This is a genomic window from Vibrio sp. ABH4_348 (assembly GCF_056159765.1).
Map to the genome: position 1 here is coordinate 1 of NZ_JBSWVW010000001.1, position 56,929 is coordinate 56,929.

Below are 56,929 nucleotides of genomic sequence, written 5' to 3' on the forward strand. Positions count from 1 at the left end.
TCCAGACCTCAGCAGAAATGCTGAGGTCTTTTTGTTTTCAGCCCTAAACCACCTACTTCAGTAGGTGGTTATCATTCACTTGGGCTTTGCCTATAGTTCTACCCATGTTAAATGCTCCCTTGATTTTTAGCGAAGTCAAAGAGGACAAATAACATGAGTAGATATAATCAAGCTTCCCACGTATTTTGGAGATGTCAATATCACATAGTGTGGACACCAAAATACCGATTTAGGATCTTGAAGAATAATGTAGGTAAAGAAGTTTATCGGTGTATAAATGTTTACTGTAATCAACTTGGATGTGAAGTTGTTGAGCTGAACGTCCAAATTGACCACGTGCACTTAGTCGTAAAGGTTCCACCTAAGCTATCAATATCCAAGTTGATGGGCGTATTGAAAGGCAAAATAGCCTTAAAGCTTTTCAGTAAGTTTCCATATTTGAGGAAAAATAAGCTTTGGGGTAACCACTTTTGGCAAAGGGGCTATTTTGTCGATAGCGTAGGAATTAATGAAGAAATAATTCGACGTTATGTAACACATCAGGAGAAGAAAGAGCGCGTGGAACAGCAACAATTAGCGCTGGACTAAACAAAGGCCCCCTTTTAGGGGGCTCACACAAAGCCACCTTCTTTAGAAGGTGGTAATTTACATGTGCAGTATTATTTTGGTCTTGGACCAACGACTCCCGGTTGCCCGCAAACCTGGCCGACCCGCCACCTATTAAGAAACCCAGTCGTTTGACTGGGTTTTGTTGTTTTAGAGAGATTCTATTTGTCCTGATGACAAATAGTGAAGCTGTAGTATCTGCTACAAGGATCGGCGAGCTCTTATCAAACTCTATGAACTACTTACTAGCTCTACAGTATCGAGGTTTTTATGATCCCAAGCCCAATAATGATGAGAAGTGTTCTCTATGCCGCCAACCCAATATTCGTCAAAGTTGGTAAAGTACCTACGTTGGTTGTCACGCAGCTTTAACTTCAAGTTTGGCCAATGTGTTTCATCATTGGATTCTATTTCTATCAAAGCATGTTCACCGACGGTTAATGGCTTGATTAACGCCCAGAACATGAGGTCTCCCAAGAAAACCAAAGGTTCCTTTTCCTGGTAGCGGCTAAAAAGCTCTTTAAATGATATGAACGAATTGCAGCTACCAAGCACTTCTATAGCTATCGCTTGAGTTAAGCTCAAACCATGTTGGCTGCTAGGGAGCTCTTGTAGATGTCTGAAAAGTGCTGCTTTTAGGTTTGGGAAGTCACCAAAGGAGCTCGAGTTATAGCATTTGATCAGGTCATTTGGTGTTGGAGAACAAAATGCCTTCCACAGCTGTTTAGCCTGGTTAATTTGTTCAATTGATACTTCCTTTCGACTTGACCAAAGTAGACGAAGTGCCTCAGGTGGCAGTTGCCCTAAACCTTTAAACTTTGTGTTACCTGGATATTGATTAGTTTCAATGACTGAAATCTTGTCTAGATTATGAAAAGACAACAAGCTTAAAACGCGAATAAGCATTAGTTGGTCATAGCTATCATGCTCTACCCAAATTACTACTCTTTTGTATTTTGCATCAATTAGTTGATTTGCGTTTTTTTGCGTTGTTTCAATAAGCTGTTCGATACTTTGGTTTGATTCAGGAAGTTCAGTTAACAAGTGTTTATGTACATACAAAGCTCTTAGCTGAGTTAGCCTGTCTTCATCATGAACCAATGGCCCAATGCAATAGGGTTCAATAAAAGGTAAAAAGTCACCGCTAAAACCTGCCTTATTCAATGTATTCTGAATGTCGTGACCGCAACGGACATGCAGAGTCGTTAAATCAGAATCTAGAATAGGATTAAGACCCTCTATTTCAGTTCGGCTTTGTTCTAGGCTTGCACAATGCAGTTTGAGAGCATTCCAACTTCTCACGTTATAGCTTCTTGCCATTGCAAGTTGAACATCTGACAGTTTGATTTGTTCAGGGTTAATTTCTGATTTGGGGTGATATTGCTTGAACCAGTTTTGGTCAGAGTCGTTCTGTCCACTTCGTAAAGATTTAAGAATGGACTTCGAGCGTTTTTTAAGGTGTTCTAGGTTGGGTTTGAATTGATTATTCATTTCACCATCTCACTTTTTCTGCACTCGCTAATCAGAAGAGAAGGTAAACGTATTGTTAATAGTCAATTGACTGTATTCGATGAGCATGGCTCTTTCCGCGAGTAGGTGGCGTTCGAAACGCACTCGCTGGACTATACAACGGCTAGTAATTTTTTAAAACCCTTAATTAGCGCACTCCTTTCGCTGGAGTCGATATTTGGTTTGTTATCTATAGGGTTTCGTTTACACTTCATGCAGACTTTTTAGTGAGCAAAACCCATGTTGCAAAACCCAATTCAATTAAGATTAGAAAAGCTCGAACAGTGGCAAAAGATCACCTTTATGGCTTGCTTATGTGAGCGTATGTACCCCAACTATGCGGTGTTTTGCCAGCATACGGAATTTGCAGAACCGCGCCAATACCGCGAAATTTTAGACTGTATTTGGGAGCTGCTAACCGTAAAAAATGCAAAAATTAATCTGGAACGGCAGCTGGAGAAGTTGGAAGAGTTGATACCGAGTAGTGAAGACTATGAATTGTATGGAGTTCATCCAGCCATTGATGCCGGTGTCGCGTTATCGTCGTTACTTCACGGGTTATTGGACCGAGATTACCTCGATCAAGAAGTGCAAAAGATCAGCCAACAATCTGTACTTACCGTCGCTGACTTAGAGTCAATTCAGTCAGAGGTCGAGATCGATAATAGCAACCAAAAGCAGTTTGAATCTGTTTGCGAGGAATGGGATGTTCAGTGGGCGATTTTCAGAGCGCTTAAAGCAGCGGAAGATCGTGATATTGAACTGATTAAAGATCTGCGGGCTGAGCTGCGCGAATCCAATGTGAGCAATATTGGTATCAGTATCTAATAGAAAAGGAGCTTCAAGCTCCTTTTTCTTTTATTCAGAACGCTGATCGGATTTTAACGTGTCAGTGTCTTCATCCTTGTTTTCTATCACTCTGCCGCTTTCTTTCCACTGTTCCCAGCGCTGTGTAGCAAGCGCTTGCATCGAGGTGTTTTTGTCCGCTTCATCGACGATTTCTTGGCCCAGTAGGTACTCGAACATATCCTCAAGTGTCACTATGCCTTGCATCGTTCCGTATTCGTCGACAATCATAGCTATATGAAGCTTCAGAGCTACCATTTGGTCGAAAACAGTAGGAACCGTGTTATTGTTTAGAAATACGTGCAATGGACGCATCACTGCTCCGATTTGTTTATCACCGCTTTCACTTTGATTGTGTTTGAATAATTCTAGGCGGTGCACAAAACCAAGAATGTTATCTTTGTTCTGGCTATACACTAGTGGCCTTGAGAACTGGGTATCGTGGTGCTGTTGTAAAAAATCTGACACTGTCATCTCTGCATCGATTCGAAATACCACGGGTCTCGGTGTCATCAACTTAGTAATGGGCACGTCTTGTGCACCCAGCAGATTCGCCAAAATATTCGATTCACCCAAAGCAAACTCACCACTGTCTTTGGCCAAAATAGCCATAGCTGACAGTTCATCACGCATCTTAGGTTGTTCTTGTCCGCGTGCGAGACGCTTTGTAATTTGCTCTGAGCACCATACAAAAGGTCTAAGGCCCCATACCATCCACTTTAATACCGTCGATGTCATTGGTGCTAAGGCGCGCCAGTAGGTCGCTCCAATCGTTTTAGGGACGATCTCGGAAAGTAGCAATATCCCCAAAGTCAGTACCCCGGAAAATACACCCAACCATTCACTTCCAAATACCACGGCGGCCTGAGCACCTGCACTTGCCGCACCAATGGTGTGGGCGATGGTATTAAGGGTCAAAATCGATGCTAATGGGCGGTCGATATCATTTTTTAGGCGAGCGATACGCTTAGCGGCTGGATGTCCATTTTGTTTGAGTTGGGCAATATAGCTTGGGGTAATACTGAGAAGAACCGCTTCTAGTACAGAGCAAATGAATGAGACACCGATTGCAATAGCAACGTAAAACGAGAGCAGTAACATGAGTGACCTTGTGGCGTATTATTGACAAGTAAATGACAGACTATTTCGACGTATTTACGTCTATTAAATCGGGTTAGAGCCATTACAAATCAAGGCTGATAGGGCTTAGTCTAGTAACAAATTGTGAGTTAAGACCCAGAATACGTCTAAAAGGCGAGCATTAGCGCCAAAGAACAGCGACAAACCTTTGCCAGACGAGCCTTTTATGCTTAGAGTGAGTCGAATTCAATAACCTACGAGAAGGGAAACCTAATGAACAAGACCCAATTAATCGACTTTATCGCTGAAAAAGCAGACCTTTCTAAAGCTCAAGCTAAAGCAGCACTTGAAGCTACGCTAGGTGGTGTGACTGAAGCGCTAAAAGACGGTGACCAAGTTCAGCTAATTGGTTTTGGTACGTTCAAAGTAAATCATCGTGCAGCTCGCACAGGCCGTAACCCTAAGACTGGCGCTGAAATCCAAATTGCAGCGGCTAACGTTCCAGCATTCGTTTCTGGCAAAGCGCTAAAAGACGCAGTCAAATAATCTATACTACGCCAAGGTGACCTCATCTTGGCGTAGCTTGACTTACCATGAAAAAAACACTTCTCCTCCCCGGTTTAATTTTACTCCTGACCGGCTGTTCTTCTTCATCGAATGATGCTTTCCAAAATCTAAAACTACGCTCTGGTGGTCAGAGTATGGGCGACGCAACCAGTTTTTATTGGATGACAGAAAGAGTCTCTGATCCGATTGCTGTGGCTGACCATGTAAATTTGGGCGACTACGGTTGGTACAAAACTGATTATCGCTGGGAAGATAGGTTAGTAAGAGAGCTTATTCGTGAGGGTGAACAACAGCTAGAAGACGGTAGTTTAGTTCCGTATCGAATACACCTTAGATTTAATGGTACAGGCGAAGCTATTTATCAGCAGTACCGATTTGATGGCAAAGTTAAACCCATACACACTGATGAAATCATCAAGCTGCAAAGAGAAGCACAGAACGTTGTGGTGACGTCTCGTGAGCAAAGCAGAAAAGGGCTAAGCCTAATACAGGGCTATTGGGATGGTTCTGAGTTTGAATCGTGTTCAGGTCGAACCTACCGCACGTTGGATTTTAATCAGTCTTTACCTTCGTTTGTCATCGATAGGCTGGCGTCAGAAGAGTCTTACTTGGCCTTTATTGGAGAAACGTCGAGATTTACTGCGACGATAGGCCAATTATTGGTTTTGGCTGATGATAACTATGCATGTATTAACGAACCTCGTTTTCTAGAGGACTAGTTTCTCGATAGATTGAAACTCTCGGTTTTTGCCAAGGTGGCAAATTAAGGCAAAATAAAAGCGCTCATTGTTGAGCGCTTTATTAGTTTTGCATACTGAAAAGGGATGCTGGGTTACTTATTTTGCTCGCGGGCAATAGCGCGGTAGCCAATATCCGAGCGATAGAATACGCCATCCCATTGGATAGTTTTCGCTAGTTCGTAAGCGCGCTGTTGAGCTTCTGATACGGTGTTACCCAGTGCGGTTGCACAAAGAACTCGACCACCGTTAGTCACTACATAACCGTCTTTTTCAGCGGTACCCGCGTGGAAGACTTTCTGGCCAGCCGTCTCTTGCGAAGACAGGCCTGAAATAACGTCACCTTTATTGTACGAAGCTGGGTAGCCACCTGCAGCGAGAACCACACCAATAGACGCGCGTTCATCCCATTTCGATTCAACCTGATCCAGCTTTTTCTCTAATGCCGCTTGGCATAGTTCAACTAGGTCTGACTGCATACGCATCATGATAGGCTGAGTTTCTGGATCACCAAATCGACAGTTGTATTCGATAACTTTTGGCGTGCCGTCAGCATCGATCATTAGGCCCGCGTATAGGAAACCAGTGTATGGGTGGCCTTCTGCTGCCATGCCTTTAACGGTTGGGAAGATAACTTCGTCCATAATGCGGTTATGGATCTCTGGCGTCACGACTGGAGCAGGAGAGTACGCACCCATACCACCAGTGTTTGGACCCGTGTCTTTGTCGCCAACGCGTTTGTGGTCTTGGCTAGTTGCCATCGGTAAGACATTTTCGCCATCAACCATAACGATGAAGCTCGCTTCTTCACCTTCGAGGAACTCTTCGATAACCACGCGGCTACCCGCTTCACCAAAGGCATTTCCCGCAAGCATATCTTTAATCGCATCTTCCGCTTCTTCTAACGTCATCGCTACGATGACACCTTTACCTGCGGCTAGACCATCAGCCTTAACCACAATAGGAGCACCCTGTTCGCGAACGTAAGCAATCGCTGGTTCAATCTCGGTAAAGTTTGCGTAAGCGGCAGTCGGAATTTGGTGACGAGCAAGGAAGTCTTTAGTGAAAGCTTTCGAGCCTTCTAGCTGCGCCGCGCCTTGAGTTGGACCAAATACGGCCAGACCTTCTGCTTGGAATGCATCGACAACACCAATGACCAGTGGCGCTTCAGGGCCAACAATTGTCAATTCAATAGCATTCTCTTTTGCAAAAGACACTAAGCCTTGACTGTCTTCAACGTCAATCTGGACGTTTTCCATTTTTGTTTCAAGAGCCGTACCCGCATTGCCTGGTGCGACAAAGACTTTAGAAACTGTCGGGTTTTGAGCGACTTTCCATCCAAGAGCGTGCTCACGACCACCAGAACCTATGATTAGAACTTGCATGTAAAATATCCTTAAATCATTAAAAAAGCGCGCTAATGCGCGCTTGAGAGCTAATTAGTGACGGAAGTGGCGCATACCTGTGAAGATCATAGCCATGCCGTGTTCGTCTGCGGCGGCGATGACCTCGTCATCACGCATTGAACCACCCGGTTGGATAACACACTTGATACCTGCTTCAGCGGCGGCATCAATACCGTCGCGGAATGGGAAGAATGCATCAGACGCCATCACGCTGCCTGCTACTTCTAGGTTTTCGTCAGCTGCCTTGATACCGGCGATTTTCGCTGAGTAAACTCGGCTCATCTGTCCTGCACCAACACCGATTGTCATGTCGCCTTTGGCGTACACAATGGCATTCGATTTAACGTACTTAGCAACTTTCCAGCAGAATAGCGCATCTTTTAGCTCTTCTTCTGTTGGTTGACGCTTAGAAACCACTTTAAGATCGTCAAGACCAACCATACCTTGGTCACGATCTTGAACTAGCAAACCACCGTTCACGCGCTTAACATCGAACTCAGTTGTCTTGGTTGTCCACTGACCACATTCCAATAGGCGAACGTTTTTCTTCGCTGCAACCACTTCAGCCGCTTGTGCTGAAACGCTTGGTGCGATGATCACTTCAACAAACTGGCGCTCAACAATGGCACTTGCTGTTTCCGCGTCTAACTCTTGGTTAAATGCAATGATGCCGCCAAATGCAGACGTTGGGTCTGTTTGGTAAGCGCGGTTGTAAGCTTCCAGAATATCTTTGCCTAGCGCAACGCCACATGGGTTAGCGTGTTTGACGATAACACATGCTGGCTCAGCAAATTCTTTCACGCACTCAAGTGCGGCATCGGTATCTGCGATGTTGTTGTATGACAACGCTTTACCTTGAAGCTGTTTGGCAGTAGCAACAGAGGCTTCTTCAGGTTGTGCTTCAACATAAAACGCCGCGTCTTGGTGGCTGTTCTCGCCGTAACGCATATCTTGTTTTTTGATGAACTGCTGATTGAAAGTACGTGGGAATTTAGATTCCGCGTCACCTTCTTTGTTCTCACCATAAGAAGGCACTTTAGTGCCAAAGTAGTTAGCGATCATGCCGTCGTATGACGCAGTATGTTCAAACGCTGCAATCGCAAGGTCAAAACGAGTTTCAAGTGTTAAAGACTTTTCGTTAGCATCCATTTCAGCGATAACGCGATCGTAATCGTGCGCGTTTACCACAATGGTCACATCTTTGTGGTTTTTCGCTGCAGAACGAACCATAGTTGGTCCACCGATATCGATGTTTTCTACCGCATCCTCAAGTGTACAGTCTGCTTTAGCAACTGTTGCTGCGAATGGGTACAGGTTTACCACAACCATATCGATTGGGTTAATTCCGTGTTGTTCCATCACGCCATCGTCTTGGCCGCGACGACCCAGCACACCGCCGTGTACTTTAGGGTGAAGTGTTTTAACACGACCGTCCATCATTTCAGGGAAGCCTGTGTAATCAGATACTTCAGTAACCGCAATACCTTGCTCTGCAAGCAGGCGAGCAGTACCACCAGTAGAAAGGATATCAACACCGCGCTGGGCAAGTGCTTGTGCAAACTCTACAATACCAGTCTTATCTGATACGCTAATGAGTGCACGACGAATTGGACGAGCGTTGTTCATGCTTCGTGTTTCCTCGATAACTAACAAAAAAGAGGCCAACTTGGTGTACAATCACCCCAGTTGGCGTGTCTTTGCGAATACGTTTGCTTCCGAAATTAGGAGGCAGTCTTCAATGGCGCGTATTCTAACCAAATTAATCCGAAATTGCTCGCGCAATCGTTTGGCATCTCAAAATTAATAGCTAATTGCTTCTATTTTCGAGTTTTGTCGAGTGTGAAAACTGACTCAAATAAGAGTGAATCATGTTTCAAATTGGTGAATTGGCTCAGCGCTGTGGTGTATCTGTCGATACGCTGCGGTTTTACGAAAAAAACGGCTTGTTGACGCCGGCTAATCGCACCCAAAGCGGTTATCGACAGTATGACGATAATAACCAAAAGCAGGTTGAGTTTATCTTGCGCAGTAAGCAATTGGGCTTAAGTTTGGATGACATTCGTGAGTTACTGCATATTCGAATTGATTCCAACGAATACAGTTGTGCCGAAGTCAAAGAAATCACCAGCAGTAAACTGCTGGTGATTGACCAAAAGATTGCTGAGTTAAATGAAATTCGAGCGGCGCTCAAAACACTAAATGATGCCTGCTGTGGTCACAATGATGACACTGCCAGCCACTGTTCGATTTTGGCGGCGTTGGACGCAAAGTCTTAGTGCCGGTTGGCTTTTTAGTTTTTAGCTAAATTGCTTTCACTACCTACCATCTCAATAGAGATTTTGCCTAAATAAGTCCCGGTCATGTGAACCGTATCGCCTGGCTGTAGGTAAGACTTAGACTCTAATCCTTCACGTATTTGTTCTTCAAGAATGTAGTTTATCGGACCTGACTCCACAAACGAAAAAGTAGCGAGCCACTTCAGCGCCTTTTGAATAATGTATCCGGTCGTTGGCGCGTTATAGATAACACCTTCTGCCGTACCTGTGATTAGCGCTTGGTCGGCCTTAATTGCGTTGTCAGTAATCAAAGGAACATCCTTTCCGGCGTCTTTCCATGCCTTGTTGTTGCCCACTTCCAGTACCCATTCTACTAGCTCAGTTGGGTTCATAATCATTTCATTAGTCACTGCATCTTGTTTTTGCTCACCGTTTATATAGGTAGCAATGTTGATGTCAGAAACGAAGGACTGCCAATCTTTCGGAACCACCATGTAAGGACCGGTGGGAAATCGGTCGTCGCCACTTTTGGCATCAGTAAAGCCATGCCCGGAAGCGACGTCATCAACATTTAGGTTTCTAAGCAACGCGGTGCGGTCTGACATATCGCCACAGATAAATACGCCCGCATAATAGTTGTTGAGGTCGTCGATTTGGGAAACATCATCAGACCAACGAATGCAAAGCTCGACTTCGTAGTCAATTAAATAGTCATCTTTTGTGACTACCTGAGATACAGCTGGTGTTGGCTGACTGTATTTGGGGAATAAAAAAACTTCATCGATATTGGCCTCTTCTCCATGCTCTGGATAGTTGGTTCCGGCGGCGATGTGCTGATTACCAAGACCACCTGCAGGTAGAAGCTGCTCATACGAATACCATTCGTAACTGTCTTGCTGCGCCAGCTTTTGCAATTGTTCGTAGCCAAAATCTTTGACGAACACCATTGGATCTTTTGGATATAAATCATAGGATTGGCTGATATTGATCGCCTTCAGCTGGTTGTCCGTATCTTCGGTAACTAAAAGAGTCTCAACCTGACCGCTTTGGTTTTCTACTTGAGAGAAGGTCAGGGCGATGTCGAGAGGTGCAATTTCACTTGCTACTGCATTGATTGACATTGTAGCGATAGCGAGTGTTGATAGTTTGGTGCAAAGCTTCATTTGAAAGTCCTCATTAATTGTTTAACGAGGCCAAGATTAGCGAGTGCAATGTCACAGCTTCGTCACAACCAGCCATAAAAAGTAGTAAGGGGAAAAAATGCGAGTTCTCGTCGTAGACGATAATCGAGATGCAGTTGCTAATATCAGTGAATATTTGGAGTTGAAGGGACACGAGATTGATGTCGCTTATCACGGTGACGCCGCACTGACTTTATTGGACAGCTTTTCGTTCGATGCCATCGTGCTCGATGTCATGATGCCCTACAAAGATGGCTTACAAACCTGTCAGGCGATCCGCTCTTCCATTCATGCTGATACACCCATTATTTTTGTCACCGCGCGGGATTCCCTAGAGGATAAGTTAGCTGGATTTGCGGCTGGTGGCGATGATTACATTGTTAAACCTTTTGAGTTAGCGGAGTTGAATGCGCGTCTTGAAGTTATGTATGCACGCTCAGTCGGGACGCGCAGCAGTCAAATCAGTTTTTCAGGCGTTAAGCTGGATTCAACCAATCAACAAGTCTGGATTGAAGGACATGAAATCAGTCTGGATCCAACCCAGTTCAAAATTCTCAAAATATTGTTAAATAGTGCTCCCAACCTTGTGCAACAGACCGATTTGGCGCATCAACTGTGGCAGGATGAATTGGTTGAGACCAGCAGCTTGCGGACACATATTTATCGATTGAGAAAGTTATTGCCGGACGGATTACTGGTGACAGTCAGAGGCAAAGGCTACCGATTGCATGATGTTCAAGGTATTGAACAATGAAAAAGTGGGTTAGGGTTTGGCGGTCAAGTGTTCGAGCGCAGGTATTCTCCTCCTTAGCTTGCTTGATGGTTTTGTCTTCAGTGGCCGTGGTATTTATGAGTTGGTCTGCCACTGAGCTAGCTGCAGATGCGTTTATTAATCAGCGTTTTAAACAGCATGTAAATGAAAGTGTTGAGCAAGCTCTAACACAGGGACAATCACCTCAAAAGACTTCTGACTTTCTTTATCACTATTCTGATCAGCAAGGCGGACTGCCGGCTTTTGTCTCCAAGATCCCGCTTAATGAGACTGTTGAATTCGAACGTTTTGATGTTCATGTCATCAAACAAGCCTCGCCTTTGTCAGACGGTTTTTGGTATTGGCTGTATTACCCAAGTAAAGACCCGATGCTGGTGGACTACGGCGAAGACATCTTTGACTACGTCATTTACATGGGGCTGTTTCTTTGTGTAATTGGATTAAGTGTCGCGGTGTGGTTAACGCGCAGAATTACCCAGCCGATAACTGAGTTGCAACGAGCAGTCGCTTCCACCAAACCTGGTCAACAATTACAGGTTGCCGAAAGGTATGACGAACTGGGTCAGTTAACTAATAGCTTTCAGGCTAGCCTCGATAGAACCGATGATTTTCTTTCTCGTGAGCGCGAATTTAGCCGATTTGCCAGCCATGAATTAAGAACACCGGTCAACGTAATACAAGGGGCTCTTGAGTTACTAAATCTCATCGTTAACGATGAAAAAAGCAACCGAGTGATATCACGTATTGAGCGCTCCAATCAACAAATGGAGCAGTTGGTTTCCACCTTCTTAGAATTAGTAAGAGAAGAGGGCTCAGGCAGCACACAACCACAAAAACCACTACCGGATTTGGTGCGAGATTCGCTTTCGGATTTCGAACCGTTACCAGACAGTTTTAAAATCACTTTTCTTCCCGAACTCAGCGAGCTTACCTGTTCCAGTTATTCTGCAGGAATTGTAATAACCAACCTGCTGCGAAATGCACTGAGCTACCACAGCAGTATTATCGACGTGGAAGTGCAATCTCATCGGCTTTTGATCAGTAATGATATATCAGGTTCCCATTCCGGTGGCTATGGGCACGGTAATCACATCATCCAACGTATTTGTGATAGCCAAGGTTGGATGTATAAGTTTCAAAAACAAGCCGGACAATACCAAGTCGTCGTTTACTTTTAGCGACCTAAATTATTGGGTGATATGTCCAAAATGTTCTTTGTAAAAGAACTGAACTCAAACGGGTATCTGAAGAAATGAACTTGATAGCTGAAAGTACCGCGCGTAATGCCAAAGAGCTCACGGATATTTCGAGTGAAGTCCAAATCGCGTTGCAGGAGCTACAAAAGGTATAACTCCTGCCCTCATCGTGGTTCAGCTAGCCATTACTCAGCGTTTGGCTGGCTGAGCAATTGTGATAGCTTGATAGCGCTGACTTTGCCGCTGATATCCGGTATCAGTAAGTGACCTTGATACATCGAAGGTTGGCCAAATACTCCTCCCGTTATATAGCTAGGATTTTCAGCTGGTTGATACTCGCCTATTGATTTACCTAAGGTGTTGAGCACATGAAAGCCGGGTTTGGTCGCTTGCCAGTACTCTCTGGCGCCTATCGAGCCGACAAAAACCATTTGGTCAGAGACATAAGGTTTACCCCAAGACCAGCCACTGGTGGGGTGGCTCCATACAAGCTGCCCATTTTTGGCAGAGATCTTAAATATCCGATGTGCATCTGAACTACCAATGTAGAAATGAGCGCCATCGCCAGCAATGCTGGCACTCGAATCAACCCAGGAGCCTCCGGGTAAAGTGAAGGTCCAGTTGACGTTACCCGTGATCCGATCCAATCCGTACAAAACGGTATCTCTTGCGCCAATAACTACGGTATTACTCATCACCAGTGGATCCGAAGTAATGGCGGCATCGGCTTTGTGTCGCCACACGATTTTTCCGTTTTGGGGATCAATGGCGTAGGTGTTGCCTTCTAAGTCGGAGGTGAAAAGTAAGGCTTGGTCATAGGCTGGCGTAGAGCGGCTTGCTGCTAGGAGTTTGGTTTTCCAAACTATTTCACCAGTGGTGACATCAAGCGCGTGGAAATCGGCGTTGGCCGTTCCTACAAAAACACGCTCTCCGACAACGATTGGCGAAGATTTGGCGTAATCAAATGCCCAAGGTGCTTTGTATTGTGGCAAAATTCGAGAGTAGTCTTGGTCACCTAGTGAGTGGGTCCAAATGGGTTGTCCTGAAACTTGGTCGAGCGCGTATAAAACGCCATCGTCCGACGAGAAAAAGACTAGGTTGTTATAAAAACTCGCTTCTCCTCTAATTCTTCCGCCGGTTTGAAAGGTCCAAGCAAACTGTTTAGTACTTAAATCTAGAGCGTAAAACTGGCCCGAATCGTCCCCAAAAAAAGCGTAATCACCATTAATCTTGATCGAACTCCACAGTTCGCCATGGGTATTGATTTGCCAGCGAACTTGCTGCTCAGCCAAACTCACTTGGCAAAATGTCGACAGTGAAAGCCAAAGAGTGATATGGATAAGCCATGGGATGGTTTTTGATTTCAGAAGCATTAGACCGACCTCGTGTAGATGAAATAACACTCGGCATGATGATTGAAGGTGTGTTTGAAGTCCTGAAACCGTCTTAAATTGGTCTTAATTATTCTTAAATTTATGATTGTTAAGGTTTAACTTTGACAGCAAAGCCTGAAACCTCGGTTCGTTATGGAGCACGGCGTATTTGGGGTCGACGGCCAGCCACAGCAGTTCAAGTTGTTTGATCTGCTCGGCTTGTTCTAGCCAATTCAGTGCATCAGAGAATTCGCCGGCTGAAATCGCGTAACGCGCTAGCGAAAGTGGCGGTTGATATTGACCAATGTTGTATTGAAACGGGTCCTGATAGGCCAGCCAATGGTAGATGGTTTTTAAGCCTTTCAGTGACGCTTGTTGGCGAAGTTCGGCCAATGTCTTTTTAGGGTAACCTGCCATTTTCATTACTTTGAGTAGTTCCTGAATCGCAACAGAATCGTTACCAGCAATTTCAGCGACAGCTTGTTTGGACACGTGATATTGAAAGCTACCTGTCGCAACTTCGGCGATTTTATCCAGCTCACGCTGAGCTTGGTCCAACTGTAGCGCCATAGCATACACCCAAACCACACTCTCTGATGAATACCCTTGTGGGTAGAGATTGATGTAGTGATTCACGTGCTGCAACGCCGCTACAAAGTCACCGAGAGCCAATAAAAACTGACTGTATTCAAAGTGCCCTAAAGCGTTACCTAGAGCCTTAAGATAGTGATGATTGGCTTTCTCGAAATCTGCGACAACAAAGAAATAGTATTGGCCAAGCAACCTTTGTGTATCGACATTACTGCTGTCTAGCTGCTCGGCTTTTTTTAGCCAAGAAAACACGTCTTGTTGATTGGGTACTTTTCTAATTCTGTTGACGAATATAGGTTGAAGCTTAATGGCGGCCAGCTTGCTATAAGGTAAGTCAAAATCGGGGTGATTAGTAATTAACGATCGATACAGACTAATCGCTTGCTGCTTTTGTACTTGGTTACCGGATGCCAGAAAGTTGGCTTTTTGGTACTGATCTAATATGGGTTTGGCTGGAATTGTGACCAGCTTTTTATCATTGCTCTGCAAACCAACCAGCAATAACGAAAGAAGAGCGACAATAAAAACAGCAACCCAGTGGCCTTTTTTGCCGAGCAATTTTTGGGGGGTATTGGATTGTGGTGCTTTATTGACGGTAGCGATGAACTGATAACCTTTACCGTTGATAGTCTTGATGTAGCGAGGGGATTTTGCCTTATCCTCGAGTGCTTTTCTTAATCCGTTGACCGCCACATAAAGACTGTCATCACTTACCACTCGGTCTTGCCAAACCACGTCTAGTAAATAGTCTTTGCTAAGGACTTCGCCGGGCTGGTTTAAAAAAGCGTTGAGAAGCAACCATTGATGGTGTTCGAGCTGTGAGCGCACTCCACCTTTAGATAAGGAGCTATCTAACGGGTTCACTAACCACTGACCGACTAACCAATGTGTTACTTTTGTCATCTTGAAGGAAAAGTTGAAAGGCAGGGCAACAGTGTAAAAAGTTATTAAGGTCTTGGTGCTGGTGGCGATCAAAGAAATAGAAATGAAAAAAGCGCCAACAGGCGCTTTTTTCATTTTGGTTAAACCAATCGCGATGGATTAGTTCATGCCGTATTTTTTTAGCTTCTTGCGAAGTGTACCACGGTTGATACCCATCATAGTTGCTGCGCGAGTTTGGTTACCACGAGTGTACTGCATGATGGTGTCTAGTAGAGGTTGTTCAACTTCAGCAAGAACTAATTCGTATAGTTCAGTGACTTCTTGGCCATTTAATTGCGCAAGATAGTTTTTAAGAGACGCTTTAACAGAGTCGCGTAGTGGCTTCTGTGTGATCTGATCCTGTGAGGTCACGGTTGTTACTGTTAATGCTTCTGAAGTCAGATTTTGTTCGAACATATTCGGTCTAGCTCTTCTCTTAAATTATGATGCAACGTTATCAAAATAACCTTGTAACGCCTCAAGCTGTAGCTCGGCTACATCAATAGCGTTAAAGGTACGGCGAAACTCTGATGCATGTTCGTCTTCTTTAAGGTACCAACCGACGTGTTTACGAGCGATACGAGTACCAGGCAGCTCTCCGTAAAAAGAGTGCAGAGCGCGAACGTGCCCCAGCATGATGTCTTTCACTTCCTCTACAGGCAGTGGATCCATCATGGTGCCGTTTTCCAAATAGTGTCGGATTTCTTGAAAAATCCACGGGCGTCCTTGGGCGGGACGTCCAATCATCAAAGCGTCAGCACCGGTATATTCCAGTACCTGTTTGGCTTTTTCCGGGCTATCGATATCACCGTTAGCGATCACCGGAATGTTAACAGCCTGTTTTGCCGCTTTGATGCTGTCGTATTCTGCCTGACCTTTGTACATACACGCTTTTGTTCTGCCATGCAGCGCTAAGGCTTGTATGCCGCAGTCTTCGGCTAGCTTAGCGATTTGAACACAGTTTTTATTTTCTGGGTTCCAACCGGTGCGAGTTTTTAGCGTTACTGGTACATCCACCGCGTTAACCACGGCTTTAAGAATCTCTTCAATGAGGTCTGGATATTGCAACAGCGCTGAGCCCGCAAGCTTCTTGTTGACCTTCTTCGCTGGGCAACCCATGTTGATGTCGACGATTTGCGCGCCGTTCTCAACCGAGTATTGAGCTGCCTCGGCCATTATCTGTGGATCTGAACCCGCTATCTGTACTGAACGAATGCCCGATTCGCCTTTGTGTACCATGCGCTGCTTAGACTTTGACGTCTCGCGTAATCTAGGGTTGGATGACATCATTTCACTGACAGCCATTCCCGCGCCATAGCGCAAACACAACTCTCTAAAGGGCCTATCTGTCACTCCAGCCATAGGAGCCACAATCAGGTTATTGTTAAGTTGATAGTTTCCTATTTTCAAAACGTCGTTACAGTAATGAACCAGCAAGGGCGCGCATTTTACGCATTTTTTTACTGCGTGAAAAGACCAATATTTGAGCATTTACAAATTGTTTTATCAATTTGTATAGGATTCAAACAATTAGTCGCGCAATCCCTTGTTATACTTGCTTTTGGCCAGAAATTCGGCACCACTCATTGAGCTCGATAATCGCCTCGAGTGCAAACTCAGATTTGTAATAAGATGCAACATCTTCAGCTTGAGTGTCGAGCACGCCTGACATGGCGAGTTTTCCAGTGGGTTTCACCAGACCTGAAATGATAGGTGAAAGATCGCGTAGTGGTCCGGCGAGTATATTGGCTACCACAACATCCGCGATTAGCCCTTCTGGTTGATCTTCTGGAAGGTAAACTTCGAGTTGGTCAGCCACACCATTTCGTTCAGCATTGTCGCGAGAAGCTTGTAAAGCTTGCGGATCGATATCAATGCCAATCACTTTTTCCGCGCCGAGCTTGATTGCCGCGATGGCTAAGATGCCAGAGCCACAGCCAAAATCGATCACGGTTTTTCCCGTTAGATCTAATCCGTCCAACCACTTTAGGCAGAGTGCTGTGGTTGGGTGGGTTCCGGTACCAAAAGCCAGACCGGGATCGAGCATCACGTTGACCGCATCTGGATCTGGAATATCGCGCCAACTCGGGCACACCCACAAACGTTCGCCAAACTGCATTGGGTGGAAGTTTTCCATCCACTCCCGTTCCCAATCTTTATCTTCTAGCTGCTCTACTTTGTAAGCGAAGTCTTGAGCAACTAACTGGCTGGCTTGAATTTGTTCAATGACCCACTTTGTTTCCGCTTCAGCGTCATAAAGCGCAAGAATATCGGTATCTCCCCATAAGCGGGTTTCACCCGGTAGCGGTTCAAACACCGGTGTGTCTTTGGCATCGAGAAAGGTAACGGACAGCGCTTCCGTTTCTTCCATAAGCATGTCGCCTATGGCTTCCGCATTCTCATTGGTTGCATTCAGTTTGATTTGAATCCAAGGCATGATGATTACTCTTAAATAAGGTTTGCGCGAAGTTTAGCAGATGACAGCTTTGAACACCTGCAAATAAAAATGCCCACCTAGGTGGGCATTGGTTAAGCAACTTTTCGCCTATTGAAGACCGAGTTTCTTCTCAAGGTAGTGGATATTGGCACCACCGTGTTGGAAGTTCTCGTCATTCATGATCTCAAGTTGAAGAGGTACGTTAGTTTTAATCCCTTCGACAATCATTTCACTTAGCGCGTTTTTCATGCGTGCAATGGCTACATCGCGGTTCTCACCGTAAGTGATCAGCTTACCAATCATTGAATCGTAATGAGGTGGTACTGAGTAGCCAGTGTAGATATGAGATTCCCAACGAACACCCATACCGCCTGGTGCGTGGAAGCGTTCAATCTTACCCGGTGATGGTAGGAACTTCTCTGGATCTTCAGCATTAATACGACACTCAATCGCATGACCACGCAATTTAATGTCATCTTGAGTGAACGACAGTGGTTGACCAGCTGCAACGCGAAGCTGTTCTTTGATAAGGTCAACGCCAGTAACCATTTCAGTCACTGGGTGCTCTACCTGAATACGAGTGTTCATTTCAATGAAGTAGAACTCACCGTTTTCATATAAGAACTCAAAAGTACCTGCACCGCGGTAACCGATTTCTAGACAAGCGCGAGTACAGCGTTCACCGATGTATTTGCGCATTTCTTCTGTGATACCCGGAGCCGGAGCTTCTTCAACTACTTTTTGGTGACGTCGCTGCATTGAACAGTCGCGCTCGCCTAGGTGAATTGCACCACCTTGACCATCAGCGATAACTTGAACTTCAACGTGACGTGGGTTTTCAAGGAATTTTTCCATGTAAACCATGTCGTTGTTAAAGGCTGCTTTCGCTTCTGCACGTGTCATCGCAATGGCTTCAACTAGCTCTTGCTCGCTACGAACCACACGCATACCACGACCACCGCCGCCGCCAGAGGCTTTGATGATGACCGGGTAACCAATGCGTTTAGCGTGCGCTTTGTTTTTCACTTCGTCATCATCAAGCGGGCCATCTGAGCCCGGTACACAAGGTACACCAGCTTTTTTCATCGCCGTGATAGCGGAAACCTTGTCACCCATCATGCGAATTGTGTCCGCTTTAGGGCCAACAAAGATAAAGCCACTTTGCTCAACTTGTTCCGCAAAATCGGCGTTTTCTGAAAGGAAACCGTAACCCGGGTGAATCGCAACCGCTCCGGTTACTTCTGCCGCTGAGATGATGCGTGGAATATTTAGGTAACTATCGATACCACGAGCTGGACCAATACACATGGTTTCATCAGCAAGTAGTACGTGTTTTAAGTCGCGATCAGCCGTTGAGTGAACCGCAACGGTCTTGATTCCCAACTCTTTACAAGCGCGGAGAATTCGCAGAGCGATTTCGCCACGGTTGGCAATGACAATTTTATCTAACATAACATCAGCCTCTGTTATTCGATTACGAATAGTGGCTGGTCAAATTCAACTGGTAGGCCGTCTTCTACAAGAATTGCTACTACTGTACCTGACTTATCCGCTTCGATTTGGTTCATCATTTTCATGGCTTCAACAATACAAAGTGTTTCACCAGCCGTCACTGATTGGCCAACTTCAACAAATGGTTTTGCATCTGGGCTTGAAGCGCGGTAAAAGGTACCAACCATTGGAGAAAGTACTTGGTGACCAGCTGGTGCTGCAGGAGCTGAAGCTTCTTGAGCTGGAGCCGCTGGAGTCGCTGGAGCCGCAGCAGCAGGAGCTGCTACTGGTGCTGGAGCTGGAGCAGCAGCGTATTGTACAGGAGCTGGAGCAACAGTAGCAGCGCTATTACGGCTGATGCGCACCGACTCTTCACCTTCAGAGATTTCTAGTTCAGCAATGCCAGACTCTTCAACCAGTTCGATCAATTTTTTAATTTTGCGGATGTCCATGATATTTCTCTTGCTCTAATTTTGAATAATGACAGCCGTAGCTGTGTAATGTCTGCGTGTTATTTGGTGTTTTTTAGTTGCTCGACAGCGGCGAGCAACGCAAATGTGTATCCCTGAGCACCAAAACCACAAATCACGCCTTTCGCTTTATCAGAAAGGTAAGAGTGATGACGGAACGGTTCTCGGGCATGCACATTGGAAAGGTGTACTTCGACAAATGGTATATCAACGCCCAATAAAGCATCGCGCAACGCGACACTGGTGTGGGTAAACGCCGCTGGGTTAATAATGATGAAATCGATATTGCCATGTGCATTGTGAATGGCTTCGATCAGTTCGTATTCCCGATTGGATTGTAGATGAGTCAACGTGACATCTAATCGATCCGCTTGGTGCTGAAGATCGTCCACAATCTGTGTGAGCGTTTGTGCACCATAATGATCTGGTTCTCTAAGTCCCAGTAGATTTAGATTTGGGCCATTTAGAACTAGTATGCGGTAATTTGTCGTCATTGTGTTGCCATCTTCCTTTATCGTGAGACGATAACTTATTTTACAAGATTATTAACAAATCAAGGCTAGTTTTGCCACTTGATTACGACCATTTTAAGAAATTGACCCAGATTATAGCCAATTCGTGACAATTAGCAGCATTTTACTGGTCTAATCTCCGACGTATATCCATCTTAATTGCCCTATGTCGTTGTAAAAATGTGAATCTAGTGGGTTTGCTAAAACATTAGTCGCTTTTTTTAATGTGACAAGACAGTTTCTCGGGTAGTTCCCCGACGATCATAAAAAAAGCCGCTCAAATGAGCGGCTTCATCTTCTAAACTGTGGTTAGTGATGCACTAGACCAATTCAGCTTTCTCAGCAATGAGCTTATCAACCACACTTGGATCAGCAAGTGTCGAAGTATCACCAAGGTTGCTAGTATCACCAGCGGCAATCTTACGAAGGATACGACGCATGATTTTGCCGGAACGAGTTTTTGGTAATGCATCGGTCCAGTGAAGTACATCTGGCGTTGCGATTGGGCCAATCTCTTTACGTACCCAAGCTTTCACTTCTTTGTGCAGTTCAGCACTTGGGATCTCTCCGTCATTCAGAGTGATGTAGGCGTAGATAGCTTGACCTTTGATGTCATGAGGAATACCTACAATAGCTGCTTCCGCTATTTTGTCGTGTGCAACAAGTGCAGATTCAATTTCAGCGGTACCCATACGGTGACCAGACACGTTTAATACGTCATCAACACGTCCGGTAATCCAGTAGTAACCGTCTTCGTCACGACGCGCGCCATCACCTGTGAAGTACATGCCTTTAAAGGTAGAGAAGTAAGTTTGCTCAAATCGCTCATGATCGCCGTAAACAGTACGCATTTGACCAGGCCAAGAATCTAGAATTACCAAGTTACCTTCGGTCGCGCCGTCAACAATATTACCCACGTTATCGACAAGTGCTGGTTGAACACCAAAGAACGGACGAGTTGCCGAACCCGGCTTTAATTCGGTCGCACCTGGCAGAGGAGTAATCAAGATACCGCCAGTTTCGGTTTGCCACCAGGTATCGACAATTGGAGATTGCTCATTACCTATGGTCTTGTAATACCATTCCCACGCTTCAGGGTTAATTGGCTCACCAACTGAACCCATGATACGCAGGCTATCACGAGTTGTACCGGCAACCGCTTCATCGCCTTTCGCCATTAAGGCACGAATTGCTGTTGGCGCTGTGTATAGAATGTTAACCTGGTGTTTGTCGACCACTTCACTCATACGACTGGTGCTTGGGTAGTTAGGCACACCTTCGAACAAGATGGTTTTAGCACCGTTGGAAAGTGGTCCGTAAATGAGGTAAGTGTGACCAGTAATCCAACCTACGTCGGCGGTGCACCAGAAGGTTTCCCCTTCTTGGTAGTCAAAGACGTACTTGAAGGTCATGGTAGCGTAAACTAAGTAACCACCTGTGGTGTGTAATACGCCTTTTGGTTTGCCTGTTGAACCAGAGGTGTAAAGGATAAACAGTGGATCTTCCGCACTCATTTCTTCTGGTGGGCAATCTTCAGAGGCATTCTCTGTTGCTTCGTGCCACCAAACGTCGCGGTTGTCATGCCAAGCAATATCACCACCAGTACGTTTTAGTACTAATACGCTGCTGATTGTAGAAACTTCTGGATTTGCCAGTGCTTCATCAACATTTTTCTTAAGCGGTACAGCGCGTCCACCACGCACACCTTCGTCTGCTGTGATAACAACTTTGGCGTCAGAATCGATAATACGACCAGCAAGTGCTTCTGGAGAGAAACCACCAAATACGACAGTGTGAACTGCACCGATACGAGTACAAGCAAGCATAGCAACGGCAGCTTCCGGTACCATCGGCATGTAAAGACAAACCACGTCGCCTTTTTTCACACCTTGTGCTTTTAATGCATTTGAAAACTTACAGACTTCTTTATGAAGCTCGTTAAACGTCAGTGTTTTGTCGTCTTCTGGGTTATCGCCTTCCCAGATGATGGCAACATCATCACCACGCTCTGCCAAGTGACGGTCAATACAGTTTGCAGAGACGTTTAGCGTGCCATCTTCGAACCAGCGAATGTCAACATGGCCCGTGTCGAAAGAGGTGCTTTTTACTTTGCTGAACGGCTTGATCCAATCAACAATCTTTCCGTGTTCAGACCAGAAGCCTTCTGGGTTGGAAACCGATTGTTGGTACATGTTTAGGTAAGTGTCATTATCCGCATGTGTCTTTGCTTTGATATTTTCTTTGACCGGATAAACGTGGGCTTCACTCATTGCTTCTCTCCTTGTGAATTCAGCAAGTGTCCTTGGGCGCCAACTGGGCGCTGGAGTTCAGATTGCTATAACTGTCGTGTACCAACCGTAAATCCACAATTAGACTTTAGGATTAAGCTTTGCGAATCAGCGTTGTTTTAGCGACTTATCGCGTAAAGTGAGACACTGATCTAGGTTCTGTAGCAGGTTATTGAAGTCGAATTGGACTATCGCGAGTAGGGGAAACTCAAGCTTGGCAAATCCCCCTTGGTTAATCGAACGTACACCAGTGCCGCAGAAATAGCGTCTTGCAACGCATCGTGTTTGTCTTGTAGGGGCAAATCAAGGTGGCGACAAATCGCATCTAAACTGAGATCAAAGTAGGCGTTGGGCAAATGCTTTTCGAGTTTGTCGTGATAAATCTGGCTCACTTCGATCAGCGAATTTGGTAAAGGGAAGCCGAGGTGCTTTCGGCATGCGTTGTCGAGAATTTGTTTGTCGTAGCGAATGTGGTAACCAACTAATGGCCGATTACCAATAAAGTCGAGCAGTTGGATAATGGCCTGTTTTTCTTCGACACCATCGACCAGATCTTGGTGACGGATTCGGTGAATTTTGACCGAACCTGAATCCAAAGACTGCGGTGCCAACAAACGCACTTCAAAGGGGGCGCTGGTAATGATCCGGTTATCAACAATCTTAGTCGCGGCGATGGTGACTAGTTCTGCTCGATTGGGATCTAAGCTGGTAGTTTCGCAATCCAGTGACACAAATTCAGAGTGAGTTTGAGGTTGGAATAGGTGTTGATAAGGCGAGCCCTTCAACTTGTAGTACCAATATTTACGTCGAAACCAATTCATCACTACCTGCCGTTAATCGCGAATCTGATAGTGATAGCCGAGGAACTGTTTGAACTTTTTAACAACGTGAAAACTGTGTCTGAGTAAATCTCGTTCGGTGCGATCGAGTAATTTCACATCGATTCGATTGTGGCTGTGCTGGCTGGCAAGCTGCTGAGCCAGTCTGATTTTCAGAAACAGTTTTAATGACTCGGTCAGGTTATCCGCGGTTTCTGGCTCCAATATTTTTTTGTTAAACAGGGCTTCGATGCGATCGAAGGTATTGGTTTCTCGAATGTTGTATTCAAGGGCCAATGCACGGATTCCATGCACAATCGGGAAAAGCCCACCACGTTTTATGTCCAGGCCTTCTTTACTGGATTTCACGTTACCAAACAAAGTGAGTGGAATGGAAAACTGCAGAGCGGGCTTGGTGAACTCTTGCAACACCAGCATCTTGTTAGTGAGTTTGGTGTGTAAGTGGTCCTTTACTGGCTCTAACAGCGAAGTATTACCCGCGACGGCATGGGCGTCACTCATAATCGCCAAATCCATAACATTGTCGGGCTGACACTTTTCAATCCAAGTATCGAGAGTCTGTTTCCACTGTGCTTGCGTTTTGACCCATTTTTCATTGCTGACCATGACATTACCGGGACAAAGCGGATAGCCCAGTTGCTGAAGCGTGTGAGTGAGCTGCTCCATCACTGGTTGGCACTGATGCCATTCGAGTCCATCTTTGATGATCAACGCGTTGTCTTGGTCGGTTTTCAGAATCTGTTCACCTCGACCTTCCGAGCCAAGCACTATCAGGCAGCAATGGTCATGAAGCGCTGGTGGCACCACTAATTCAAACGCCTTTTCAATGATTTGCTCATTGACCGCCGAAATGAGCTGCATAACAAAACGAGTACGCACGCCTCGCTTAAGAAGGCTATCGACCAGTTGTCGCTGTTTATTGGAGGCCAATGCCAGTTCTTCGATGCTACTGGCGCGAGAAATACTCAGCGTCAATACATGGGAGTGTGTGGAAAACGCACTCAGAATTTGCGTCATGTCCAACATGCCAACCGCTTCTTTGCCGTCGACCACCATAAGACGCTTCATACGGTTGCGAGTCATGGTAATCATCGCGTTAAACAAGAAATCATCTTGGTCTACATGACAGACGGGGAATGTCGCTATATCACCCACGGCGCAATCCAGCGGTTTGCCCTCCAACATAACGGAATGCAGCATGTTAGTTCGGGTAACAATTCCGTACGGTAATTCGTTGGGGGATTGTTGAATCAGTGGGTGGGAATCGGGGTAGTGGACCAAAGCGGCATCCAAGCCCGAAGATTTCAGCTGCTGAGTAACTTCGTGAAGCGGCTGTTCTGGATTCAAAAACATAGGCGGGTGGAAGATATCGCTATCCACTTTGGTAAGAATAAATTCAGCAATATTTTGTTGTTGTTGCGCTGCCTCAATCAGTTGTTGTCGTCTGGCGAGGTTATTATCAAAGTAGGCGGCAAATTGGCCATTTTCGTTATACAGGCTGAGAAAAACGTCTTTGGGGAGCAAGTAACAAAGGGTATCTTCTAAGGTAACGTAATCGTGTTTACTGCTGCCATCAATCAGGGCACGAATATCGAACAAGTCATCATTGGCATAGTGAGCAAAAATTTCCTGTTGATCACTGGCGCGCTCTTCAACCGCTCCTTTGATGATAATGTGCAGAAACTTGCCTTCGGACTCTGCTTTAACGATACATTCTCGTTGACGAAAGTAAGCGACGTCTAACGCTCCACGAAGCAAAGTTTGCTGCGGAGGACTGAGCCTATCAAAAGGCGCACTTTGCATATTGAACTTGTCTGGCATGGCGACGTCGTGCTTCAGTAGTTAACTCATTCTAGTGTGGCAAATTTATCCATGACATCCAGACGACTTTGGTCGAAGGGTATTGGCTTTCAGTACTCGTTTTTGTTTTCTAAGTCAGTAGTTCTTAGTGAAATCGATTGCAAAACAATGGTTTTTCTATATTTCCTAATAGAGGAAACAGACTGTTGCGGATAATTCCCTTTTTTAGTCGCCCATTTATCGACATAATGCCCGCCTAACCAGCTGCGAATTGGAGTTAAGATGTTCCAAGCGTCCCCCTACAAATGGGTTTCTATTTATTATTTTGGATTTTTCTTCACCTACGGTGTCTATTTACCGTTTTGGGCGTTGTGGTTTGAAGGCCAGGGGATCAGTCCGTCAGATGTTGGTTTACTGGTTGGTATCGGTTTTGCCACTCGTTGCATCAGCAATGTTGTGTTTACCCCGCGAATTCACAAAGTCGAACACTTGTTACCGGCACTCCGTTTGGTCGCAGTCGGGTGTTTGTTATTTATTGGTTTTCACTTCTTTACTGGTGGCAGTTTTTGGATGATGGCTGTCGCGACCATACTGTTTAACTTTGCTTGTGGCCCTGTGATGCCTCTAGCGGATTCCCTTGCCAATCATTATGACAAACGAAAACAGCTCGACTATGGTCGAACTCGTCTCTGGGGATCGATCGCGTTTATTGTTGGCTCTTTAACCGTTGGTTACTTAACCAATTTATATGGCATCGACATGATTGTCTTGACCGCGCTAGTCGGTATGCTGATTTCGGTAATCGTAGGCTTTGGAAATCCCAACCCTCGACCTGAAAGCGACCAGTCAGTAGAGCAAACTCGTCCAGCAATCATGAGTTTGCTAAAAGAGTGGCCTATCTTACGCTTTCTAATTTTGGTCTCGCTGATTCAAGGTAGCCACGCGGCATACTATGGATTCAGCTCGATTTACTGGCGTGAATCTGGACATGGTGAAGACATCATCGGCTATTTGTGGAGCCTGGGTGTGGTTGCCGAAATTATGGTGTTTTGGCTAAGCAAAAAGTTCGTAGGCAAAATCAGTATTCGCACTTTGTTTATGATTGCGTCTGTTGGGGTCATGATTCGCTGGGGGCTAACTGCTTCTACTACGCATATCATTGGTTTGATTGTTATTCAGTTATTGCATGGTGTCACCTTTGCAATGGCGCACGTGGCGGCGATTCGTTTTATTCAAAATTCAGGGCAAAACCGAGTCGTGGCATTGCAAGCTTTGTTAAATGCCATTCCTTTAGGCGCGGTGTTGGCATTGCTAACTAGTCTAAGTGGTTGGGGCTATGAAGCTTATGGATCACAAGTCTTCTGGGCAATGGCAGCCATGGGGCTAGTGGCGTTGATGATTAAAGTTGCGAATCCTTCGAAAGTAAAAGAGACATTGAATGCACAGAATTAGCGACTAGATTTGAGTGTCTGACCATTGCTTAGTTTAATAAAGCCTCTCATTCGAGAGGCTTTATTGTTAGGGAAAACAAATGCAAGGTTGGATAGTCGTTCCAGTTTCGTTGCTGTATTTGGGCGCGCTCTTTTTTATCGCTTGGTATGGTGACAATCGTAGTCAATGGTTAGCCAAGTGGCGACCATGGATCTATAGCTTATCGATTGCTGTGTACTGTACCTCGTGGACCTTTTATGGAACGGTGGGTCAGGCGAGCAGCAACCCTTGGTCGTTTATTCCCATCTATCTCGCTCCTATTATTGTTTTTACTCTGTTTTGGCGAGTGTTGGCTCGGCTAATTCTGGTAGCCAAACGAGAACATATCACCTCAATTGCTGATTTTATTGCTGCGCGTTACGGAAAGTCTCAGGGTTTGGCGGTTGTGATTACCTTGATAGCCGTGATCGGGATACTACCGTACATCGCGTTACAGCTGCGCGGTATCACCATGGGGTTAGAAATCATTTCCCCTGAACTGACGCAGCAAGCCGTCGATGATGGCTTTGATATCTCTTTGTTTGTGGTGTTGGCTCTTGCTGTGTTCACCATGCTTTTTGGTACGCGACATATTGATAACACCGAACACCATCGCGGTATGATGATGGCAATAGCCTTTGAATCTATCGTCAAGCTGGTGGCGTTTTTATTAGTCGGTGTGTTTATCGTTTTTGTTGCGCTTAGTCTAGAAGACTTCAGCTTTTCTGAATCTATTCAAGCGACGTATCAGGACCCACATTGGCCGACGTTATTGATTCAAACAACGCTCACCATGTTTGCCATCATTTGTTTACCTCGCCAGTTTCACACTATGGTGGTGGAAAATGAAAAGCCTCAAGATTTGCATACCGCGCGCTGGTTATTCCCGCTCTATTTGGTATTGATGAGTTTATTTGTTCTGCCTATCTCATGGGCTGGACAAGGATTGTTGCCGAACGTTTCGGCAGATACTTATGTGATTAGCCTGCCTATGGCGTTTGATGCTTCTAACATGGCACTGATTGCTTTTTTAGGTGGTACATCTGCTGCCAGTGGCATGGTGATCGTTTCCACTATTGCGCTAGCCATTATGGTCTCGAATGACTTGGTCATGCCGTTACTACTAAGACGTATGAAATTGTCACATCGAGATCATCGACATATTTCAGGTACCTTAGTCGTAATTCGACGAGCATTAATTTTGCTACTGATACTGGGAGCTTGGGGTTTCTACCAAGTGTTAGGAAGTATTCACTCACTTTCTGCGATTGGTTTCTTGAGCTTCTCTGCCATTACTCAGTTTGCTCCTGCGTTACTTGGTGGTCTGTATTGGCGTAATGCCAACCGGAAAGGTGTTTACGTCGGGCTTGCTATCGGCTTTACCATTTGGTTGATCACCTTAATGAGCCAAACGAATATTTTGGCGGGTGACGCTGAGTCCAATTTCTTGCTTTGGGTGATCACGCCTCCTGATGTTTTGGCCCATCTTGAAATCAAACCATCAGACTGGGGCATGTTTTTGGCGCTGGCCCTGAATTCACTGTGTTTTGTTGTAGTCTCTCTATTTACCCGCGCCAGCTTGAGTGAGCGCTTGCAGTCTGCATCTTTTGTGGGCACTCCGCTTCCTGAAAGCGAAAACATGAGCCTGTACCAAAGCCGAGTGACGGTGGCGGAGCTGGAAATGCTGGCATCTCGCTTCGTTGGCCGACCGAGGGTAAAAACCGCATTCAATAATTACTGGAGTCAGCAAAGAGAAACCTTACTGCCTAACCAACAAGCGCCGGCCAGTTTGATACGCCATACTGAGCGTGTATTGGCGGGCGTATTTGGCGCATCCTCCGCTAAGTTGGTACTTACTTCTGCCTTGCAGGGCAGAAACATGAAGTTGGAAGAAGTGGCGACCATCGTTGATGAAGCCTCTGAGCTGTATGATTTTAGCCGTGGTCTGTTGCAAGGTGCGATTGAGCATATTGGCCAAGGTATTGCGGTTGTCGACAAGCAACTTAGGCTGGTGGCGTGGAATCAGCGTTATCTGGAGCTCTTTACCTTTCCTCCTGGATTGATTCAGGTGGGTCGACCCATAGCCGATGTCATTCGCCACAACGCTCAGCAAGGTTTATGTGGTCCGGGAGATCCCGAAGAGCATGTTAGGCGGCGTATTTATCACTTAGAGCAGGGGACAAGACATACCTCCTCTCGCGTAAGGCCGGACGGGCGAGTGATTGAAGTTCAGGGAAATCCTATGCCCGGTGGTGGTTTTGTTATGAGCTTCACTGACATCACAGTATTTAGAGATGCTGAACAGGCACTAAAAGAAGCCAATGAGACGTTAGAGGAACGAGTACAAACCAGGACTCGTGAGCTAGAGCAACTGAATAAACAGTTGGTCACTGCTACTCAACGATCAGAGCGCGAATCGCAATCCAAATCACGATTCTTAGCAGCGGTCAGTCATGACTTAATGCAGCCACTTAATGCGGCTCGTTTATTTGCTTCTTCACTATCTGAAGTCGCAGAGGATGATCAAAGTAAAAAACTGTCACATCACATTGAGAGCGCCTTGGGCGCTGCAGAAGAATTGATTGGCGATTTACTGGATATTTCTCGACTTGAATCTGGGAAATTGGAAATCAATGTTCATGCTTTCAAAATCAGTGATGTATTAACCAATCTTGATGCCGAATTCTCCGCGTTGGCAAATCAACAAGGCATTCAATTCTCTACAGTGCCTAGTTCATTGCTGGTTCAATCCGATCCCAAATTACTTCGTCGAGTAATACAGAATTTTTTAACCAACGCATTTAGATACAGCCCAAATGGTGGGGTGGTACTCGGGGTGCGTCGTGTGGGGAACCGTGCGTGTATCCAAGTATGGGATAACGGCATGGGTATCGATGAAGACAAACAGCAGGAAATCTTTGAAGAGTTTAATCGAGGTAACCAAGTTCGCGCTGACCAAGGTTTGGGTTTAGGGTTGGCAATATCTAAAGGTATCGCACAAGTTCTCGGTCATCAAATATCGATGCGTTCTTGGCCCGGTAAAGGGAGCGTCTTTTCCATTGAGCTGTCACAAGCTACCCAAGAAGACATTCAGCCAGTGACTGTGACAGTACCCACACCAACCTCAGATGTGAGTGGGATTCGAGTGCTTTGTGTCGACAATGAACCGGATATCTTAGTTGGAATGGAGCAGCTATTGTCACGCTGGGGCTGTGATGTTCGCGTGGCGATCGATCTAGTAAATAGCCTCAAACACATCGATGAACATTGGCAGCCCGATGTCATTTTGTCTGACTACCGTCTTGATAATGGCCGAACGGGTTTAGAAGTTCTTCAGCAATGCAAGTTGCGCTTAGGTGACTCCTTCAAAGGGGTAATGATCAGCGCAGACCGTACGCAAGATATGATGGATGGAATTAGTTCTAATGGTTTCTCGTTTATTGCCAAGCCGGTTAAGCCATTAAAACTCAGAGCAATTTTGAATCAAGTAAAACAGTAAATAGTTCACTGCCGTAACAGCAAAACCTAAAAAGGCCGTTATGGCCCTTTTCTAATCGCATCGTGTAAAGGTGTTAATGAACTAGTTTGTGGTCAAGGTTTCGTATTTGACGAACATGGTTTGCGTATCACCGTAATACATGGTGTCTTCAGATTGAATCACCACACGTAACCAGTTTTCTTCAGAAGTTGGGGCCGGAAGTGTAATCGCCCAATTCGTTAATGTATCGCTGGTACTGGTCATGGCAATCGGCGAGCCATTGCTGTCTTGGCTTTCGACCAAAGATACTTTAATGCCTTGCAAAGGGAAGTCAGATTTTAAGCTGAGTTCTAATTGATCTTCCGTTAAGTTTTCAGAGCGAAATTGCACTTTGAAATTGCCGTTTTCCATATTACACAGCCCACTGGTGTAGCGACAATTTGATTTACTGACGAGTTTGTAGGTGGCGCCTTCTTTGGCTGCATGGGGCTTTTCACTGACCGCGATATCAATACCAAAATAGGCAATAATTGATAAAACGGGCGCGACAAGCAGAGCGACGATTAAATGCTTGTTCTTAAACATGCGGACATCCTTGCGACAACTTATAGGGCTTGAATTAATCTCGGTAAGTAACAAGTTAGCTTTGAAGTAAACTCGATAAAAGCGTTGTTCAATAGACTGGCGATTATTACAAAATTTTCTAAAAGCTTAGGCTTTTTTCAATGTTGCTACCAACACATTGTTACTTTGAGAGGTCTTAAAATACAGGAGTTTGTCCAAGAAAAAAGCCCCCGAAGGGGCTTGAGTTAGGACTTAAGGTAATTAGTGTGATTGAGCTTCACCTGCACCCGCTGGTACACGTACGTGTTCAACCAAATCTTTTACTTCTTGTGGAGTTTCTGCAGTTACTTTCGATACTACGATTGCCACTGCGAAGTTAAATACTGCACCGATTGCACCAAATGCGTTTGGCTCAATACCTAGGAACCAGTTGCTACCCCAGCTTTCTAAGTATTTCCAGTCAGCAACGAATAGGATGCCTTTGTGCTGGAATACGTAGAATAGTGTGATACTGATACCTGCGATCATACCTGCGATAGCACCTTCTTTGTTGATGTTCTTCGAGAAGATACCCATCATCAGTGCCGGGAAGATAGAAGATGCGGCCAATCCGAATGCCAAGGCTACGGTACCGGCGGCAAAGCCAGGTGGGTTCAATCCGAGATAACCCGCCACTGCAATTGCCACCGCCATGGATATCCGGCTCGCGAGCAATTCCTTCTGTTCGGAAATATTTGGATTGATTACCCCTTTTATCAAGTCATGCGAGATGGCCGAGGATATTGCCAATAGTAGACCCGCAGCGGTTGATAGTGCGGCGGCTAGACCACCAGCTGCAACCAATGCGATAACCCAGTTAGGTAGCTTAGCAATTTCAGGGTTCGCTAGAACCATGATGTCACGGTCTACACGAAGCTCATTGGTTTCTGCGCTAGAGGTGTATTGAACTTTACCGTCGCCATTTTTGTCTTCGAAACCTAGTAGACCTGTTGTTTCCCAGTTCTTAAACCAAGCCGGACGTTCGTCGTAAACTAGGTTGTCACCAGAAGGTAGGTTTACGGTATCCATTAGGTTTAGACGTGCCATCGCGGCCACTGCTGGTGCAGTTGTGTATAGGATAGCGATAAATACTAGAGCCCAACCCGCAGAAGTACGAGCATCACGTACTTTAGGTACAGTGAAGAAACGGATGATTACGTGTGGTAGACCCGCAGTACCGATCATTAGCGACATGGTGTAAACGAACATGTTCAATGTGTCGCCTCGGACTGCCGTCGTATATTCGGTAAATCCGAGTTCCGTCACCACTTGGTCAAGTCTGTCCAAAAGATAGACGTCAGTGCCAGCCATGGTGCTACCAAGACCAATTTGTGGAAGTGGGTTGCCAGTTAGCTGTAGAGAGATAAATACTGCTGGAATAGTGTAGGCAAGAATGAGTACACAGTATTGAGCAATCTGAGTATAGGTAATGCCTTTCATTCCGCCCATTACAGCGTAAATGAATACGATACACATACCAATGCCAAGGCCAGTTGCGTAATCAACTTCTAGGAAGCGACCGAATGCAACACCAACACCTTTCATCTGGCCGATAACGTAAGTGACTGACGCAATAATCAAACAAACAACGGCAACGATACGCGCTGTATTTGAGTAGAAACGCTCACCAACGAATTCAGGAACCGTAAATTTACCAAACTTACGTAGGTAAGGTGCTAAAAGTAGTGCTAGTAGTACATAACCACCAGTCCAGCCCATTAGGAATACTGAACCGCCGTATCCCATGAAGGCAATTAGACCTGCCATAGAAATGAACGATGCGGCTGACATCCAGTCCGCGGCAGTCGCCATACCGTTAGCGATTGGGTTAACACCACCACCTGCTACGTAGAACTCTTTGGTTGAGCCTGCGCGAGCCCATATTGCGATACCGATGTAGAGCAAGAACGTTGCTCCAACCACCAAGTAGGTTATCGTTTTTAAATCCATTTGCGTGACTCCTTACTCATCTACGCCAAATTCGCGGTCAATCTGACGCATCTTCCACGCGTAGTAGAAAATGATGCCTAGGAAGGCATAAATTGAACCTTGTTGAGCAAACCAGAAGCCGAGCTTATAACCACCCAATTGGATTTGGTTAAGTGCATCGACAAATAAAATGCCACAGCCAAAAGACACAACAAACCAAATCACCATCAAAGTGATCATTAGTTTGACGTTTTTGTCCCAGTAGGCTTTGGCTCGTTCCTGACTTTCAAACGCCATTGCCGTCTCCTTACGAAGTAGTGTTGTTAACAAAATGTTTCATGATGAACAATAGCAATGACTTGACCAGAACTCTTTTGTACTTTAGTCGGGGTGTATATATAGGAAAACCCTTAAAAACCGGGGCTGTATGGCAAAAGTTGGAGGTTTTGTGATGTTAACAATGTGTTAACTTAGCCAAAGGTCTAAGAGAATAAGACAAGAAATTTGAAGAATTTTGGGTGTTAGAAAAGAAAACGGAGTCTTACGACTCCGCTTCCATTTGTTGTAGCAGAATGACAGCTTGTGTCCGGTTTTTGACGCCAAGCTTTCTAAAGATTGCGGTCATATGGGCTTTGATGGTTGCTTCCGATACGTTCAACTCGTAAGCAATTTGCTTATTCAGCAAGCCGTCCGACAACATTCCTAAAACTTTATATTGCTGTGGCGTGAGCGCTGCAATTTTTTCTGCCAATTCATTACAAGCAGCGTTGTCGCTAATCAGACCTTCTGGGAAGAAAGGTTCACCTTTGAGTACTTGATTGAGAGCAGAAACCAACTCACGCATATCACTCGATTTTGGAATGAATCCAAATGCGCCGTGTGTTTTTACTTGGGTAACGACACTGGATTCTTCACTGGCAGAAATGACAACTATTGGGAGATCTGGGTATTCAGCGCGCAGTTGGATCAGACCAGACATACCATTTGCGCCCGGCATTTTTAGATCTAACAAGATCAAATCTACATCCGGCTCTTTTTCTAGCAGTGAAAGCAGCGCCGAGAGGGAGTCCGCTTCCAGCAAATTGGCACCACTGATTGCCATATGAACGGACTGAAACAGTGCATTCCGGAATAGTGGGTGATCGTCGGCAATGATTATGTTGTAGGTCGATTCCATGACACTTCATTTCGGCAGCAATTAACCCTTAATTTTTATCATTTGATGACGTTTTCAACAATGAAAGCTGTGCAGTTCAGCAACATTTATTTAAAAAATGTGAAAGAAGAGCGCAATACGGCAAAAATTCTTAGATTTCAGCGTGCTGACTTTTGGTGATTGTCTTGATTTACAAGGCGTGATGGCGTGCTACAAAGGGATTTGTAGCACGTTTGTTAATGCAGTTGGTAAAGCATTAGCTTGAAGGTAACAGAGGTTGCAGATGCTGGAAAAAGGGCTCTGCTTCAACAAATCCAGTAATGCGTAATTGCTCTTGAAGGTTACCGTTTTGATCCCAGAAAAGAATGGTTGGTAACCCCAATACCTGGTACTCACCCATAACATCAAAGTGTTCTGGTAGGTTTTTGGTAACGTCAATCTGCAGCAAGGTGAATTGGTCAAGGGACTGTGCGACCTTAGGATCACTGAATGTGTATTTTTCGAATTCTTTACAAGCCACACACCAGTCGGCATAGAGATCAAACATGACTGGTTTGTTTTGAGACTTTGCCTGAGCTAATTGAGCATTTAGCTCAGATAGGGTATCAACTTGAATAAAGCTTACGTGTTTTTTCTCATCGTTCTGGCTGGAATTCATCCACATTGAAATGCTAGGTTGGCTGGATGCCACGATTCCGAGCATGGCGATAATACCAACCGCACTTTGTTTCCAAGATCCAAATTCAAAGTCTTTTTTGCTGTAATACAGCCAACCAAAAGCAGCCACTCCTAAGGCTCCCCACATTGGCGTTATCCAGTATTCGGGAAGTAGTCTCTCTAGAAAAAATAGCGGTGCGGTGAGCAGTAAGAATCCAAACAGCACTTTTACTTTGATCATCCAAGGCCCGGCTTTTGGCAACAGTTGTTGACCAAATACCCCGGCTGCGATCAGTGGAATGCCCATCCCCAATGCCAATGCGTACAGAGTGATACCACCTGTGACTAAATCACCACTTTGCGCGACAAACAGTAATACCCCAGATAACGGCGCTGTCGTGCAAGGTGAGCATACCAATCCTGATATGGCGCCCATCGTAAATACACCGACGCTGCTACCGCCTTTTTGTTGATCACTCAATTGATTCAACCAAGTTTGCACACTAGAAGGCAATTGCAGCGTGTAGGCTCCAAACATGGAAAGTGCGAGTAGGACGAATAACGTACTTAATGTGATAAGTACGTAAGGATGTTGCAGCATTGCCTGAAATTGCACACCCAGTGAAGCGACAATCAAACCAAGCAGGGTATAAGTCAAAGCCATACCTTGCACATAGATAAATGCCAGGTAAAACGTCCGGCCGCGCGAGAGTGTTTTACCACCTAACAGGATACTCGTTAGGATAGGGTACATAGGTAAAACACATGGCGTAAAAGCAAGGCCCACTCCCAACAGCAAAAACACTAACGGTGCCCATGATTGCTCAGCAATTTGGCTAGCAAAGCTTTGCTCTTTTGATTGATTGGCTAAGCCTGTATCTGTTTGCTGGGTTTTGGTTGGAGGGGGCGCAGTATCTATCGAATTGACTAGACCTGCTAAGTCCAAGGTTCTTGTCTCAGGAGGGTAGCAAAACCCGGCTTCTGCACAGCCTTGATAAGAAACTTTAACTTGTGGATTGGAACCTGCAGAAAGAATGGGAATGGAGAGCTTTACCGCTTCTTGATAGATGGTCACTTCACCAAAAAATTCATCTTGGTAGGGTTTCCCCTCAGGAAGTGCCCATTCTCCTATTTCAACATTAACCCCTTCAACCGTCATTCGGTTTTGGTATAGGTAGTACCCGGGATAGGTAAACCATTCGACTATTAGGTTCTGTTGTTCGACGCGCCAGTCAAGCGGAAATGCTTCGTCGACGGGTAGAAACTTAGGTGTATTATCCAATGAATTATTGGCAAAGTTGTTGTTATCGGTGAACGCCGATGCAGACAACGAGTACAAAAGAGTCGAGATAAACAACCAAATTACGGAACGCATAATAGACAAAGCTTTGAGTAGGTAGTCAGATTCTAACTGAATAAGACCTTGCGATCAGTCAATTGGTTTCATGATGCCCGAAATTTGTCGGTTAGCCATGTCTAGCCTAAGTGTTTCAGGAAAGAATTCTGCTAAGTCACGATGCGCAGCTTTTCTTTGCCATGTATGGTGACGCAGTTTTTGCCTTTCGCTTTGGATCGGTACAGTGCTTCGTCTGCATTGGCGTAGGTAAATTCTGCATTCTGGCATACTTGAGCAATGCCAACACTAATGGTGATGTTGTAATTGTGAGAGGATTCAATCGCGCTACAAACCCGATTCATTAACAATGCGGCTTTATCTGGATGAGTGTGTTGAATAATTACAGCAAACTCGTCTCCGCCCACTCGGCCAATAAAATCGGTTTCTCTAAGTAGCTTTTTCATTTTCTCAGCAACATCGAGAATCAGTTTGTCGCCTACTTGATGTCCATAGCTATCGTTGACTTGCTTGAAATTATCTATGTCTACAATAGCCAGACTACTCAGCGGTTGATTAATGTATCTTTGATGCAACACCGTGAAATGTTCAAGTAACTCGTGGAATTTACGCTTGTTCCATAACTTGGTAAACGGATCTCGTTCGGCTTGGTCGGAGAGCATTTTGATCTGTTCGTGTTGATCCGTGATATCGGTAAAGAAGAAAACGTACTCCGACCCTAGATAGAACTTTTTGCTGACCAATTGGCTTTGAGTTTTACAAATGAGCTGAGATTGTTCTTTATTTTCGAGTATAAACTCGCCTTCCCATTTTTCTTTATCCGTCAGTTGTTCAAATTGAGCCGTGTTCTCTGGGTTACTGTTGAGTAATTTCTGCAATAACTGACCTTTTAACTGTGCGATTTCTAATCCTGTCATTTCACAAAAAGAAAGATTCACACGACGTATTCTAAACCGTTTGTCGGTCAATACGACACCGATTCCTCCTGACATGGACAGTTGGGCAAATCGACTATCTGTTTGCTTACGGTCTAAAAATTCCCAATAGTTGGCTATAAATGCACTGACTACCCCGCACAGTAGCCAAACGATTAAGGCATCTTGGTAAATATCGATTGTAGCGCTGTGCAGAGTTTGTTCTATTTCTTCGTTGCTAACTTGGGTTAACAACAGTTGAGTCTCTTCGCCATCAAACACAGAACCTTGATATCGTTTATAGATATAGAGTCCTGATGGTTGTATCGAGTAGCCTGACGACATGTCGTCTTTCTTCAGCTGCTCCCAGAGACCGGGGGCCTCTACTTGTATGTTGTAGTGAGCTCGGTCTGGAATCAGGTGGCCCATCAAACGTTGGTTATCTTGGCTAGCGCGGTAGTAGCCTTCGTTGTCGACCAAAAAAATGGGCGAATTAGACTGTGCTTGGGTCACTAATTTTACAATTGCGAGGACGTTCAAATTAGCAATAAAGTAGCCGTAGCGCTGGGTATCATCCTCGATTGGGTAGATCATCCGGTAGGCTGGCAGGTAAGGGATAACTGGGCGACCACGTTCGATTTCAAGGTCTAGGCCAAATCGACCCAGAGTGTGTGAAGGTAGTGTCGTGGCATACTCAAAATAGTCTCGGTTGGCTTTGTTCTGTAAATGCTCAGTGGGAACTATATAAGGTTTGTCCATGCCTGTTTTGTAATCAACACGGATTCGTTCATGACCTTGGCTATCAACAAACCTCAGTTGATAAAAGAGCTCGGAATTGACAGAAATTAATGCCCATTGTTTTTCTAGATAAAGCTTCAGCAAATCTTCTCGAAAGCGAGCGTAGTCGAGCAGCAAATCCGAATGGGCAATTTCAAAAAAGTTATGGTGAATTTTTTCTCGCAGGGTTGCAGAGCGTTGGTCTACGTATGTCAGCCATTGACTTTTTTCAGAAACAAGTTGGGACAAGGCATGTTCGTTTGCCCTGTGACTGACATAAAAGGTGACGGCAATAACAATCAGAGTCAAGCAAACCCAGACACTGGTAATTCTCAATGTCGCCCATAGCAAGCGTTGCACGCAACAACCCCGATTATTTTTAAGCCTGATGTTAAAGTTAGAAGAGGAATTAACTTTATACAAATAATTACATATGGATGGGCGTGGGATCTTTCTCAGACTTGCACTTCTATGACGTCTTGATTACTGTGGCTACAACAAAGGAGGCACTGTGTTCCCAGTATTACTTACACTTTTTATCGTCGTTCCCATTATTGAAATCGCGCTTTTTGTGCAGGTGGGCGACTGGCTTGGTCTTTGGCCAACTATTGGATTAGTTTTACTGACTGCATTTGTTGGTGCGTCATTGGTGCGTAGTCAGGGTATTCAAACCTTACTTACAGTCCAAAGCAAATTGCAACAAGGTGAATTACCCGCTCAACAAATTATTGAAGGAGTGATGCTAGCCGTATCAGGAGTGTTGTTACTGACGCCAGGTTTCATGACAGATGCCTTAGGCATGACGGTTTTGCTCCCAGCCCCGCGAGCTGTGATTGCTAAGCTATTGATGGAAAAAGTTAAGGTAAAAGCAACGACCAACAGCAGTTTTACTGGATCCTTTAATCATCAAGGCTTTGGAACACATAATCCGCACCAAAGAAACCCGTTTGGTCAAGATGATGGTCAGACGTTTGAAGGTGAATTTGAGCGTAAGGATGAAGACCGAGATAGGTTGAACTAGTCAGCTGGTCTTAATTGGAGAGCCAGCAGAGTTTTAAAACGGCGATTTTCGCCGTTTTTTGTCTATAGCGGGCGCTATACTGCGCCCTCAAATCCCATTTGTCGCCAAGCTTCAAAAGCAATGATTGCTACGGCATTTGACAGGTTCAAGCTTCGAGCTTCAGGCAACATTGGAATTCGAATACGCTGCTCCATGGGAAAGCTTTCGATTAATTCAGAGGGTAATCCGCGAGTTTCCGGACCAAACAACAAAACATCGCCCTGTTGGAAACTGACGTCGACATGATGTCCCTTGGTTTTTGTCGTACACGGAAAAATTCGTGGTGCTTTACCGTGTTTCTCTGTTAGGTAATCAACAAAAGCTTGATAGTTCGCATGACGAGTAACACGAGCTAAATCGTGATAATCCAAACCTGCGCGACGAACTTTTTTCTCTTCAAGATCAAAGCCCAACGGTTCGATCAGGTGCAGGTTGGCGCCGCAGTTAGCGCACAGTCGAATAATGTTACCGGTATTTGGAGCGATTTCTGGCTCGTACAAAGCAATGTCAAACATGATGAATTCAAAGTTATCTAAGTTGCTGACAGTATACCTAACAATTCTTTGCGTAGACGAGTCGCGTAAGATCTATTGAGAAACTTTTAAACAAAAAAGCCGATACGTGAGGTATCGGCTTGGTAATAGAACTTCGGTTAGGTATTAAGCGATCGCTTTCGCGTAGCTCTCAGAAACCGCATCCCAGTTTACTACGTTCCACCATGCGTCAATGTATTCTGGACGACGGTTCTGGTAGCTGATGTAGTAAGCGTGTTCCCAGACATCAAGAGCTAGTACAGGTTCACCCTGAACTGCAGCGACGTCCATTAGCGGGTTGTCTTGATTTGGGGTTGATGCAATAGCAAGTTCGCCATTTTTAACCACTAGCCACGCAAAGCCAGAACCAAAGGTGTTAATAGCGGCTTGTGTAAACTCTTCTTTAAATGCTTCAAATGAGCCGAAGGTTTTGTTGATTGCTTCGCCTAAAGCGCCTGTAGGCTCACCACCACCGTTTGGAGACATGCAGTTCCAGTAAACGATGTGGTTGTAAAAGCCACCACCGTTGTTGCGTACTGCTGGGCTGTGTTTGGAGATATTTGCAAAGATATCTTCTAGCGAACTGTTTTCTAAGTCAGTACCTTTAATAGCGGCGGTAAATTTGTCGAAATAGGTTCTGTGGTGCTTGCTGTAGTGAACTTCCATGGTTTTTGCGTCTATATATGGTGCTAGTTCGTCGTAACCGTATGGCAGTTCTGGAAAAGTATGTGACATGTTCATTCCTCCTTGTGTGAGGAATAAACTGTATTGATAATGATTTTCGTTTGCAACAATAATCTTTGTGTGGTCTTTATTTCTTTTCTAATTCCGACGGAAGTGGCAACACGAGCTTAACCACTAATCCACTGACTGGATGGTTTTCTATGGTCATTGAGCCTTGATGTTGCTGTATTGCATTGCGCGTTATGGCTAAACCAAGCCCTGCACCACCACTAGAACGATTTCTGGATTGGGATATGCGGTAAAAGGGGCGACTAATTTTGTCTAATTCCTCTGATGGCACGCCGGGTCCATCATCTTTAATCTCAATGTGCAAACATTGAGATTTTACAAGTAGGGTTACTTCTACACTGTGCTTGGCATAGCGAATGGCATTTCGGATTACATTTTCCAGTGCAGAAGCGAGTAAAGATTTATTGGCGTACAACTGACAGTCTGGAATCTGGGAGAGGGTAAATTGCTTACCCAGCTCTGTGGTCTCAAATTGCGCATCATCCAGCACTGTACGCCAGATAGTTTCAGCGGACAGGATGTGCTTTAGATTGTTGTTGTCTTGGTTCAAGCGGGTCATGGTTAATAGGTCTTGAATCATGCTCTCTAAGGTATCGGCTTCTTTCTCGATACGCGCGATTTCATCGTTGTCACCGTGTTTGCGCTTTGCTAATGCTGCCGCCATTTTGATGCGGGTTAATGGAGAGCGCAGTTCATGGGATACATCAGACAGTAATTGTTGTTGTGCTTTAAAGGTACCGTCGATGGAGAGCACCATTTGATTAAAGCTTTCTCCGGCTTGACGAAATTCACGGGTACCCGTTTCCAGCTCGGGAATGAGTTCAAATTTACCTGTCTTTACTTGCTCGCTGGCTCGTTGAAATCGCTGCGCTGGAAGGCTCAAGCGGTATGCGAGCAACAATAGCAATGGTGTGCTTACTAACATGGTTGCGACCAGTAACACCCAAGGCTGGTCCAATAGCCTAATGAAAAAAGGCGGAGTTGGAGGGACTTTATGAATAAAGGTGAGCCATACCGATTGATTGGCAATAGTGGCGGGAAACGGACCGACAAGAAGAGATGGACCGTATTGCTTCTGGCGAATTGTTGGCGGATTATCGTCGTTGAGGAAGTGGGTTAGGGCACGCGCTTGATCATTGCCGTTATTTCGCTTTCGGTTGTTCCAAACATTACCGAACTGATCGCTGATGACGATTCTGGTTTGATTGGAAAAGTCCTCATGTTGGCTTACTTGTTTTAACACATTGCTAATACGCTCAGCTCGGGTCGCAGTTTGCTCTATTGTCTTGACGTGATGTTGGTAGAGGTTGAGCTGTTTACTCGTTAACTCTCGACTCACCCTTGGATCGAAGTTGGGCAGCGACACCACCGCCCATAAAACCAGTAATAAGGTTAACCAAAAAATGGCAAAGATTTGTCCGTACAAACTAGACCAACGTGGTAACCATTTTTTCATTTTTTTCGAAATCATTAGTCTTCCACCAGAAGGTAACCACGCCCTCGCAACGTTTTGATATGCGGTCGTCCGTCAGGACGATCAGGCAGTTTTTTACGCAAGTTAGAAACATGAACGTCGACCGCTCTGTCAAAAGCAGTTAACTGCTTGCCAAGTACCTGCAAACTGATGTCTTTTTTACTGAGAATCTTGCCTGGATTTTCCATGAAAAATTGCAGAAGCTGAAACTCTGCGCTGGTTAATTCAATTATTGTCTGCTGAAAATAGGCTTCTTGGCGTCCTAGATGCAGCAATAATCCTTGGTGTTCAATCTCCACAGCGGGTACTGGGTCAGTGGGGGTTGTTCTTCTTAACACCGCTCTCATTCGGGCTAGGAGTTCCCTATCGCTAAACGGTTTGGGTAAGTAGTCATCTGCGCCCAATTCAAGACCGAGAACTCGGTCGATTTCGTCCCCTTTTGCGGTCAACATGATCACCGGGATCTGCCAATGCTCGCGGATCTTTTTTAGTGTATCCATGCCATTGAGTACAGGCATCATGACATCGAGCAGTACAATGTCGGTGTCGGAGTTGAGTTTCTCTAAGCCAAGTGCCCCATGCTCTGCATGGTCAACGGTAAATCCTTCAAAGCTCAATAGCTCAGAAAGAAGTTGCGCCAGCTCTACGTCATCATCAATTAACAAAACATTTGGCATAGTGGTAACCATTTAACGATTGCTACTTCTAATAATATTACCTTGTTTTACGAATGGTTAGCCTTAATTCGTCCGTGCTTTACATAACTTTACCTTGCCGCGACGTTGCTTTACATCCCAGCTCTTATGATTTCCATACCAGCTTGATTAACAACAAAAGGGCACAATAATGAACATTAAAAAAACACTGATAGCGATTGCAGTAGCACTTCCACTAGTGACAACAGCAGGAATTTCGCTAGCACAAGAAAGCAATTCAAATGGTCGCTGTAGTTCGGATGTGTTCGACAAACTATCCCTGTCGGAACAGCAAAAACAACAACTGAATGACTTGCGTGAATCTAAACGAGCAGCCATGAAAAATGAGCAAGGTGACACTAAGAGTGGTGCGGAAAGTGAGTATCGTACTCAAATGCAAGGTTTACTTAGCGCGGATAACTTTGATGAGCAAGCCGCCATTGCTTTGATCGAGCAAATGCAATCTTCACGCATCCAGCAGCAAGTAGAACGCATGTCGCAGCAACATCAAATGTTGAGTGTGTTAACGCCTGAGCAGAAAACCCAGTATTTTGAGCTAAACGATGGGAAATGCGGCAAGGGTAAACGCGGAAAAGGGCGTAGTTCAGATAGCTAGTAACAAATTATTCATAGGGGGCATTAGCCCCTTATTTGTTTGCACCATTGGCTGGCAAGGTTAACTATCACCCACTGTTGAGTATATACTGGGCAACAAGGCTCACATTCTGTTCACTCTATGAAAGCTGAATACGCACGATTGGTTTCTCTTGCCGCTTGGATGGCGACTGCGGTTGCCTCCATCCTACTTATAGCAAAAATTGGTGCTTGGTGGACCACGGGTTCCGTTAGCTTGCTTGCCTCTCTTATTGATTCAACGTTAGATATAGCCGCGTCCCTAGTTAACCTTGTTGTCGTGCGTTATTCATTACAACCCGCGGATGAAGAACACCGTTTTGGGCACGGTAAAGCGGAATCTTTGGCCGCGCTTGCTCAGTCCATGTTCATCTCAGGCTCTGCGCTATTTCTGATTCTAAATGGTGTTGATCGCTTTTTCCGACCTCATGAACTCAACGAACCCGAACTTGGTATTTACGTCAGTGGCTTTGCAATGGCCATGACCTTCGCGCTTGTGTCGTACCAAAAGTACGTGGTGAAAAAAACCGGCAGCCAAGCTATCGCTGCAGATTCCCTGCATTATCAAACCGACTTGTATATGAATATTGCCATTATGGTGGCGTTGGGATTGAGCTGGTATGGGTTAGGCCAAGCGGATGCGGTATTTGCGGTTGGCATTGGGATCTATATTTTATACAGCGCCTACCAAATGGTTATGGAAGCGACGCAAACATTGCTGGACAGACAATTACCAGAAGAAGAATTAGTGCAGATACGCAGCCAATGTATGTCGGTAGAAGGCGTGTTGGGTGTACATCAACTTCGCACTCGTATGTCAGGTCCGGTGCGATTTATTCAACTTCACCTTGAACTCAGGGACGACATGCCATTGATTGAAGCTCATGATATTTCCGATAAGGTCGAGCACCGATTGCTAGAAGCGTTCCCGGACGCAGACATTTTGATTCACCAAGATCCATACTCTGTTGTTTTTAATAGTGAAAGTGATCAGAAAGCGCACCCATGGTAGTAAGCATTGGCTTGTTAGCGGCAGTAAACAGATTTTTGAACGATACTGACATGTATCAACAAAGTCGTCATAGAAAGCTGTAATACTCTTACATAAGTAGAAAACTTACATAAATCAGATCAGATAACAGTAGTAATCTTAATGTAGCACGGTAACATAGCGCACAATTACTACAGTTCAAGTTGAACGCTGAAAGCGTCTAACACAAAATTTGAAAATTGGTTCCCAAAGGTTGAGGGTGAGCATGATTAAAAAAATCGGTGTTTTGACAAGTGGTGGTGATGCCCCAGGCATGAACGCGGCAGTACGTGGCGTAGTTCGCACCGCACTTTCAAAGGGATTGGAAGTCTTTGGTGTTTACGATGGTTACTTGGGTCTTTACGAAGACCGAATTGAAAAACTTGACCGTTCAAGTGTTTCCGATGTCATTAATAAAGGTGGCACCTTTCTAGGCTCAGCGCGTTTCCCTGAGTTTCGCAACGTAGAAGTACGTGAGAAAGCTATTGAAAACCTCAAGCGTCACGGTATTGATGCCCTTGTGGTAATCGGTGGTGATGGTTCGTACATGGGTGCGAAGAAGCTAACTGAAATGGGTTACCCTTGTATTGGTCTACCTGGCACGATTGATAATGATATCGCAGGTACAGACTACACAATCGGTTACTTAACGGCATTGAATACAGTCATCGACGCGATCGACCGTTTGCGCGATACTTCTTCTTCTCACCAACGTATTTCTATTGTTGAAATCATGGGCCGTCATTGCGGTGATTTGACTCTAATGTCGGCAATTGCTGGTGGTTGTGAATACATGATCACCCCAGAAACTGGCTTAGACAAAGAGAAGTTAATTGCCAATATTCAAGACGGCATCAACAAAGGTAAAAAACACGCCATCATCGCATTAACTGAGCTGATGATGGATGCTAATGATCTTGCAAAAGAAATCGAAGACGCGACAGGTCGTGAGACTCGTGCAACAGTATTGGGGCACATCCAGCGTGGCGGTCGCCCAACTGCGTTTGACCGAGTGCTGGCGTCACGTATGGGTAACTACGCGGTACATCTTCTACTAGAAGGCCATGGCGGTCGTTGTGTGGGTATCGTGAAAGAAGAGTTAGTTCACCACGATATTATCGACGCAATCGAGAATATGAAGCGTCCATGTCGCACAGACTTGTACCAAGTGGCAGACGAGCTTTTCTAAGTTCTAACGCACTAAAAAACCACCTACGGGTGGTTTTTTTGTATCTGTAATAGCCAGTAAAACTTGTAGCTGAAGCGTTTATTCGAGATTCAAATCTAGCGGTGTTTTACTTGGCCTACCACCAATTTCTCGTGTCAGTTTCGGCACTAAGTAACCTGATACAGATGCAATCAGCCCCCGCATAATGGCTTTGGCCTCTTGGTCCGAAACGAAGAAATGACTGGCCCCATGGACCTTATCTAGTACGTGCAAATAATAAGGCTGTACACCTGAATCGTACAGCTTTTCGACTAAATCTATTTGCAATGCGGAGCTGTCATTAATTCCTTTTAATAACACCGACTGGTTAAGCAAAGTCACGTTTGCTTGTTTGAGTCTTTGCAATGCAAATGCCAGTTGGTGATTGATTTCATTGGCATGGTTAATGTGTGTGACCATGACCACTTGCAAGCGAGTGGTTCGAAATAACTGACACAACTCATCGGTAACTCGCGCGGGAATCACCACAGGTAAACGAGTATGAATTCTCAATCGTTTGATATGTGGTATTTTCTCAATTCGCTCGATTAACCATTGCAGCTCTTGATCTTTGGCCATCAGAGGGTCACCGCCTGACAAAATAACTTCATTCAATTCAGCGTGCTCAGCAATGTACTCAAGGTTTTTTTGCCAGGTGGTTTTGTTGCCTTTATTTTCTTGATAGGGAAAGTGGCGACGGAAACAGTAGCGACAATTAATCGCACAACCGCCTTTAAGAATTAGTAGTACCCGGTTTTTGTATTTGTGCAGTAGACCCGGATTGGGGTTATCTTGTTCAAGTAGCGGATCCGCGCTATAGCCATCGGGCGAGAAAAACTCTGACTGCAGTGGCAGCACTTGCTGTAGCAATGGATCGTTAGGGTTGCCTTTTTCCATGCGTTCAACAAAGCTCAAAGGAACCCGCTGCGCAAACAGCTTCCGAGCTTCAAAGCCTTTTCGAAACGGCTCAGGATCTATCTCTAGCGTTTTCAATAGTTTTTCGGGGTCCGAGATCCCATTCGCTAGTTGAGTGAGCCAGTTTTGCTCAACAGACGCAAAGTTTCGGGTTATGATGTGCGACATTAATTTAACTCGAAGATTGGTAAAGAGGAAAAAATGGCTTCTGTAAGCACGAATGAATTCAAAGGCGGTCTTAAAATTATGCTTGATAATGAGCCGTGTGTCATTCTCGAAAACGAGTATGTTAAGCCCGGTAAAGGTCAAGCGTTTAACCGCGTTAAGATCCGTAAACTGCTTTCAGGTAAAGTTCTAGAAAAAACCTTTAAGTCTGGCGACTCTGTAGAGAAAGCTGACGTAATGGATATCGATCTAGACTACTTGTACAACGACGGTGAATTTTTCCACTTCATGAACAGCGAAACCTTCGAGCAAATCGCTGCCGATGAAAAAGCCGTAGGCGAGAATGCGAAGTGGTTAGTTGAAAACAACACTTGTATGTTAACGCTTTGGAACGGTAACCCTATCGTGGTAACACCACCAAACTTTGTAGAATTGGAAGTAACGGAAACTGACCCTGGTCTTAAAGGTGATACTCAGGGTACTGGTGGTAAGCCAGCAACGCTATCTACTGGCGCCGTGGTTCGTGTTCCTCTTTTCATCGCAATTGGTGAAGTGATCAAGGTAGATACTCGTACTGCAGAATACGTGGGACGCGTAAAATAATCGCGAATCGTCGAGATTATGATTGAATTCGAAAGGTCGCATTGCGGCCTTTTTTAATGTCTGTACAGGCATAACGGTTCTTTGCCAAAAACATGACTTGCCACAAACTCTAAGCGCAAAAGCTTAGATAGGATAAAGTCATGAAAACAACACTTCATACATGGCTAAGTGCAGCCAGACCTAAAACCTTACCCCTCGCCGTCGTATCCATTTTGACGGGCAGTACTTTAGCGTTCAGCAACAATAGTTTTAATTTGGTGGTCGCTTTTCTGGCGCTGGTTACCGCGACTCTGCTACAAATCTTATCTAATCTAGCGAATGATTATGGTGATGCGGTTAAGGGAACCGATAACGCTAAAAGATTGGGGCCTGCACGTGCTATTCAGTCTGGACAAGTGAGTCTTACAGACATGAAACGAGCCATTATCATTAATGTGGTACTGACAATTTTTTCAGGTTTATTTTTGGTCTTTTACGCCGTATCTGGATTACAAAATGTTTTAGCTTTCCTAGGGCTTGGCGTTTTGGCTATTGCTGCCGCTATCGCGTATACCATGGGTAACAAACCTTATGGTTATGTTGGGTTGGGGGATGTCTCCGTATTTCTGTTCTTTGGCTTGTTAGGCGTAATGGGGAGTTACTTCCTGCAGACTGGTCAACTGGATTGGTCACTGACTTGGCCTGCGATTGGATGCGGGTTACTGGCGGTTGCCGTATTAAACGTCAACAACTTACGAGATATAGAAAACGATGCGCAATGCGGTAAAAGAACCGTAGCGGTAAGGTTGGGAATCCGCAGAGCCAAACTGTATCACCTTGCGCTACTGCTCGGCGCGCTATGTGCTTTCGCGGTTTATTTACTGGCTCAACCTGTCGCATTGGTGATCAGTTTACCGTTTCTACTGAGCACCATTTTACTGTTCAAACACGGCAAAGACATATGGGTAGCCCCCAAGCCTGCAAACATAGCACCAATGATGCCAATAGTGGTGAAATGCTCAATGTTGACTAATCTTTTGTTTGTAGGAGTAGTGATAGCTCAAACTCTGGCAAGCTAAATAAATCTCGTCATTGCAATGACTTACTGACTAGATATACTTCGAGATACACGACCTAGGCAAAGTGAAGGTAACCTATGGAATACAACACCTCAGCTCTCTGTGATGTTTACTCTGATCAAGTGGATGTGGTTGAACCTATGTTCAGTAACTTTGGTGGCAGCGCTTCGTTTGCCGGCCAACTATTGACGATTAAGTGTTTTGAAGACAACGGCTTGATTCGTCAAACGCTGGAACAAGATGGCCAAGGTCGAGTTCTGCTCATTGATGGCGGTGGTTCGTTACGCCGCGCGTTAATTGATGCGGAGTTGGCAGCACTCGCGGAAGAAAATGAGTGGGAAGGCATTGTGGTATATGGCAGTGTTCGCGAAGTTGATGTACTCGAAGATATGAATATCGGGATTCAAGCATTGGCATCTATCCCTGTTGGTGCATCTAACCAGGGCATTGGCGAGATTGATGTACCCGTTAATTTCGGCAGCGTTACCTTTCTTCCAGAAGATTATCTCTACGCTGACAACACCGGCATCATTATCTCTCAAGAGCCGCTAGATATTGATTTTGATGACAGCGATGACATCGAAGATGACGAGGTTGATGACTAGGATGACTAGGTTCTGTTAACTGAATTTGTAAAAGAGCTGTTTGATACAGCTCTTTTTGCTTGTGGAGTATTGAACTAAAGACTTTCCGTGTGAAGGCAGTTTAGTTTTCTTAAACGCAGCGCATAGAGATATGCCAAGATACCACCGCTAACATTGGCGACCGCAATACCTATATACACGCCTTCTGCGCCGTAGAGGACACCACCCAACCAAGCGAAGGGTAAGGTGATCACAAATAGACGGATAATACTCCAAGTAAAGGCTTTACTTGGCACATGAAGAGCGTTTAACGCAGAAACCAGCATCATCATAATGCCCTGAAACCCATAGCTGATTGGCACAATAATTAAATATTGCCACAGTAGATCTTGCACCTGGCTATCTTCTGAAAACACATTGGCTAACGGGAAGCTGAGCGGAACCATCATGATAAAAATGATGAACTGAAACACGATAGAAAATCGCATACTCAAGAATAACCCGTCGAAACTGCGCTTAGGAGAGTTGGCTCCAAAGTTTTGGGCCATAAAGGGCATCAAGGCAGAGGTTAACGCCATCAGTACAATCAAAAGGATCGACTCAATTCGCTGAGCTGCGCCATAGGCCGCTATCGCTGGAGTCCCATGTTCAGAAAGCATCCTCATCACGATGGCTCCGGATAAAGGTGTCATGGCATTTGAAAAAGCGGCAGGGGCACCAATGTTTAAAATCGATTTACCATCTTGCCACCAATATTGAATCTTTGGCCATACCAGTAGTTTTTCCCGAACAATGAGCGTCCGCAGTGCCCAAGTGAGAGCACAGAGCCAACTGAGCGCACTGGCAATCGCAGCACCTTGTATTCCGAGTTCAGGGAATGGGCCGATTCCAAAGATAAGCAAAGGATCGAGTATGCCGTTGACGATGCCAGCGAACATCATAAGTTTTGCCGGAGTTTTAGTATCACCAGTCGCGCGAATCGCGTTGTTACCTGCCATCGGGACGACAAGGAGCACAATCGTCAGAAACCATATTTCCATATAGTCTTGGATGTATGGAATGAGGTGAGGCTCGGCGCCTAAAAAGGTAAATAATGGTTTAATCGAGAAATGACCAATAATACCAACACTCGCCACGGTGCTGACGGCCATGATCAGTCCGTGAGTGGTGAATCGACGAGCGGTATCAACGTCTTTTTTACCCAAAAATCGAGCGATATGGGTCGACATCCCCATGCCAATGCCCATGGTAATGCAGTTAACACCAAAAGTGACAGGGAAGGTGTAGCTAATGGCTGCGAGTGCTTCTGTGCCTAGCATGGCGATAAAAAACGTATCGACCAAGTTGAACATTAAAATAGCAATTAAGCCAAACGTCATCGGAATGGTCATGGTGCGCAATACTTCTGGAATTGGCGCGGTTAGCAGTCCGTGTTTGTCTTGCATGTTTGGCAAACTCGTCTCGAAAAAAACGTCGGCAAGGATACTTGATTATGGCGTGTGAAGATAGCGAAGAGCAAAAAGCCGGCGCATGGCCGGCTTTGGGGATTATTAGCAAAAAATAGCGTTAGCTAGATTCTGTCAAAATTACGCTTTTGCTTTCGCTGCTGCTTTCGCGATAGCGGCAAAGCTCTTCGCATCTAGTGAAGCACCACCTACTAGTGCACCGTCGATGTCTGGCTGTGCGAAGTAAGCTTCAGCATTTTCTGGCTTAACAGAACCGCCATATTGGATGATAACTTGTTCAGCTACCGCTGCATCTTTCTCTGCGATTAGAGCGCGGATAGAAGCGTGGATACGCTGTGCATCTTCAGCCGTTGCAGCTTTACCAGTACCGATTGCCCAGATTGGCTCGTACGCAATGATTGCAGCGTTTAGCGCATCTACACCGTACGCATCAATTACTGCATTGATTTGACGTGCACATACTGCTTCAGTTTCACCTGCTTCGTTTTGCGCTTCAGATTCACCAATACAGAAAACAGGCTTTAGGCCATTCTCTTTTAGGAAAGCAAATTTCTTAGCAACAAACTCGTCTGACTCTTCGTGGTACTCACGACGCTCAGAGTGACCGATGATGATGTGTGTTGCACCGAAATCTTTAAGCATTTCAGGTGAAGTGTCGCCTGTGAACGCGCCGCTGTTGTTTAGGTCAGTGTTTTGTGCACCTAGAATAATTTTGTTACCGCCTTCTGCGATAACACGCTCAGCTAGGTCTAAGTAAAGTGCTGGTGGCGCAACGGCTACGTCTACACCTTCAACGCCTTCTAGCTCAGCGTTAAGACCAGTTAGCAGCTCTTGTACCATGGCTTTGCTGCCGTTTAGTTTCCAGTTACCCATCACTACAGGACGACGCATAGGAATATCTCCGATAATCATTGAATGTAAAAAATAAACAAAGTTTCGAAAGAATATAACAGAATAAAAACGCTAAATCATGATTCCTGTCATGTCTATCTAGATAATCCGGGGATTGTGCGACCAAAAATGATCAGTGATCCGGTATACAGTTTTAGTGCGAATAACTCGGTTTTTTGTGATTGAATTGTTATTACTGCCAGCCCAATATCAAAAACTGGTGAAATACCCTAAGAGCAACTGATGCCAAATTTAGTAATGGAATATTCTGCTTCAGTCGAAGAGCAACTGAACATATCGGGTTTATTGGAAGATCTACACCGCGTAGCCGTAAACAGTGAGCTTTTTGATGTTAAATCGGTTAAGTCGAGAGCGACGCGTTATCAGCATTGGTTGATTGGTGAGCAGGCAGATAGCCAAGATTTTATTCACATTACCTTTGAATTGCTCGCCGGAAGAACAGCAGAACAAAAACGAGAGTTATCTCGTTTATTGATGGAAGTCTTGGTAGAAAAAGCAGGACAGTTATACAGTCTTACTGTCAATGTCCGTGATATGGATACGGACTGCTTTCAAAAAGTTACCAACTAGCGAGAACGACATCAGTTATGTCAATTACATCACTTACACTAAAACAAGTACTGTTTTCTTTTAACGGCCGAGTTGGAAGGCCGGTGTTTTGGATTTGGAATGCTTGTTACTACGCGGCGGTCTTTCTCTTATCCGTCGGTATGAATGCCTTATTTCCTGAGGCATCTTATTTAATTCTGCCTATCTTCCTGATCTGTGTTTTGATTCCGGACCTGGCCGTTACCGCTAAGCGATTTCACGATCGCAATAAGTCGGCCCGTTGGTTGGTTTTGTTTATTCCTGTTTACTTGGGACGGGTGATGGTACCGACTCCGGATCAAAGCCAACCGACGTTTGTTCCAACAGATATGCAGCAATTGATATCTTTAGCGGCACTGATTTGTGGCGTGTGGATTTTTGTCGAGTGCGGCTTGTTACCGGCGAAGAATGAAGACAACCTGTACGGTGATGCCAGTTAAACGAAAAAAAGCCAGTGTGACTGGCTTTTTAACAACTATTCTTTTCTACTTAAGTTATTTTCTAAGTAGTACGTTTTCAACCAAGTGGTTATTCCCTTTCTTGAGAATAAGCTGAGCCCGTTCGCGGGTCGGCAAAATATTACTTTGTAAATTAATACCATTAATACTACGCCAGATGCTTCTTGCCTTCTCAATAGCTTCTTTCTCGGTCAATTTGGTGTAGTGCGAGAAATACGAGCCGGGTTGTCTAAATGCCCCTTCACGGAATTTGAGAAAACGTTCGATATACCATTGCTCAATGGTGTCGCTCTCCGCATCGACAAAAATTGAAAAATCAACAAAATCAGATACAAATACACGATGAGGCTCATGAGGGTAATCCATCCCACTTTGCAAAACATTCAAACCTTCGATAATCAACACATCAGGCCTGTCGATGGTTTTGACTTGATTGGTTATGTCATAAGTGATGTGGGAATACACTGGGACTTCGAGATTGGGCTTCCCTGCTTTTACATCGGAAACAAACTGTACTAGGCGACGAATGTCATAGGATTCTGGAAAGCCTTTTCGCTGAAGAATGCCTTTTTGCTCAAGTGTTGATTTGGAATGCAGAAATCCATCGGTTGTTACAAGTTCGACTTTTTGGTGGTTATCCCACCTTGCCAGTAAGGCTCTTAAAAGTCTGGCTGTTGTGCTTTTGCCAACGGCAACGCTGCCGGCAATACCAATAATAAAAGGCGGAGCTTGTTCTTCGTTACTTAGAAACTGTTGCAGTACTTCATTGCGGCTTTGTCGAGCCGAGACGTATAAGTTGATCAATCTCGCTAATGGCAAATAGATCTCAACCGCTTCAGACATGGTCAGGTTTTCATTCACCCCTTGCAGCTCAGCGAGGTCTTCTTCTGACAGAGTCATCGGCACAGAGTTACGCAGTTCTGCCCATTTTTCGCGGTCAAAAGTTAAGAAAGGTGTCATTCCGTTTCCAGTTTCTATAACAGAGAGGAGAGGCAACATACCTCATGGATGGGCTATTGCAAATCTCAAGGACAAATTATTACCCATAAACACCCAATATCGCACGAAAAAACAGCAAATAAACGGATTGTAGGCAAAATGCCATTTTTTTTTAATTTAGCTATTGCAAGCCAGAAAATCATTCAATAGAATGCGCCCACTTGTGCCGACTTAGCTCAGTAGGTAGAGCAACTGACTTGTAATCAGTAGGTCACCAGTTCGATTCCGGTAGTCGGCACCATTCTCTCCTCAACGTCGCGTTGAGCAAAACTGAGAATGAAACAATTTGGAGGGGTTCCCGAGTGGCCAAAGGGAGCAGACTGTAAATCTGCCGGCACTGCCTTCGATGGTTCGAATCCGTCCCCCTCCACCATATTCTTAAGGAAATAGCACTACAGAGTTACGTGTTGCGGGCATCGTATAATGGCTATTACCTCAGCCTTCCAAGCTGATGATGCGGGTTCGATTCCCGCTGCCCGCTCCACTCTTTTAGAGTGCTGATATAGCTCAGGTGGTAGAGCGCATCCTTGGTAAGGATGAGGTCGGCAGTTCGAGTCTGCCTATCAGCACCAGCTCTTAAGCGAAACTTTCCTTTTGATACTTTCTTTTGACTAAACTATTTTTAGTCATTGGGAAAACCAGTTTATCACCAAATAAGTCTTGGTTGCGTGGTCATCAAAGCCACCTAAATCCGTACCTAGAGGGACAACTCATGTCTAAAGAAAAATTTGAACGTACGAAACCGCACGTAAACGTTGGTACTATCGGCCACGTTGACCACGGTAAAACAACTCTAACTGCTGCAATCTGTACAACTCTTGCTAAAGTGTACGGCGGTGAAGCGAAAGACTTCGCATCTATCGATAACGCTCCAGAAGAGCGTGAGCGCGGTATCACAATCGCTACTTCTCACGTAGAGTACGACACTCCAACTCGCCACTACGCACACGTTGACTGTCCAGGACACGCGGACTACGTTAAGAACATGATCACTGGTGCGGCTCAGATGGACGGCGGTATCCTTGTAGTAGCAGCTACAGATGGCCCAATGCCACAAACTCGTGAGCACATCCTACTAGGTCGTCAGGTTGGTATCCCTTACATCATCGTATTCATGAACAAGTGTGACATGGTTGATGATGAAGAGCTTCTAGAGCTAGTTGAAATGGAAGTTCGTGAGCTTCTATCTGAGTACGATTTCCCAGGTGATGACCTACCAGTAATCCAAGGTTCAGCTCTTGGTGCACTAAACGGTGAGAAGCAGTGGGAAGACAAGATTGTTGAGCTAGCAGAAGCGCTAGACAGCTACATCCCAGAGCCAGAGCGTGCAATCGATCAGCCATTCCTAATGCCTATCGAAGACGTATTCTCAATCCAAGGTCGTGGTACAGTAGTAACAGGTCGTATCGAGCGCGGTATCCTAAACGTAGGTGATGAAATCGCTATCGTAGGTATCAAAGATACTACTACTACTACATGTACTGGTGTAGAGATGTTCCGTAAGCTTCTAGACGAAGGTCGTGCGGGTGAGAACGTTGGTGCCCTACTACGTGGTACTAAGCGTGACGAAGTAGAGCGTGGTCAAGTACTAGCCGCTCCAGGTTCAATCACTCCACACACTAAGTTCGAGTCAGAAGTATACGTACTTTCAAAAGACGAAGGCGGCCGTCATACTCCGTTCTTCAAAGGCTACCGTCCACAGTTCTACTTCCGTACAACTGACGTAACAGGTAACATCGAGCTACCTGAAGGCGTAGAAATGGTAATGCCAGGCGACAACATCAAGATGACTGTAGAGCTAATTGCTCCAATCGCGATGGACGAAGGTCTACGCTTCGCTATCCGTGAAGGTGGCCGTACAGTTGGTGCTGGTGTTGTAGCGAAAATCTTTGATTAAGATTTGACGAAGCACTAGCAAAAAGGGCATCATTTGATGCCCTTTTTCTGCGTTAAATACAATTGGTGTCGAAACTTTGTTCGCACTAAGTAAAAAAGCAGAAGTTCTAGGTGCTCAAAGCGCCATCGCTCGAAGTGAATTCGAAGTATCTAGATAAAGGTGAGTATCAGGTAACTGATGCGAATGGATTTGCCCTGCAACGGCGGGGTTGTTGTCGTCTATATTAAGACTTAAACAGGTTGGTTTTATGAAAGCAAATAATGCTGAAACTCCTGATAGCTCAAATGCTGCAGACACGTTCAAATGGCTTATCGTCATTGCTCTGCTAGCCGCCGCTGTTGTGGGTAATTACCTGTATGGTGATTTAGCAGTATACATCCGAGCTACAGCTGTAGTTGTTTTAGCTGCCGCAGCGTTAGGCATCGCTGCAACCACCGAAAAAGGAAAAACTGCGGTTACTTTCGCGCGTGAATCACGTATGGAAGTTCGCAAAGTGGTTTGGCCAACTCGCCAAGAAACCACGCAAACTACCTTTATCGTTTTAGCAGTAAGTATTGTAATGGCACTTGTGTTGTGGGGCATTGACGGCATCATGGTTCGTCTTGTTTCCTTCTTCACAGGGCTATAGAGGGTTTTAATTCATGAGTGAAGCTCCTAAAAAACGCTGGTACGTCGTTCAAGCGTTCTCTGGTTTTGAAGGCCGTGTTGCACAGTCTCTTCGCGAACATATCAAAATGCACGATATGGAAGAGTTGTTTGGTGAAGTGTTAGTTCCGACTGAAGAAGTTGTCGAAATGCGCGCTGGCCAACGCCGTAAATCAGAACGTAAGTTCTTCCCAGGTTACGTCCTAGTTCAAATGATTATGAACGACGAATCTTGGCACTTGGTACGCAGTGTTCCACGTGTGATGGGCTTCATTGGTGGTACATCTGATCGTCCAGCTCCTATCACTGACAAAGAAGCAGATGCCATCCTAAACCGTCTAGAGAAAGCAAGCGAAGCTCCTCGTCCTAAGACGATGTTTGAGCCAGGTGAAGTGGTACGTGTTAATGATGGTCCATTTGCTGACTTCAACGGTACCGTTGAAGAAGTGGATTACGAAAAGAGCCGCTTGAAGGTTTCTGTTTCGATCTTTGGCCGTGCAACACCTGTTGAGCTTGAATTTGGCCAAGTAGAAAAACTTGATTAAAAAAACAACTTTTAGGGTTGTTTGAGGCGCGAAATCTGCATATAATTTCGCGCCTTTTTATAGGTTCTTATCAAAGCAAGCGGGGAGCTGATCTAAGGATCGGCGTTTGAACCCATTACTTAGGAAATATCATGGCTAAGAAAGTAGAAGCTTATATCAAACTGCAAGTTGCGGCTGGTATGGCAAACCCAAGTCCACCAGTTGGTCCTGCACTAGGTCAACACGGTGTTAACATCATGGAATTCTGTAAAGCGTTTAACGCAAAAACAGATTCTGTTGAGAAAGGTCTTCCAACTCCAGTTGTTATCACTGTATACAACGACCGTTCTTTCACGTTCATCACTAAGACTCCACCTGCTGCTGTTCTTCTTAAGAAAGCTGCTGGCATTAAGTCTGGTTCTGGTCGTCCAAACACTGAAAAAGTGGGTACAGTAACTGACGCTCAAATCCAAGAAATCGCAGAAACTAAAGCTGCTGACATGACTGGTGCTGACATCGAAGCGATGAAGCGTTCTATCGCTGGTACTGCTCGTTCAATGGGCCTAGTGGTAGAGGGTTAATATCATGGCAAAACTAACTAAGCGCATGCGCGTTATCCGCGAAAAAGTTGACGTAACTAAAGAGTACGAAATCAACGAAGCTGTAGCTCTTCTAAAAGAGCTTGCTACTGCTAAGTTCGTAGAGTCTGTAGACGTTGCTATCAACCTAGGTATCGATGCTCGTAAATCTGACCAAAACGTACGTGGTGCTACTGTACTACCTCACGGTACTGGTCGTGACATCCGTGTTGCAGTGTTCACTCAAGGTGCTAACGCTGAAGCTGCGAAAGAAGCGGGTGCTGACATCGTAGGCATGGAAGATCTTGCTGAGCAAGTTAAGAAGGGTGAACTGAACTTTGACGTTGTTGTTGCTTCTCCAGATGCAATGCGCGTTGTAGGTCAACTAGGTACTATCCTAGGTCCACGTGGCCTTATGCCAAACCCTAAAGTTGGTACTGTAACTCCTAACGTTGCTGAAGCAGTTAAGAATGCTAAAGCAGGTCAGGTTCGTTACCGTAACGACAAAAACGGTATCGTTCACACGACTATCGGTAAGGTTTCTTTCGAAGCTGAACAGCTAAAAGAAAACCTAGAAGCACTACTAGTAGCAGTTAAGAAAGCTAAGCCATCTTCAGCTAAGGGCGCGTTCCTTAAGAAGATCAGCATTTCTACTACTATGGGTGCTGGCGTAGCAGTTGACCAGGGTTCTCTGGACACTCAAGCGTAATGCATTTGCTTAGGCGTGAAATTTGTGTATAATCTCGCGCCTAATATTTGTGGTTGGGGCTGAAGATTGGTGGTTTTCACCGTGAAACAGTCTCCGTCCAAGACCGTAGGTGCTTGGTTTCAAGCTTAATTCCCTACGTAGATGGTGCCCGAACTGACAGAAAGACTTTTTAAGTTACTTTCTTCTGGGACTGCACCTAAATAGCTC

Annotated in this window: 53 protein-coding genes and 4 tRNA genes; 27 read left to right on the forward strand and 30 right to left on the reverse strand. The window is 45.2% G+C overall.

Annotation, left to right across the window (positions count from 1 at the left end; genetic code table 11):
* The first annotated feature begins 153 nt into the window (after nucleotides 1–153).
* Complete coding sequence (gene tnpA / locus ACXAFJ_RS00005; protein WP_475320563.1) at nucleotides 154–588, forward strand: IS200/IS605 family transposase; 435 nt, start codon at nucleotides 154–156, stop codon at nucleotides 586–588.
* A gap of 249 nt (nucleotides 589–837) precedes the next feature.
* Here the strand turns inward: tnpA and ACXAFJ_RS00010 are convergent, their stop codons facing one another.
* Nucleotides 838–2,097, reverse strand: a complete 1,260-nt coding sequence (locus ACXAFJ_RS00010; RefSeq protein WP_475320564.1) for a DUF1835 domain-containing protein — start codon at nucleotides 2,095–2,097, stop codon at nucleotides 838–840.
* A 258-nt stretch (nucleotides 2,098–2,355) separates the two neighbouring features.
* Between ACXAFJ_RS00010 and ACXAFJ_RS00015 the strand changes: the two genes are divergently transcribed.
* Nucleotides 2,356–2,943: a YjaG family protein gene (locus ACXAFJ_RS00015; protein ID WP_475320566.1), complete on the forward strand. Its 588-nt coding sequence runs from the start codon at nucleotides 2,356–2,358 to the stop codon at nucleotides 2,941–2,943.
* Nucleotides 2,944–2,973: 30 nt separating this feature from the next.
* On the opposite strand, the gene ACXAFJ_RS00020 is transcribed toward ACXAFJ_RS00015, so the two are convergent.
* A complete protein-coding gene (locus tag ACXAFJ_RS00020; protein ID WP_475320567.1) occupies nucleotides 2,974–4,062 on the reverse strand; it encodes a CNNM domain-containing protein in 1,089 nt (362 codons plus the stop codon).
* 252 nt (nucleotides 4,063–4,314) lie between these two features.
* Here ACXAFJ_RS00020 and hupA point away from each other — a divergent pair, with 252 nt between their 5' ends.
* Together hupA and ACXAFJ_RS00030 are read left to right on the forward strand one after the other, a co-directional pair.
* The gene (hupA, locus tag ACXAFJ_RS00025) at nucleotides 4,315–4,587 is read left to right on the forward strand and encodes a nucleoid-associated protein HU-alpha (RefSeq protein WP_475320568.1); all 273 of its coding nucleotides are present in this window, start codon (nucleotides 4,315–4,317) and stop codon (nucleotides 4,585–4,587) included.
* Between the two features lie 47 nt (nucleotides 4,588–4,634).
* The gene (locus ACXAFJ_RS00030; RefSeq protein ID WP_475320569.1) at nucleotides 4,635–5,327 is read left to right on the forward strand and encodes a DUF1481 domain-containing protein; all 693 of its coding nucleotides are present in this window, start codon (nucleotides 4,635–4,637) and stop codon (nucleotides 5,325–5,327) included.
* Between the two features lie 113 nt (nucleotides 5,328–5,440).
* Here the strand turns inward: ACXAFJ_RS00030 and purD are convergent, their stop codons facing one another.
* Both purD and purH read right to left on the reverse strand, forming a co-directional pair.
* Nucleotides 5,441–6,730: a phosphoribosylamine--glycine ligase gene (purD, locus tag ACXAFJ_RS00035; protein WP_475320571.1), complete on the reverse strand. Its 1,290-nt coding sequence runs from the start codon at nucleotides 6,728–6,730 to the stop codon at nucleotides 5,441–5,443.
* Nucleotides 6,731–6,784: 54 nt separating this feature from the next.
* Nucleotides 6,785–8,377 carry a bifunctional phosphoribosylaminoimidazolecarboxamide formyltransferase/IMP cyclohydrolase gene (purH, locus tag ACXAFJ_RS00040; protein WP_475320572.1) on the reverse strand — a complete coding sequence of 531 codons (1,593 nt, stop codon included), beginning with the start codon at nucleotides 8,375–8,377 and terminating at the stop codon, nucleotides 6,785–6,787.
* A 242-nt stretch (nucleotides 8,378–8,619) separates the two neighbouring features.
* On the opposite strand from purH, the gene zntR reads away from it, so the two are divergent.
* Nucleotides 8,620–9,027 (forward strand): Zn(2+)-responsive transcriptional regulator, encoded by a 408-nt coding sequence (gene zntR / locus ACXAFJ_RS00045; protein ID WP_475320574.1) that lies wholly within the window; start codon nucleotides 8,620–8,622, stop codon nucleotides 9,025–9,027.
* A 14-nt stretch (nucleotides 9,028–9,041) separates the two neighbouring features.
* Here zntR and ACXAFJ_RS00050 read toward each other — a convergent pair whose 3' ends face one another.
* Nucleotides 9,042–10,190 carry a fumarylacetoacetate hydrolase family protein gene (locus ACXAFJ_RS00050; RefSeq protein ID WP_475320576.1) on the reverse strand — a complete coding sequence of 383 codons (1,149 nt, stop codon included), beginning with the start codon at nucleotides 10,188–10,190 and terminating at the stop codon, nucleotides 9,042–9,044.
* A gap of 97 nt (nucleotides 10,191–10,287) precedes the next feature.
* Between ACXAFJ_RS00050 and ACXAFJ_RS00055 the strand changes: the two genes are divergently transcribed.
* Both ACXAFJ_RS00055 and ACXAFJ_RS00060 read left to right on the forward strand, forming a co-directional pair.
* Nucleotides 10,288–10,962, forward strand: a complete 675-nt coding sequence (locus ACXAFJ_RS00055) for a response regulator transcription factor (protein WP_475320578.1) — start codon at nucleotides 10,288–10,290, stop codon at nucleotides 10,960–10,962.
* The gene (locus ACXAFJ_RS00060) at nucleotides 10,959–12,158 is read left to right on the forward strand and encodes a HAMP domain-containing sensor histidine kinase (protein ID WP_475320580.1); all 1,200 of its coding nucleotides are present in this window, start codon (nucleotides 10,959–10,961) and stop codon (nucleotides 12,156–12,158) included. The genes ACXAFJ_RS00055 and ACXAFJ_RS00060 overlap by 4 nt, the downstream gene beginning before the upstream one ends.
* Before the next feature lie 203 nt (nucleotides 12,159–12,361).
* Here the strand turns inward: ACXAFJ_RS00060 and ACXAFJ_RS00065 are convergent, their stop codons facing one another.
* From ACXAFJ_RS00065 to ACXAFJ_RS00115, 11 genes are all read right to left on the reverse strand, one after another.
* Nucleotides 12,362–13,549: an outer membrane protein assembly factor BamB family protein gene (locus ACXAFJ_RS00065; protein WP_475320581.1), complete on the reverse strand. Its 1,188-nt coding sequence runs from the start codon at nucleotides 13,547–13,549 to the stop codon at nucleotides 12,362–12,364.
* Nucleotides 13,550–13,633: 84 nt separating this feature from the next.
* Complete coding sequence (locus ACXAFJ_RS00070; RefSeq protein ID WP_475320583.1) at nucleotides 13,634–15,157, reverse strand: winged helix-turn-helix domain-containing protein; 1,524 nt, start codon at nucleotides 15,155–15,157, stop codon at nucleotides 13,634–13,636.
* A gap of 24 nt (nucleotides 15,158–15,181) precedes the next feature.
* Nucleotides 15,182–15,478 carry a DNA-binding transcriptional regulator Fis gene (fis, locus tag ACXAFJ_RS00075; RefSeq protein WP_000462885.1) on the reverse strand — a complete coding sequence of 99 codons (297 nt, stop codon included), beginning with the start codon at nucleotides 15,476–15,478 and terminating at the stop codon, nucleotides 15,182–15,184.
* Between the two features lie 24 nt (nucleotides 15,479–15,502).
* Nucleotides 15,503–16,471: a tRNA dihydrouridine synthase DusB gene (dusB, locus tag ACXAFJ_RS00080; RefSeq protein WP_475320584.1), complete on the reverse strand. Its 969-nt coding sequence runs from the start codon at nucleotides 16,469–16,471 to the stop codon at nucleotides 15,503–15,505.
* A 139-nt stretch (nucleotides 16,472–16,610) separates the two neighbouring features.
* Nucleotides 16,611–17,498, reverse strand: coding sequence for a 50S ribosomal protein L11 methyltransferase (prmA, locus tag ACXAFJ_RS00085; protein ID WP_475320586.1), 888 nt, complete (start codon nucleotides 17,496–17,498; stop codon nucleotides 16,611–16,613).
* 108 nt (nucleotides 17,499–17,606) lie between these two features.
* Nucleotides 17,607–18,950, reverse strand: a complete 1,344-nt coding sequence (accC, locus tag ACXAFJ_RS00090; protein ID WP_475320587.1) for an acetyl-CoA carboxylase biotin carboxylase subunit — start codon at nucleotides 18,948–18,950, stop codon at nucleotides 17,607–17,609.
* A 14-nt stretch (nucleotides 18,951–18,964) separates the two neighbouring features.
* Nucleotides 18,965–19,441 (reverse strand): acetyl-CoA carboxylase biotin carboxyl carrier protein, encoded by a 477-nt coding sequence (accB, locus tag ACXAFJ_RS00095; RefSeq protein WP_475320588.1) that lies wholly within the window; start codon nucleotides 19,439–19,441, stop codon nucleotides 18,965–18,967.
* 59 nt (nucleotides 19,442–19,500) lie between these two features.
* Nucleotides 19,501–19,953: a type II 3-dehydroquinate dehydratase gene (aroQ, locus tag ACXAFJ_RS00100; protein WP_475320590.1), complete on the reverse strand. Its 453-nt coding sequence runs from the start codon at nucleotides 19,951–19,953 to the stop codon at nucleotides 19,501–19,503.
* 338 nt (nucleotides 19,954–20,291) lie between these two features.
* Nucleotides 20,292–22,241: an acetate--CoA ligase gene (gene acs / locus ACXAFJ_RS00105; RefSeq protein ID WP_475320591.1), complete on the reverse strand. Its 1,950-nt coding sequence runs from the start codon at nucleotides 22,239–22,241 to the stop codon at nucleotides 20,292–20,294.
* Nucleotides 22,242–22,447: 206 nt separating this feature from the next.
* Nucleotides 22,448–23,080, reverse strand: a complete 633-nt coding sequence (locus ACXAFJ_RS00110; protein ID WP_475320592.1) for a 3'-5' exonuclease — start codon at nucleotides 23,078–23,080, stop codon at nucleotides 22,448–22,450.
* Between the two features lie 12 nt (nucleotides 23,081–23,092).
* A complete protein-coding gene (locus ACXAFJ_RS00115; protein ID WP_475320594.1) occupies nucleotides 23,093–24,919 on the reverse strand; it encodes a DUF294 nucleotidyltransferase-like domain-containing protein in 1,827 nt (608 codons plus the stop codon).
* A 261-nt stretch (nucleotides 24,920–25,180) separates the two neighbouring features.
* Here ACXAFJ_RS00115 and ACXAFJ_RS00120 point away from each other — a divergent pair, with 261 nt between their 5' ends.
* Entirely contained in the window at nucleotides 25,181–26,350 is a 1,170-nt protein-coding gene (locus ACXAFJ_RS00120; RefSeq protein WP_475320595.1) for a 3-phenylpropionate MFS transporter, read from the forward strand.
* A gap of 79 nt (nucleotides 26,351–26,429) precedes the next feature.
* Nucleotides 26,430–29,867, forward strand: a complete 3,438-nt coding sequence (locus ACXAFJ_RS00125; RefSeq protein WP_475320596.1) for a hybrid sensor histidine kinase/response regulator — start codon at nucleotides 26,430–26,432, stop codon at nucleotides 29,865–29,867.
* Between the two features lie 81 nt (nucleotides 29,868–29,948).
* On the opposite strand, the gene ACXAFJ_RS00130 is transcribed toward ACXAFJ_RS00125, so the two are convergent.
* The 6 genes from ACXAFJ_RS00130 to ACXAFJ_RS00155 all read right to left on the reverse strand — a co-directional run bounded on the left by ACXAFJ_RS00130 (nucleotide 29,949) and on the right by ACXAFJ_RS00155 (nucleotide 37,596).
* On the reverse strand, nucleotides 29,949–30,431 hold the full coding sequence (locus ACXAFJ_RS00130; protein ID WP_475320598.1) for a hypothetical protein: 483 nt from the start codon (nucleotides 30,429–30,431) through the stop codon (nucleotides 29,949–29,951).
* Between the two features lie 240 nt (nucleotides 30,432–30,671).
* Nucleotides 30,672–32,399 carry a sodium:solute symporter family protein gene (locus ACXAFJ_RS00135; RefSeq protein WP_475320599.1) on the reverse strand — a complete coding sequence of 576 codons (1,728 nt, stop codon included), beginning with the start codon at nucleotides 32,397–32,399 and terminating at the stop codon, nucleotides 30,672–30,674.
* A gap of 12 nt (nucleotides 32,400–32,411) precedes the next feature.
* Nucleotides 32,412–32,675 (reverse strand): DUF4212 domain-containing protein, encoded by a 264-nt coding sequence (locus tag ACXAFJ_RS00140; protein WP_475320600.1) that lies wholly within the window; start codon nucleotides 32,673–32,675, stop codon nucleotides 32,412–32,414.
* A 244-nt stretch (nucleotides 32,676–32,919) separates the two neighbouring features.
* Nucleotides 32,920–33,555, reverse strand: coding sequence for a response regulator (locus ACXAFJ_RS00145; protein WP_475320602.1), 636 nt, complete (start codon nucleotides 33,553–33,555; stop codon nucleotides 32,920–32,922).
* A gap of 235 nt (nucleotides 33,556–33,790) precedes the next feature.
* Complete coding sequence (locus ACXAFJ_RS00150) at nucleotides 33,791–35,566, reverse strand: protein-disulfide reductase DsbD (protein ID WP_475320604.1); 1,776 nt, start codon at nucleotides 35,564–35,566, stop codon at nucleotides 33,791–33,793.
* 131 nt (nucleotides 35,567–35,697) lie between these two features.
* The gene (locus tag ACXAFJ_RS00155) at nucleotides 35,698–37,596 is read right to left on the reverse strand and encodes a diguanylate cyclase (protein ID WP_475320605.1); all 1,899 of its coding nucleotides are present in this window, start codon (nucleotides 37,594–37,596) and stop codon (nucleotides 35,698–35,700) included.
* Between the two features lie 151 nt (nucleotides 37,597–37,747).
* On the opposite strand from ACXAFJ_RS00155, the gene ACXAFJ_RS00160 reads away from it, so the two are divergent.
* A complete protein-coding gene (locus ACXAFJ_RS00160) occupies nucleotides 37,748–38,257 on the forward strand; it encodes an FxsA family protein (RefSeq protein ID WP_475320606.1) in 510 nt (169 codons plus the stop codon).
* Between the two features lie 74 nt (nucleotides 38,258–38,331).
* On the opposite strand, the gene ACXAFJ_RS00165 is transcribed toward ACXAFJ_RS00160, so the two are convergent.
* The 4 genes from ACXAFJ_RS00165 to ACXAFJ_RS00180 all read right to left on the reverse strand — a co-directional run bounded on the left by ACXAFJ_RS00165 (nucleotide 38,332) and on the right by ACXAFJ_RS00180 (nucleotide 41,733).
* Nucleotides 38,332–38,811, reverse strand: a complete 480-nt coding sequence (locus ACXAFJ_RS00165) for a tRNA (cytidine(34)-2'-O)-methyltransferase (RefSeq protein WP_475320608.1) — start codon at nucleotides 38,809–38,811, stop codon at nucleotides 38,332–38,334.
* A 144-nt stretch (nucleotides 38,812–38,955) separates the two neighbouring features.
* A complete protein-coding gene (locus ACXAFJ_RS00170; protein ID WP_475320609.1) occupies nucleotides 38,956–39,564 on the reverse strand; it encodes a superoxide dismutase in 609 nt (202 codons plus the stop codon).
* A 76-nt stretch (nucleotides 39,565–39,640) separates the two neighbouring features.
* Nucleotides 39,641–41,053 (reverse strand): envelope stress sensor histidine kinase CpxA, encoded by a 1,413-nt coding sequence (gene cpxA / locus ACXAFJ_RS00175; protein ID WP_475320611.1) that lies wholly within the window; start codon nucleotides 41,051–41,053, stop codon nucleotides 39,641–39,643.
* Nucleotides 41,053–41,733 (reverse strand): response regulator, encoded by a 681-nt coding sequence (locus ACXAFJ_RS00180; protein ID WP_475320613.1) that lies wholly within the window; start codon nucleotides 41,731–41,733, stop codon nucleotides 41,053–41,055. The genes cpxA and ACXAFJ_RS00180 overlap by 1 nt, the downstream gene beginning before the upstream one ends.
* 169 nt (nucleotides 41,734–41,902) lie before the next feature.
* Between ACXAFJ_RS00180 and ACXAFJ_RS00185 the strand changes: the two genes are divergently transcribed.
* The 3 genes from ACXAFJ_RS00185 (at nucleotide 41,903) to pfkA (ending at nucleotide 44,603) form a co-directional block, all read left to right on the forward strand.
* Nucleotides 41,903–42,367 (forward strand): Spy/CpxP family protein refolding chaperone, encoded by a 465-nt coding sequence (locus ACXAFJ_RS00185; protein WP_475320615.1) that lies wholly within the window; start codon nucleotides 41,903–41,905, stop codon nucleotides 42,365–42,367.
* Between the two features lie 120 nt (nucleotides 42,368–42,487).
* Entirely contained in the window at nucleotides 42,488–43,396 is a 909-nt protein-coding gene (gene fieF, locus ACXAFJ_RS00190; protein ID WP_475320617.1) for a CDF family cation-efflux transporter FieF, read from the forward strand.
* 244 nt (nucleotides 43,397–43,640) lie between these two features.
* A complete protein-coding gene (gene pfkA / locus ACXAFJ_RS00195) occupies nucleotides 43,641–44,603 on the forward strand; it encodes a 6-phosphofructokinase (protein ID WP_475320618.1) in 963 nt (320 codons plus the stop codon).
* A 78-nt stretch (nucleotides 44,604–44,681) separates the two neighbouring features.
* Here the strand turns inward: pfkA and epmB are convergent, their stop codons facing one another.
* A complete protein-coding gene (epmB, locus tag ACXAFJ_RS00200) occupies nucleotides 44,682–45,704 on the reverse strand; it encodes an EF-P beta-lysylation protein EpmB (protein ID WP_475320619.1) in 1,023 nt (340 codons plus the stop codon).
* A 33-nt stretch (nucleotides 45,705–45,737) separates the two neighbouring features.
* On the opposite strand from epmB, the gene efp reads away from it, so the two are divergent.
* The 3 genes from efp to rraA all read left to right on the forward strand — a co-directional run bounded on the left by efp (nucleotide 45,738) and on the right by rraA (nucleotide 47,967).
* The gene (efp, locus tag ACXAFJ_RS00205; RefSeq protein ID WP_475320620.1) at nucleotides 45,738–46,304 is read left to right on the forward strand and encodes an elongation factor P; all 567 of its coding nucleotides are present in this window, start codon (nucleotides 45,738–45,740) and stop codon (nucleotides 46,302–46,304) included.
* A gap of 140 nt (nucleotides 46,305–46,444) precedes the next feature.
* The gene (locus ACXAFJ_RS00210; protein WP_475320622.1) at nucleotides 46,445–47,362 is read left to right on the forward strand and encodes a 1,4-dihydroxy-2-naphthoate polyprenyltransferase; all 918 of its coding nucleotides are present in this window, start codon (nucleotides 46,445–46,447) and stop codon (nucleotides 47,360–47,362) included.
* Between the two features lie 77 nt (nucleotides 47,363–47,439).
* Nucleotides 47,440–47,967, forward strand: coding sequence for a ribonuclease E activity regulator RraA (gene rraA / locus ACXAFJ_RS00215; protein ID WP_475320623.1), 528 nt, complete (start codon nucleotides 47,440–47,442; stop codon nucleotides 47,965–47,967).
* A gap of 74 nt (nucleotides 47,968–48,041) precedes the next feature.
* On the opposite strand, the gene ACXAFJ_RS00220 is transcribed toward rraA, so the two are convergent.
* Together ACXAFJ_RS00220 and tpiA are read right to left on the reverse strand one after the other, a co-directional pair.
* Nucleotides 48,042–49,391: an MATE family efflux transporter gene (locus tag ACXAFJ_RS00220; RefSeq protein WP_475320624.1), complete on the reverse strand. Its 1,350-nt coding sequence runs from the start codon at nucleotides 49,389–49,391 to the stop codon at nucleotides 48,042–48,044.
* 141 nt (nucleotides 49,392–49,532) lie between these two features.
* Nucleotides 49,533–50,303, reverse strand: coding sequence for a triose-phosphate isomerase (gene tpiA / locus ACXAFJ_RS00225; protein ID WP_475320626.1), 771 nt, complete (start codon nucleotides 50,301–50,303; stop codon nucleotides 49,533–49,535).
* Between the two features lie 243 nt (nucleotides 50,304–50,546).
* Between tpiA and ACXAFJ_RS00230 the strand changes: the two genes are divergently transcribed.
* Nucleotides 50,547–50,894 (forward strand): 5-carboxymethyl-2-hydroxymuconate Delta-isomerase, encoded by a 348-nt coding sequence (locus ACXAFJ_RS00230; protein WP_475320627.1) that lies wholly within the window; start codon nucleotides 50,547–50,549, stop codon nucleotides 50,892–50,894.
* 17 nt (nucleotides 50,895–50,911) lie between these two features.
* Nucleotides 50,912–51,352, forward strand: coding sequence for a DUF805 domain-containing protein (locus ACXAFJ_RS00235; protein WP_475320628.1), 441 nt, complete (start codon nucleotides 50,912–50,914; stop codon nucleotides 51,350–51,352).
* Nucleotides 51,353–51,406: 54 nt separating this feature from the next.
* Here ACXAFJ_RS00235 and coaA read toward each other — a convergent pair whose 3' ends face one another.
* Nucleotides 51,407–52,330 carry a type I pantothenate kinase gene (gene coaA, locus ACXAFJ_RS00240; RefSeq protein ID WP_475320630.1) on the reverse strand — a complete coding sequence of 308 codons (924 nt, stop codon included), beginning with the start codon at nucleotides 52,328–52,330 and terminating at the stop codon, nucleotides 51,407–51,409.
* A gap of 204 nt (nucleotides 52,331–52,534) precedes the next feature.
* Here coaA and ACXAFJ_RS00245 point away from each other — a divergent pair.
* From ACXAFJ_RS00245 to rplA, 9 genes are all read left to right on the forward strand, one after another.
* Nucleotides 52,535–52,610, forward strand: a tRNA-Thr gene (locus tag ACXAFJ_RS00245).
* Nucleotides 52,611–52,657: 47 nt separating this feature from the next.
* Nucleotides 52,658–52,742 (forward strand) — tRNA-Tyr (locus ACXAFJ_RS00250).
* Nucleotides 52,743–52,778: 36 nt separating this feature from the next.
* Nucleotides 52,779–52,853 (forward strand) — tRNA-Gly (locus ACXAFJ_RS00255).
* A 12-nt stretch (nucleotides 52,854–52,865) separates the two neighbouring features.
* Nucleotides 52,866–52,941, forward strand: a tRNA-Thr gene (locus ACXAFJ_RS00260).
* 140 nt (nucleotides 52,942–53,081) lie between these two features.
* Nucleotides 53,082–54,266 (forward strand): elongation factor Tu, encoded by a 1,185-nt coding sequence (gene tuf, locus ACXAFJ_RS00265; protein ID WP_475320631.1) that lies wholly within the window; start codon nucleotides 53,082–53,084, stop codon nucleotides 54,264–54,266.
* 247 nt (nucleotides 54,267–54,513) lie between these two features.
* On the forward strand, nucleotides 54,514–54,894 hold the full coding sequence (gene secE, locus ACXAFJ_RS00270) for a preprotein translocase subunit SecE (protein ID WP_475320632.1): 381 nt from the start codon (nucleotides 54,514–54,516) through the stop codon (nucleotides 54,892–54,894).
* Between the two features lie 13 nt (nucleotides 54,895–54,907).
* Nucleotides 54,908–55,456, forward strand: a complete 549-nt coding sequence (gene nusG / locus ACXAFJ_RS00275; protein WP_475320633.1) for a transcription termination/antitermination protein NusG — start codon at nucleotides 54,908–54,910, stop codon at nucleotides 55,454–55,456.
* 131 nt (nucleotides 55,457–55,587) lie between these two features.
* Entirely contained in the window at nucleotides 55,588–56,016 is a 429-nt protein-coding gene (gene rplK / locus ACXAFJ_RS00280; protein ID WP_475320635.1) for a 50S ribosomal protein L11, read from the forward strand.
* Nucleotides 56,017–56,020: 4 nt separating this feature from the next.
* Entirely contained in the window at nucleotides 56,021–56,722 is a 702-nt protein-coding gene (gene rplA, locus ACXAFJ_RS00285) for a 50S ribosomal protein L1 (RefSeq protein WP_475320636.1), read from the forward strand.
* The last annotated feature ends 207 nt before the right edge of the window (nucleotides 56,723–56,929 follow it).

Coding starts and splice junctions, on each gene's coding strand:
- hupA (WP_475320568.1), top strand. CDS start 4,315: ATGAACAAGACCCAATTAATCGACTTTATCGCTGAAAAAGCAGACCTT.
- rraA (WP_475320623.1), top strand. CDS start 47,440: ATGGAATACAACACCTCAGCTCTCTGTGATGTTTACTCTGATCAAGTG.
- tnpA (WP_475320563.1), top strand. CDS start 154: ATGAGTAGATATAATCAAGCTTCCCACGTATTTTGGAGATGTCAATAT.
- accC (WP_475320587.1), bottom strand. CDS start 18,950: ATGTTAGATAAAATTGTCATTGCCAACCGTGGCGAAATCGCTCTGCGA.
- ACXAFJ_RS00050 (WP_475320576.1), bottom strand. CDS start 10,190: ATGAAGCTTTGCACCAAACTATCAACACTCGCTATCGCTACAATGTCA.
- ACXAFJ_RS00150 (WP_475320604.1), bottom strand. CDS start 35,566: ATGCGTTCCGTAATTTGGTTGTTTATCTCGACTCTTTTGTACTCGTTG.
- ACXAFJ_RS00145 (WP_475320602.1), bottom strand. CDS start 33,555: ATGGAATCGACCTACAACATAATCATTGCCGACGATCACCCACTATTC.
- ACXAFJ_RS00125 (WP_475320596.1), top strand. CDS start 26,430: ATGCAAGGTTGGATAGTCGTTCCAGTTTCGTTGCTGTATTTGGGCGCG.
- ACXAFJ_RS00210 (WP_475320622.1), top strand. CDS start 46,445: ATGAAAACAACACTTCATACATGGCTAAGTGCAGCCAGACCTAAAACC.
- ACXAFJ_RS00115 (WP_475320594.1), bottom strand. CDS start 24,919: ATGCCAGACAAGTTCAATATGCAAAGTGCGCCTTTTGATAGGCTCAGT.
- secE (WP_475320632.1), top strand. CDS start 54,514: ATGAAAGCAAATAATGCTGAAACTCCTGATAGCTCAAATGCTGCAGAC.
- ACXAFJ_RS00010 (WP_475320564.1), bottom strand. CDS start 2,097: ATGAATAATCAATTCAAACCCAACCTAGAACACCTTAAAAAACGCTCG.
- ACXAFJ_RS00020 (WP_475320567.1), bottom strand. CDS start 4,062: ATGTTACTGCTCTCGTTTTACGTTGCTATTGCAATCGGTGTCTCATTC.
- ACXAFJ_RS00230 (WP_475320627.1), top strand. CDS start 50,547: ATGCCAAATTTAGTAATGGAATATTCTGCTTCAGTCGAAGAGCAACTG.
- nusG (WP_475320633.1), top strand. CDS start 54,908: ATGAGTGAAGCTCCTAAAAAACGCTGGTACGTCGTTCAAGCGTTCTCT.
- purD (WP_475320571.1), bottom strand. CDS start 6,730: ATGCAAGTTCTAATCATAGGTTCTGGTGGTCGTGAGCACGCTCTTGGA.
- cpxA (WP_475320611.1), bottom strand. CDS start 41,053: ATGATTTCGAAAAAAATGAAAAAATGGTTACCACGTTGGTCTAGTTTG.
- rplA (WP_475320636.1), top strand. CDS start 56,021: ATGGCAAAACTAACTAAGCGCATGCGCGTTATCCGCGAAAAAGTTGAC.
- ACXAFJ_RS00140 (WP_475320600.1), bottom strand. CDS start 32,675: ATGGCGTTTGAAAGTCAGGAACGAGCCAAAGCCTACTGGGACAAAAAC.
- pfkA (WP_475320618.1), top strand. CDS start 43,641: ATGATTAAAAAAATCGGTGTTTTGACAAGTGGTGGTGATGCCCCAGGC.
- ACXAFJ_RS00235 (WP_475320628.1), top strand. CDS start 50,912: ATGTCAATTACATCACTTACACTAAAACAAGTACTGTTTTCTTTTAAC.
- tuf (WP_475320631.1), top strand. CDS start 53,082: ATGTCTAAAGAAAAATTTGAACGTACGAAACCGCACGTAAACGTTGGT.
- purH (WP_475320572.1), bottom strand. CDS start 8,377: ATGAACAACGCTCGTCCAATTCGTCGTGCACTCATTAGCGTATCAGAT.
- zntR (WP_475320574.1), top strand. CDS start 8,620: ATGTTTCAAATTGGTGAATTGGCTCAGCGCTGTGGTGTATCTGTCGAT.
- fieF (WP_475320617.1), top strand. CDS start 42,488: ATGAAAGCTGAATACGCACGATTGGTTTCTCTTGCCGCTTGGATGGCG.
- ACXAFJ_RS00120 (WP_475320595.1), top strand. CDS start 25,181: ATGTTCCAAGCGTCCCCCTACAAATGGGTTTCTATTTATTATTTTGGA.
- fis (WP_000462885.1), bottom strand. CDS start 15,478: ATGTTCGAACAAAATCTGACTTCAGAAGCATTAACAGTAACAACCGTG.
- ACXAFJ_RS00180 (WP_475320613.1), bottom strand. CDS start 41,733: ATGCCAAATGTTTTGTTAATTGATGATGACGTAGAGCTGGCGCAACTT.
- ACXAFJ_RS00030 (WP_475320569.1), top strand. CDS start 4,635: ATGAAAAAAACACTTCTCCTCCCCGGTTTAATTTTACTCCTGACCGGC.
- ACXAFJ_RS00015 (WP_475320566.1), top strand. CDS start 2,356: ATGTTGCAAAACCCAATTCAATTAAGATTAGAAAAGCTCGAACAGTGG.
- accB (WP_475320588.1), bottom strand. CDS start 19,441: ATGGACATCCGCAAAATTAAAAAATTGATCGAACTGGTTGAAGAGTCT.
- epmB (WP_475320619.1), bottom strand. CDS start 45,704: ATGTCGCACATCATAACCCGAAACTTTGCGTCTGTTGAGCAAAACTGG.
- ACXAFJ_RS00185 (WP_475320615.1), top strand. CDS start 41,903: ATGAACATTAAAAAAACACTGATAGCGATTGCAGTAGCACTTCCACTA.
- ACXAFJ_RS00130 (WP_475320598.1), bottom strand. CDS start 30,431: ATGTTTAAGAACAAGCATTTAATCGTCGCTCTGCTTGTCGCGCCCGTT.
- acs (WP_475320591.1), bottom strand. CDS start 22,241: ATGAGTGAAGCCCACGTTTATCCGGTCAAAGAAAATATCAAAGCAAAG.
- ACXAFJ_RS00170 (WP_475320609.1), bottom strand. CDS start 39,564: ATGTCACATACTTTTCCAGAACTGCCATACGGTTACGACGAACTAGCA.
- ACXAFJ_RS00110 (WP_475320592.1), bottom strand. CDS start 23,080: ATGAATTGGTTTCGACGTAAATATTGGTACTACAAGTTGAAGGGCTCG.
- ACXAFJ_RS00165 (WP_475320608.1), bottom strand. CDS start 38,811: ATGTTTGACATTGCTTTGTACGAGCCAGAAATCGCTCCAAATACCGGT.
- efp (WP_475320620.1), top strand. CDS start 45,738: ATGGCTTCTGTAAGCACGAATGAATTCAAAGGCGGTCTTAAAATTATG.
- prmA (WP_475320586.1), bottom strand. CDS start 17,498: ATGCCTTGGATTCAAATCAAACTGAATGCAACCAATGAGAATGCGGAA.
- ACXAFJ_RS00055 (WP_475320578.1), top strand. CDS start 10,288: ATGCGAGTTCTCGTCGTAGACGATAATCGAGATGCAGTTGCTAATATC.
- aroQ (WP_475320590.1), bottom strand. CDS start 19,953: ATGACGACAAATTACCGCATACTAGTTCTAAATGGCCCAAATCTAAAT.
- ACXAFJ_RS00220 (WP_475320624.1), bottom strand. CDS start 49,391: ATGCAAGACAAACACGGACTGCTAACCGCGCCAATTCCAGAAGTATTG.
- ACXAFJ_RS00065 (WP_475320581.1), bottom strand. CDS start 13,549: ATGCTTCTGAAATCAAAAACCATCCCATGGCTTATCCATATCACTCTT.
- ACXAFJ_RS00060 (WP_475320580.1), top strand. CDS start 10,959: ATGAAAAAGTGGGTTAGGGTTTGGCGGTCAAGTGTTCGAGCGCAGGTA.
- ACXAFJ_RS00135 (WP_475320599.1), bottom strand. CDS start 32,399: ATGGATTTAAAAACGATAACCTACTTGGTGGTTGGAGCAACGTTCTTG.
- tpiA (WP_475320626.1), bottom strand. CDS start 50,303: ATGCGTCGTCCTGTAGTGATGGGTAACTGGAAACTAAACGGCAGCAAA.
- ACXAFJ_RS00070 (WP_475320583.1), bottom strand. CDS start 15,157: ATGAAAAAAGCGCCTGTTGGCGCTTTTTTCATTTCTATTTCTTTGATC.
- coaA (WP_475320630.1), bottom strand. CDS start 52,330: ATGACACCTTTCTTAACTTTTGACCGCGAAAAATGGGCAGAACTGCGT.
- rplK (WP_475320635.1), top strand. CDS start 55,588: ATGGCTAAGAAAGTAGAAGCTTATATCAAACTGCAAGTTGCGGCTGGT.